The 42,939-nt window shown below is 71.5% G+C and carries 34 protein-coding genes (1 of these 34 only partly in view); 12 read left to right on the top strand and 22 right to left on the bottom strand.

The window, feature by feature from the left end:
• Window positions 1–242: 242 nt before the first annotated feature.
• From EV292_RS17935 to EV292_RS17920, 4 genes are all read left to right on the top strand, one after another.
• Window positions 243–1,100, top strand: coding sequence for an SDR family oxidoreductase (locus EV292_RS17935; RefSeq protein ID WP_132910604.1), 858 nt, complete (start codon window positions 243–245; stop codon window positions 1,098–1,100).
• Window positions 1,101–1,257: 157 nt separating this feature from the next.
• The gene (locus EV292_RS17930; RefSeq protein ID WP_132910603.1) at window positions 1,258–2,112 is read left to right on the top strand and encodes a manganese catalase family protein; all 855 of its coding nucleotides are present in this window, start codon (window positions 1,258–1,260) and stop codon (window positions 2,110–2,112) included.
• An 89-nt stretch (window positions 2,113–2,201) separates the two neighbouring features.
• Window positions 2,202–4,616 (top strand): DUF3772 domain-containing protein, encoded by a 2,415-nt coding sequence (locus EV292_RS17925; protein WP_132910602.1) that lies wholly within the window; start codon window positions 2,202–2,204, stop codon window positions 4,614–4,616.
• A gap of 73 nt (window positions 4,617–4,689) precedes the next feature.
• Window positions 4,690–6,633, top strand: a complete 1,944-nt coding sequence (locus EV292_RS17920) for an EAL domain-containing protein (RefSeq protein ID WP_132910601.1) — start codon at window positions 4,690–4,692, stop codon at window positions 6,631–6,633.
• 16 nt (window positions 6,634–6,649) lie between these two features.
• Here EV292_RS17920 and EV292_RS17915 read toward each other — a convergent pair whose 3' ends face one another.
• Window positions 6,650–7,702, bottom strand: coding sequence for a LacI family DNA-binding transcriptional regulator (locus tag EV292_RS17915; protein ID WP_132910600.1), 1,053 nt, complete (start codon window positions 7,700–7,702; stop codon window positions 6,650–6,652).
• 133 nt (window positions 7,703–7,835) lie between these two features.
• Between EV292_RS17915 and EV292_RS17910 the strand changes: the two genes are divergently transcribed.
• Together EV292_RS17910 and EV292_RS17905 are read left to right on the top strand one after the other, a co-directional pair.
• On the top strand, window positions 7,836–9,035 hold the full coding sequence (locus tag EV292_RS17910) for an MFS transporter (protein WP_132910599.1): 1,200 nt from the start codon (window positions 7,836–7,838) through the stop codon (window positions 9,033–9,035).
• Between the two features lie 69 nt (window positions 9,036–9,104).
• Window positions 9,105–10,010: a LysR family transcriptional regulator gene (locus EV292_RS17905; protein ID WP_132910598.1), complete on the top strand. Its 906-nt coding sequence runs from the start codon at window positions 9,105–9,107 to the stop codon at window positions 10,008–10,010.
• A 61-nt stretch (window positions 10,011–10,071) separates the two neighbouring features.
• Here EV292_RS17905 and secA read toward each other — a convergent pair whose 3' ends face one another.
• Complete coding sequence (gene secA / locus EV292_RS17900) at window positions 10,072–12,807, bottom strand: preprotein translocase subunit SecA (RefSeq protein WP_132910597.1); 2,736 nt, start codon at window positions 12,805–12,807, stop codon at window positions 10,072–10,074.
• A 91-nt stretch (window positions 12,808–12,898) separates the two neighbouring features.
• Window positions 12,899–13,165 (bottom strand): hypothetical protein, encoded by a 267-nt coding sequence (locus EV292_RS17895; RefSeq protein ID WP_165927170.1) that lies wholly within the window; start codon window positions 13,163–13,165, stop codon window positions 12,899–12,901.
• A gap of 158 nt (window positions 13,166–13,323) precedes the next feature.
• Between EV292_RS17895 and argJ the strand changes: the two genes are divergently transcribed.
• On the top strand, window positions 13,324–14,550 hold the full coding sequence (gene argJ / locus EV292_RS17890; protein WP_132910595.1) for a bifunctional glutamate N-acetyltransferase/amino-acid acetyltransferase ArgJ: 1,227 nt from the start codon (window positions 13,324–13,326) through the stop codon (window positions 14,548–14,550).
• Window positions 14,551–14,659: 109 nt separating this feature from the next.
• On the opposite strand, the gene EV292_RS17885 is transcribed toward argJ, so the two are convergent.
• Genes EV292_RS17885 through EV292_RS17865 form a run of 5 tightly spaced genes read right to left on the bottom strand, consistent with a single transcriptional unit; the run spans window position 14,660 to window position 18,339 of the window.
• The gene (locus EV292_RS17885) at window positions 14,660–15,349 is read right to left on the bottom strand and encodes a glutathione S-transferase family protein (protein WP_132910594.1); all 690 of its coding nucleotides are present in this window, start codon (window positions 15,347–15,349) and stop codon (window positions 14,660–14,662) included.
• A gap of 4 nt (window positions 15,350–15,353) precedes the next feature.
• A complete protein-coding gene (locus tag EV292_RS17880) occupies window positions 15,354–16,004 on the bottom strand; it encodes a 3-oxoacid CoA-transferase subunit B (protein WP_132910593.1) in 651 nt (216 codons plus the stop codon).
• A complete protein-coding gene (locus tag EV292_RS17875; protein ID WP_243693841.1) occupies window positions 16,004–16,969 on the bottom strand; it encodes an HAD family acid phosphatase in 966 nt (321 codons plus the stop codon). Before EV292_RS17875 ends, EV292_RS17880 begins: the two co-directional genes overlap by 1 nt.
• Complete coding sequence (locus tag EV292_RS17870) at window positions 16,966–17,682, bottom strand: CoA transferase subunit A (RefSeq protein ID WP_132910633.1); 717 nt, start codon at window positions 17,680–17,682, stop codon at window positions 16,966–16,968. Before EV292_RS17870 ends, EV292_RS17875 begins: the two co-directional genes overlap by 4 nt.
• Window positions 17,683–17,697: 15 nt before the next feature.
• Window positions 17,698–18,339 (bottom strand): HAD-IA family hydrolase, encoded by a 642-nt coding sequence (locus EV292_RS17865; protein ID WP_132910592.1) that lies wholly within the window; start codon window positions 18,337–18,339, stop codon window positions 17,698–17,700.
• Between the two features lie 328 nt (window positions 18,340–18,667).
• On the opposite strand from EV292_RS17865, the gene EV292_RS17860 reads away from it, so the two are divergent.
• Entirely contained in the window at window positions 18,668–20,314 is a 1,647-nt protein-coding gene (locus EV292_RS17860) for a thiamine pyrophosphate-binding protein (protein WP_132910591.1), read from the top strand.
• Window positions 20,315–20,377: 63 nt separating this feature from the next.
• Here EV292_RS17860 and EV292_RS17855 read toward each other — a convergent pair whose 3' ends face one another.
• From EV292_RS17855 to EV292_RS17810, 10 genes are all read right to left on the bottom strand, one after another.
• A complete protein-coding gene (locus EV292_RS17855) occupies window positions 20,378–20,662 on the bottom strand; it encodes a virulence factor (protein ID WP_132910590.1) in 285 nt (94 codons plus the stop codon).
• A 93-nt stretch (window positions 20,663–20,755) separates the two neighbouring features.
• Entirely contained in the window at window positions 20,756–21,079 is a 324-nt protein-coding gene (trxA, locus tag EV292_RS17850; RefSeq protein WP_132910589.1) for a thioredoxin TrxA, read from the bottom strand.
• Window positions 21,080–21,127: 48 nt separating this feature from the next.
• Entirely contained in the window at window positions 21,128–24,601 is a 3,474-nt protein-coding gene (gene addA / locus EV292_RS17845) for a double-strand break repair helicase AddA (protein ID WP_132910588.1), read from the bottom strand.
• Window positions 24,576–27,572 carry a double-strand break repair protein AddB gene (gene addB, locus EV292_RS17840; RefSeq protein WP_132910587.1) on the bottom strand — a complete coding sequence of 999 codons (2,997 nt, stop codon included), beginning with the start codon at window positions 27,570–27,572 and terminating at the stop codon, window positions 24,576–24,578. Before addB ends, addA begins: the two co-directional genes overlap by 26 nt.
• The gene (locus tag EV292_RS17835; protein ID WP_243693840.1) at window positions 27,565–28,320 is read right to left on the bottom strand and encodes a nucleotidyltransferase family protein; all 756 of its coding nucleotides are present in this window, start codon (window positions 28,318–28,320) and stop codon (window positions 27,565–27,567) included. Before EV292_RS17835 ends, addB begins: the two co-directional genes overlap by 8 nt.
• Window positions 28,317–29,306, bottom strand: a complete 990-nt coding sequence (locus EV292_RS17830) for a phosphotransferase (protein WP_132910586.1) — start codon at window positions 29,304–29,306, stop codon at window positions 28,317–28,319. The genes EV292_RS17835 and EV292_RS17830 overlap by 4 nt, the downstream gene beginning before the upstream one ends.
• Window positions 29,291–29,755 (bottom strand): tRNA (adenosine(37)-N6)-threonylcarbamoyltransferase complex ATPase subunit type 1 TsaE, encoded by a 465-nt coding sequence (tsaE, locus tag EV292_RS17825; RefSeq protein ID WP_165927168.1) that lies wholly within the window; start codon window positions 29,753–29,755, stop codon window positions 29,291–29,293. Before tsaE ends, EV292_RS17830 begins: the two co-directional genes overlap by 16 nt.
• The gene (locus EV292_RS17820) at window positions 29,752–32,085 is read right to left on the bottom strand and encodes a PAS domain-containing sensor histidine kinase (protein ID WP_132910585.1); all 2,334 of its coding nucleotides are present in this window, start codon (window positions 32,083–32,085) and stop codon (window positions 29,752–29,754) included. Before EV292_RS17820 ends, tsaE begins: the two co-directional genes overlap by 4 nt.
• Before the next feature lie 184 nt (window positions 32,086–32,269).
• Complete coding sequence (gene ahcY, locus EV292_RS17815) at window positions 32,270–33,715, bottom strand: adenosylhomocysteinase (protein WP_243693839.1); 1,446 nt, start codon at window positions 33,713–33,715, stop codon at window positions 32,270–32,272.
• Window positions 33,716–33,841: 126 nt separating this feature from the next.
• Window positions 33,842–34,402, bottom strand: a complete 561-nt coding sequence (locus tag EV292_RS17810; RefSeq protein ID WP_132910584.1) for a YqgE/AlgH family protein — start codon at window positions 34,400–34,402, stop codon at window positions 33,842–33,844.
• Between the two features lie 95 nt (window positions 34,403–34,497).
• On the opposite strand from EV292_RS17810, the gene EV292_RS17805 reads away from it, so the two are divergent.
• The 3 genes from EV292_RS17805 (at window position 34,498) to EV292_RS17795 (ending at window position 37,450) form a co-directional block, all read left to right on the top strand.
• Window positions 34,498–34,977, top strand: a complete 480-nt coding sequence (locus EV292_RS17805) for a peroxiredoxin (RefSeq protein WP_132910583.1) — start codon at window positions 34,498–34,500, stop codon at window positions 34,975–34,977.
• A gap of 368 nt (window positions 34,978–35,345) precedes the next feature.
• Window positions 35,346–36,776: an AMP nucleosidase gene (locus EV292_RS17800; RefSeq protein WP_132910582.1), complete on the top strand. Its 1,431-nt coding sequence runs from the start codon at window positions 35,346–35,348 to the stop codon at window positions 36,774–36,776.
• 77 nt (window positions 36,777–36,853) lie between these two features.
• Window positions 36,854–37,450 (top strand): hypothetical protein, encoded by a 597-nt coding sequence (locus tag EV292_RS17795; RefSeq protein WP_132910581.1) that lies wholly within the window; start codon window positions 36,854–36,856, stop codon window positions 37,448–37,450.
• Between the two features lie 259 nt (window positions 37,451–37,709).
• On the opposite strand, the gene EV292_RS17790 is transcribed toward EV292_RS17795, so the two are convergent.
• Window positions 37,710–38,471 (bottom strand): alpha/beta fold hydrolase, encoded by a 762-nt coding sequence (locus tag EV292_RS17790; protein WP_132910580.1) that lies wholly within the window; start codon window positions 38,469–38,471, stop codon window positions 37,710–37,712.
• The gene (locus EV292_RS17785) at window positions 38,452–38,898 is read right to left on the bottom strand and encodes a GFA family protein (protein WP_132910579.1); all 447 of its coding nucleotides are present in this window, start codon (window positions 38,896–38,898) and stop codon (window positions 38,452–38,454) included. Before EV292_RS17785 ends, EV292_RS17790 begins: the two co-directional genes overlap by 20 nt.
• A gap of 119 nt (window positions 38,899–39,017) precedes the next feature.
• On the opposite strand from EV292_RS17785, the gene EV292_RS17780 reads away from it, so the two are divergent.
• Window positions 39,018–39,626: a YitT family protein gene (locus EV292_RS17780; RefSeq protein WP_132910578.1), complete on the top strand. Its 609-nt coding sequence runs from the start codon at window positions 39,018–39,020 to the stop codon at window positions 39,624–39,626.
• Window positions 39,627–39,956: 330 nt separating this feature from the next.
• On the opposite strand, the gene EV292_RS17775 is transcribed toward EV292_RS17780, so the two are convergent.
• Both EV292_RS17775 and EV292_RS17770 read right to left on the bottom strand, forming a co-directional pair.
• Window positions 39,957–41,030: an aspartate-semialdehyde dehydrogenase gene (locus EV292_RS17775; protein WP_132910577.1), complete on the bottom strand. Its 1,074-nt coding sequence runs from the start codon at window positions 41,028–41,030 to the stop codon at window positions 39,957–39,959.
• A gap of 85 nt (window positions 41,031–41,115) precedes the next feature.
• Window positions 41,116–42,939: the 3' portion of a S9 family peptidase gene (locus EV292_RS17770; protein ID WP_132910576.1), read on the bottom strand. It continues 414 nt past the right edge of the window; 1,824 of the gene's 2,238 nt are visible here — the last part of the coding sequence; its start codon lies off the right edge, out of view — the gene reads right to left on this strand; it ends in the stop codon at window positions 41,116–41,118.

Raw genomic sequence — 42,939 nt, 5'->3', positions numbered from 1 at the left:
GTCCTTCCTATCTGGCGACCGTCCCAGAAGCGCCGCCTCAGCAGCACCCCCCGTCCGGTGAAGCGGCATATATGGAGGGCGTTCCCACCGGTCAAGCGATTCGATGACAGTTTTTTGGCGCGGCGATGTCAGTTCGTCACGCGCTTCATCCGCCGGACAAGACTGGCTGATTCACGTCAAAGCCCGGAACGCCGCCGCCGCGCCGATCGGTTGAGTGCCCGACCCAACATGGAGATCGCACCGTGACCGACCGCCCCACCCCGCCCTATCCCGAGCAGCAGCAGCCGATGCCGGGCACCACCGCGGCGATGGACCCGCGCCCCGATCACGGCGAGCACAGCTATGTCGGCCGCGGCCGCCTCACCGACAAGAAGACGATCGTCACCGGCGGCGACAGCGGCATCGGTCGCGCGGTCGCGCTCGCCTTCGGACGCGAGGGCGCGGACGTACTGATCTCCTATCTCAGCGAGGAGGAGGACGCGCGCGAGACCCAGCGGCTGGTCGAGCAGGCCGGCCGCCAGGCGGTGCTCGTCCCCGGCGACATCAGCGACCCGGCGCATGCCCGTTCCGTCGTCGATCGCGCGGTGGAAGCGTTCGGGCGGGTCGACGTGCTCGTCAACAATGCCGCACACCAGGCCAGCTTCCAGACGATCGAGGACATCGCCGACGAGGAGTGGCAGCGGACCTTCGCCACCAACATCCACGCGATGTTCTATCTGTCCAAGGCGGCGGTGCCGCACATGCGCGAGGGGTCGTCGATCATCAACACCACCTCGATCAACGCCGACCAGCCCAACGAGCAGCTGCTCGCTTACGCCACCACCAAGGGCGCGATCCACAATTTCACCGCCGGGCTGGGCCAGATGCTCGCCGAGCGCGGGATCCGCGTCAACGCGGTCGCGCCCGGTCCGGTGTGGACGCCGCTGATCCCCTCGACCATGCCGCCCGAGAAGGTGAAGAGCTTCGGCGAGAACACCCCGATCGGCCGCGCCGCGCAGCCCGCCGAGCTGGCACCCGCCTATGTCATGCTCGCCAGCGACGAGGCGAGCTACATCCTCGCGGCGACCATCGCGGTGACCGGCGGCCGCCCCTTCCTGTGAGCGGTGCGCGCGCCCGGAGCGCCGCGCTCCGGGCGCGCGAACTTGACGCAAGTTGCTGTAATAACGCCGTTATTCTAATCCACCCTAGTAAACTTCAGGCGCGCTGAGCCGTTGGCGGATGATCCGGGCGGGATCATCCCAACAGCGAGGACGCGCGATGTACTATCACGACAAGCGGCTCCAATATCCGGTGCAGGTGACCGAGCCGGATCCCGCCTTCGCGCGGATGCTCCAGCAGGCGATCGGTGGCGTCGAGGGCGAGATCCGCGTCTGCATGCAATATTTCTTCCAGGCCTGGGGCAATCGCGCGCCCACGCCGAAGTACCGCGACATGCTGCTCCACACCGCCACCGAGGAGATCGGCCATATCGAGATGCTCGCCACCGCGGTGGCGCTCAACCTCGACAAGGCCCCCGCGAGCCTCCAGGCCGAGGGTGCCGCGGACAGCATCGTCGGTGCGGTGATGGGCGGCGAGCGGCCGCGCCACATCATCGAGGGGCTGATCCACAAGAATCTGCTCTCGACCGGGCTCGCGGCGATGCCGGTCGATTCGGACGGCGTGCCGTTCAACATGAGCCACATCTACGCCAGCGGGAACATCGCCGCCGACATGTACTGCAACGTCGCCGCGGAGAGCACCGGGCGCGTACTCGCGACCCGCCTCTACCATGCGGCGCGCGACGAGGGCATGAAGAAGATGCTCCACTTCATGATCGCGCGCGACACGATGCACCAGGAGCAATGGCTCGCGGTGATCGAGGAGCTCGGCGGCGCCGCGACCCAGCTGCCGATCCCCAATTCCTTCCCGCAGGAGAAGGAGGACCAGGAGCATAATTACGACTTCTTCGTCACCTCGCTTGACGGCAGCTACCCCGAAGGGCGCTGGACCAGCGGACCGAGCATCGACGGGCGTGGCGAGTTCACGGTGTTCCGCAATGAGCCTTTGGGCGGCGAGCCCGAGCTCGGCGCGGCACGGCCCGACGGCATGGCGCAGGTCGAGCAGACGGGCTGACCTTGGGGCGAGCGCGCGGGCGTGACGCCGCCGCGCCAGCCGGCGGGGCGACTGGCGGCGCTCCCCCACGCTCTGCTAACGCGGCGGCGATGACGTGTCCCCCTTTGTTCGCCCGCGCGCGCGTCGCTGCGCTCCTGCTGCTGGCGCTCGCCGCGCTGCTCCTCGCGCCCTTGGCCTCGGCGCAGCCCGACCCGGTCGCCGCCGCCACCGCGCGGCTCGTCACGGCCGAGCGCGAGGTGCGCGCGGTCGACCGCGCGCTGAACGACGCGCGCGACCGCGCGACGCGCGACGCGCTGCGCGAGCGCGTCGATGCCGCGCGCGAGGACGCCGCCGCTGCCGCCGACCAGCTCGCCGATCAGCTCGAGCTGATCGACGCGCGCGCCGCACAGCTCGGTCCCGCCAGCGCGAGCGACGCGCCCGACCTCGCCGCGCAACGCGCGCGGCTGGCGCGCCAGCGCACCGCGATCGACTCGAACGGCAAACGCGGCCGCCTGATCGTGGTCGAGGCGCAGCAGCTCGTCGACGAGATCAACCAGAGCGAGGCCGAGCAGTTCAGCCAGACGATCGCGGCGCATGTCCCTTCGCCGCTGTCGCCCGGCTTCTGGGCCGCGGTGCTCCAGTCCGCACCGCGCGACCTGCGCCGGATCAGCGGCTTCGTCGCGCAGGGGAGGCGCCAGATCGCCGCCGGTCGGGGCGACACCTGGCCCTGGCCCGCGCTGCTCGGCGCGATCGTCGCGCTGGCGCTGATCGGACCGGGGCGCGCCGCGACGCATCGCGTCGGGCTGCGCTTCCTGATCGACGACGCGCCCGGGCATCGCGTGCGCCGCTCGGGCAATGCGATCTGGCGGGTACTCGTCGGCACGCTGACCCCGCTGCTGGCGAGCGTCGCGCTGATCCAAGGGCTGCGCTGGTCTGGGCTGGTGCCCAGCGCGTGGAGCGCGATCGCCGATACCTTCGTCGCCGCGGTCACCTTCGCGGGCTTCACCGCCTCGGTCACCGGCGCGCTGCTGATGCGCAACCAGCCGAGCTGGCGAGTCGCCCCGATCGCGGACGATGTCGCGCGCCAGCTGCGTCCGTTCAGCTGGCTGCTGGCCGCGGTCGCCTTCCTGGCGATCATGGTCGACAGCTTCAATCGCGCCGTCGGCGCCAGCGCCGCCGCGCTGAGCGCGACCCAGGCGATCGTCGCGCTGCTCCACGTCGCCTTGCTGATCGCCGCGCTGGTGGCGCTGGGCCGGCTGCGCGCCGCGCGGGCGGAGGAGGAGCAGGCACCCGCGCGCGCGGGGCTGGGCGCCGCCGCGCTGGTCGCCTGGGCGGTGGTGGTGGTCGCCACGGTCGCGCTGCTGCTCGGCTATCTCGGCCTCGCGCGCTTCGCGGTGTCGATCGTCGCCTGGGGGCTGGTGCTGGGCAGCGCGACCTTCCTGCTGATGGCGGCGATCGACGACGTCGCCACCACCGTGTTCGCGCGCGAGGGCGGGGTCGGGCGAACGCTGTCGCGCGCGCTGGGTGTGCGGGCCGCGCTGATCGAGCAATTCGGGGTGCTCGCCTCGGGCGTGCTGCGCGTCGTGCTCGCGCTCACCGCCTTCGGCCTGCTGTTCTCGCCGTTCAGCGGCGGGGGCGGGATCGGCGCGCTGATCGCGCGCGTCGGCAGCCTCGCGCAGGGGATCGAGATCGGCGGGATCGCGGTATCGCCGGGGACGATCCTGCGCGGCGTCGTCGTGCTGTTCGTCGGGCTGGCGCTGGTGCGCGCGTTCATGCGCTGGCTCGAGCAGCGTTATCTGCCCGCCACCGACCTCGACGGCTCGGGGCGCAACTCGGTCAGTCTGGTGGCGCGTTACGTCGGAGTCGCGCTGGCCGTGATCTGGGCGCTCGCCTCGCTCGGCATCGGGGTGGAGCGGATCGCGCTGCTGCTCTCCGCGCTCTCGGTCGGCATCGGCTTCGGCCTGCAGGCGATCACGTCCAATTTCGTGTCGGGGCTGATCCTTCTCGCCGAGCGCCCGATCAAGATCGGCGACTGGATCCGCGTCGGCACCGACGAGGGCGACGTCAAGCGCATCAGCGTGCGCTCGACCGAGATCGGGCTGGCCGATCACTCGACGCTGATCGTGCCCAATTCCGAGCTGATCACCAAGTCGGTGCTCAACAAGACGCTGGCCAGTCCGCTCGGGCGTATCCAGGTGCAATTCTCGGTGCCGCTGGAGAGCGACGCCGACAAGGTGCGCGCGATCGTGGCGCAGACCTTCGGCGAGGAGAGCGCGATCCTCGACGATCCCGCGCCCGCGATCTTCATCGACTCGATCGCGGACGGCCGCATCTTCTTCAACTGTTTCGCCCACGTCCCCTCCCCCCGCGCCGCCTATGGCGCGCGCAGCGCCGTGTTCACGGTGCTGCTGCGGCGGTTCCGTGAGGAGGGGATCGAGCTGGGCACCGTGCCGCAGCGGCTCGAGCTGCTCTCCGCCGATCCGGCGCGCGCGGGCAATTGGAAGGAATCCCTACCGCCGGGTTAGTGAAACCCGCGCGCGATCGCTCTATGCCCGCGCGGAATGGGACGCGTGCGCCCCGGGGGGAGAGCAGGACGCGATGGTCGGTCGGATATATCGCTGGTATGCGCGGGTCGGCGACGACCCGCGGCTCGCGGTCGCGCAGGCCGCCAACCTCTATCGCCAGGTGCCGCTGCTCTACGGTCTGCTGCTCATCAACTCGCTCGCGGTGGCGATGACGCATCATGCCAGCGCGCCCGCGCTGCTCACCGTCACGGTGCCGGCGCTGCTGTTCCTGTTCACCGCGGTGCGGCTGGTGCGCTGGGCGCGCGTGGCGCGCCTGGGTACGGTCCCCGGTCCGATCGCGGCGCGGCGCCACCTGCGCGTCATCACCGCGTTGGCCGCGCCGGTCGCCACCGCCTATCTGGTCTGGGCGCTGTTGCTGATGGGGTATGGCGGGCCGGCGCAACAGGCGCATGCCGCCGTCTATCTGTCCACCACCGTGATCGGTTGCGTCTTCTGCCTGATGGTGCTGCCCCAGGCCGCGGTGCTGGTGGCGGTGATGGTGGTGCCGGCCTTCGTGCTCTCCTGCTTCGCGCATTACGAGATCATGTTCGCGGTGATCGCGACCAATGTCGCGCTCGTCGTCGCGGTGCTGATGCGCGTGCTGCTCAACGGCTTCGCGCTGTTCCGCGACCAGGTCGCCGCGCGCGCGACGCTGGAGCAGCAACATGCCGAGCTGGCTTGGCTCAACGCCGACAATGGCCGGCTGGCGCTGACCGACAGCCTCACCGCGCTCCCCAACCGACGGCGCTTCCAGCAGGATCTTCACCGCCTCGCGACCGCGCCCGATTCGCCGCGCTTCGTCGTCGGGCTGCTCGACCTCGATCGCTTCAAGCCGGTCAACGACACCTACGGCCACCAGGTCGGCGACCGGCTGCTGATCGCGCTGGCCCGGCGGATGCAGTCGCTCGCGAACCCCGCGACCACGATCTACCGGCTCGGCGGCGACGAGTTCGGGCTGCTCATCACGGGCGACCAGGACGAGGCGATCGCGGCGGCGGCATGGCTCTGCCAGTCGATCGCGGCGCCGGTGTCGCTCGGCGTGCTGCGGCTGTGCGTCGGCGGGTCGCTGGGTGTGGCGTGTTCGGATTCGCCAGCGGGCGACGCCGACGCCTTGTTCGATCGCGCCGATTACGCGCTCTATCAGGCCAAGCGCGTCAGTGGGGGCACCTGCGTCTTCACCCCGGAGATGGCCCGCGCGATCGGTGACGACCGCGCGATCGAGGCCGCGCTGCGCGGCGCGGTGCTGGACGACGAGCTGGGAGTGGTGGCGCAGCCGATCGTCAGCACCGCCACGCGCGCCGTCGCCGCGATCGAGCTGCTGGCCCGTTGGCACAGCCCGCAGCTGGGCGAGATCGCGCCAGAGGCGCTGATCGCGGCGGCCGAGCGCTGCTCGCTGGTCCATGCGGTGACGCTGACGCTGCTCCGCCGCGGGCTCACCGCGCTGCGCGGGCTGCCGCCGTCGCTCGCGCTGTCGTTCAACCTCTCGGCCTGTGACCTCCACTCGCCCGCCGCACTGGCCGCGATCGAGCGCGAGATCGCCGCGGCGGGCGTGGCGCCCGAGCGGATCTGGGTCGAGGTGACCGAGGCCGCGGTGGCACGCGACCGTGCCGCCGCGGCGCGCGCGCTGGGGCAGCTGCGCGCGCGCGGGATGAAGGTGGTGCTCGACGATTTCGGCGCCGACAGCGCCAGCCTCAACCTGCTGCGTGAGCTGCCGCTCGACACGGTCAAGCTCGACGGGCGGCTGATCGGCGACATGCCCGCGGGCTCCGGCGCGGCGCTGGCGGAGGCGGTGGTCGCGCTGTGCCGCTCGCTCGCGCTCGACTGTGTCGGCGAGGCGGTGGAGACCTCGGCGCAGCTCGATACGCTGCTGCGGATCGGCTGCGCCCGCGCGCAGGGCACGTTGTTCTCGCCCCCGATCGCGCTCGACGCGGTGCCGGCGTTGCTGCGCGACGGAGCGCGCGAGCGCGCCGCGGCCTGACCGCGCCGCCCGCGGCTCAAACCCGCGGCGGTGCGGTGGAGGTGCGCACCATCAGCTCGCCCGCGATCACCACGGGGGCGACGGGGCGGGCACGGCCGCTGAGCTGCGCGATGATCAGCTCCACCGCGCGCGCGGTGACCGCGGCGATCGGTTGTTCCATCGCGGTCAGCGGCGGGTGAGCGAAGCGCGCGATCGGCGTGTCGTCGAAACTCACCAGCGACAGGTCGGCGGGGACGTCCAGTCCGCGCTCGCGCGCCGCGGCGAGCGCGCCGATCGCCATCTTGTCGCTGCTCGCGATGATCGCGCTCGGCGGCACGGTCGCGCCGAGCAGCCGCAGCGTCGCCTCGCGCCCGCTCGCATAATCGAAGTCGCCGCTTGCCAGCAGCCCGTCATACGGAAGGCCGGCCTCGCGCATCGCGCCACGCCAGCCGTCGGCGCGTTGCGCGCTGACGGCATAATCGTCCGGCCCCGCGATGAAGCCGATCCGGCGGTGGCCGAGCGCGAGCAGATGCTCGGTCGCGCGCCGCGCCCCCGCCTCGTCCGCCATCGACAGCGCGATGCCGGCGCCACCCCCCTGCGCCCCGATCCGCGCGAAGGCGATATCGTGCTGATCGAGCAGGGACGCGATCACCGGATTGTCCGAATGCGGCGGGGTCAGGATCACGCCGTCGGGCTGAAGCGCGGCGATCGTCGCGGCCAGCTCGCGCTCGATCCGGTCGCTATGCGTGTCGACCAGCTCGAGCAGCAGCCGGTAGCCGTGGCGCGCGCACGTCAGCATCCCGCCGAGCAGCATCTGGTCGACCCAGTCGGTGCCCTGGCGCGCGCGCCAGTCCGCGATGGTGCGGTCGCGGTCGTTGAGCGCGAGGATCAGATAGCTGCGCGACCCTCCCATGCGCTGCGCCGCGAGCGAGGGAACGTAGCCGAGCTTCGCGATCGACTCGCGCACCCGCTCCACCATCGCCGGGCGCACGTTGGGCTCGTTGTTGATGACCCGACTGACCGTCTGGAGCGACACCCCCGCGTCCGCCGCGACATGCTTGATCGTGACCGACTGACGTCGCCGCGCCATTCTCGCTTTCCCCCGCCGTTACGGCATCCCCGGCGCCCGCCATAGCCAAGCACGCGACGCGCCGCCATCGCCAACACGCGCGGCATCGTGACGGGTGGCGCCATCGCGGCACGGCTCTATCATGTCGGCGCCGATGCCCCTGCCCGCTCTCTCCCGTCCCGCGCGCCCGACCTGGTTCCTGCTCGCCTTCGCGCTGGCCAACGCGGGCGGCGTGATCGGCTATCTGCCGCTGCTGACCCTGCTGCTGCCCCTCAAGATCCACGCGGTCGCCGGTGACGCGCGCATCCCCGTGCTCAGCCTCGCCGCGATCCTGGGAGCGGTGGCCGCGAGCGCGGGAAACGTGCTGTTCGGGTGGCTCAGCGACCGATCGGTCGCGCGCGGCGGCGGGCGGAGACGGTTCGTCGCGGGCGGCCTCGTCGCCACCGCGGTGAGCTATGCGCTGGTCGCCGCGGCGCAGGGACCCGTCGCGATCGTGCTGGCGATCGTCCTGTTCCAGCTTGCGATCAACGCGGTGCTGGCGCCGCTGCTGCCGATCATGGCGGACGAGGTCGCCGACGAGCGCAAGGGCGTGGCCGCGGCGCTGCTCGCGCTCGGCAATCCCGCCGCCGCCTTCGTCTCCGCGCTCCTCGTCGCCGACGAGACAATGGGGGATGCGACGCGGCTGGCGATCATCCCGCTGCTCGCGACCCTGGCGCTGCTGCCGCTGCTGCTGCTGCGCGGCGAGGCCGGCGCCACCGCCGCACCGTCGGGCGCGGCGATGCTGCCGCGCCGCGACCTGTGGATCGCCGCCGCGGCACGCCTGCTGATGCAGCTCGCCAGCTCGGCGCTATCGCTCTACCTGCTCTACGTCTTCGAGAGCGTCGCGCCGGGCGAGCGCCAGCTGACGCTCGCGCGTCAGGTCGGCACGCTGCTGACGATCTGCTACGTCATCCCGCTGCCGCTCGCCCTGTTGGTAGGGCGATGGTCCGATCGCGCCGGGCGGCGCAAGCCCTTCCTGCTGGGTGCGGGCGCGGTCGCGGTGGCGGGACTCGCGGCCATGGCCCTGGCGGGGGACACGACCGGCGCCGCGATCGGCTTCGGCGCCTATTCGGTCGGCTCGGCGATCTTCCTCGCGCTCCACTCGGCGTTCGCGCTCCAGCTGCTGCCCGATCCACGACGGCGCGGCCGCGACCTGGGCCTGCTCAACCTGACCAACACCATCCCCGCGCTGATCGGGCCGCTGCTGACCTGGACGCTCGCCACCCCGCAGGATTTCGCGCTGCTGCTGACGGTGCTCGCGGTGCTCACCGCGCTCGGCACCGTGGCGGTAATGCTGGTGCGCGCGCGACGCTGACGTCCCCGACGCCGCCGCCCACGCCGCAGCACGGTTGCCAGCGCGGTCGCGACGTCGCACATCGGCTCCATGCCCAGCGGCCGTGCCGATCTCCCCGATCTCAGCTACTTCCTGGTGATCGCGCGCCATCTCAGCTTCGCGCGCGCGGCGGTGGAGCTGCGCGTCACCGCCTCCGCGCTGAGCCACTCGATGAAGGGACTGGAGGCGCGGCTGGGCGTGCGGTTGCTCCACCGCACCAACCGCAGCGTCACGCTCACCGCCGCCGGCGAGCAGCTGCGCGACTCGATCAGCGACCCGTTGCGCGCGATCGATGGCGCGATCGAGGCGCTCAACCGCTTCCGCGACGCGCCGGCGGGGCGGATCCGGCTCAACGTCGTGGTCGACGCGGCGCGCCTGCTGCTGGCGCCGGTGCTGCCGTCCTTCGTCGAGCGCTACCCCGACATCGAGGTCGAGGTGGTGGCGAGCAACCGGATGGTCGACGTCGTCGGCGAGGGGTTCGACGCGGGCATCCGCTACGGCGGGACGGTGCCCGAGGACATGATCGCGCTGCGTCTCTCGCGCGACATCCGCTGGGTGGTCGCCGCCGCGCCCGACTATCTGGCGCGCTTCGGCACGCCGGCGCATCCGCGCGACCTGGCGCGGCACCGCTGCGTCCGGCTGCGCCAGGGTGCCGGGCGGATCTATCATTGGGAGTTCGAGCATGGCGCCGAGGAGATGGCGATCGACGTCCCAGGCGCGCTGACGATCGACGATACCGAGACCGGCGTGGCGCTGGCGTGCGCGGGCAGCGCGCTGATGTATGGGCCCGAGCCGGTGTTCGCCGGCGCGCTCGCCGCGGGGACGCTGCGGCTGGTGCTGGAAGATTGGGCGGCGACCGGGGGCGGCTACCACCTCTATTATTCGAGCCGGCGCCAGGTTCCCACCGCCTTGCGCCTGCTCGCCGACCATATTCGCGAGCGGCGCCCGCTGGGCTGACCGGCGGCGGGCGGCCATATCGCGCCCGCCGCCGGAAGGAGCCCCCGCCGCTACGGCGCGCTCAGGCCGCGCCGTGGCAATGCTTGTACTTGCGCCCCGAGCCGCACGGGCACGGCGCGTTGCGGCTGACCTGGCCCTCCCAACCCGCGGGATCCTCGCCGAGGTCGGCGGCGGTCGGCTGCGGGATCTGGAGCGGCGGCAGCTGCGTCGTCACGCGGCCGAGCGTGCCGGCGTCGATGTCGTTCGAATTGTCCTCGCCGGTGAACGGGTCGAAGTGCGTGGTGATGAAGTCGGGCAGCTCGGGCAGCGGCGGCGGCTCCTGCATGCGGAACTGCGCGTGCGCGATCGTCTTCGTCACGTCCTCGCGGATCGCGTCGAGCATGCGCTGGAAGAGGTTGAACGCCTCCTGCTTATACTCGTTGATCGGCGTCTTCTGCGCATAGGCGCGCAGGTGGACCACCTGGCGCAGCGCGTCGAGCGTGGCGAGATGCTCCTTCCAGTGATGGTCGAGGTTCTGCAGCAGGATCGACTTCTCGACCTGGGTCCAGGTCTCCGGCTCGAGATCGGCCGACTTGCTCGCCACCGCGGCATCGGCCTCGGCCTGGACGCGCTCGGTGACGATCTCGGGGTCGATCGCGTCCTCCTTGAGCCACTCGTCGATCGGCGGCTCGAGGTTGAGGATGTCGGCCAGCCGCGCCTTCATGCCCTCGATATCCCACTGCTCGGGATAGGAGTTGGGCGGGCAGGCCTCGCCGACGATCGCGTTGACCGTCTCGGCGCGCATGTCGCTCACCACCTCGCCGACGGTCTCGGCGTCCATGATGTCGGCGCGCTGCTCGTAGATCACCTTGCGCTGATCGTTCATCACGTCGTCATATTCGACGACCTGCTTGCGGATATCGTAGTTGCGCGCCTCGACCTTCTTCTGCGCGGTCTCGATCGCCTTGGTCAGCCACTTGCTGCCGATCGCCTCGCCGTCCGCGATGTTGCTGCGCATCATCTTGGCGAACAGCGTATCCGGCCCGAAGATGCGGAGCAGGTCGTCGTCGAGCGAGAGGTAGAAGCGGCTCAGACCGGGATCGCCCTGGCGCCCCGAGCGGCCGCGCAGCTGGTTGTCGATGCGGCGGCTCTCGTGCCGCTCGGTGGCGAGCACGAACAGCCCGCCGGCCTCGAGCACCTTCTGCTTCTCGGCCGCGATCTCGGCGCGGATCTGCTCGATCGCCGCCTCGCGCTCGGGGCCCTCGGGCATGCCCGCCAGCTCGTCCTCGACACGCATCTCGAGGTTGCCGCCGAGCTGGATGTCGGTGCCGCGGCCCGCCATGTTGGTGGCGATCGTCACGGCGCCGAGCCGCCCCGCCTGCGCCACGATATGCGCCTCGCGCTCGTGGTAGCGCGCGTTGAGGACGGAGTGGTCGACCCCTTCCTGCCGCAGGAACTCGCTCAGCAGCTCGGACTTCTCGATCGAGACGGTGCCGACCAGCACCGGCTGGCCCTTCTCGGCATGTTCGCGGATCTTCTTGGCGATGGCGCGGAACTTGTCCTGCGTGTCCTTGTAGAACTCGTCCTCCTCGTCGACGCGGTGCACCGGCTTGTTGGTCGGGATGGTGACGACGTTCATCTTGTAGATATCGAAAAACTCGGCCGCCTCGGTCGCGGCGGTGCCGGTCATGCCCGCCAGCTTGGGGTACATGCGGAAATAGTTCTGGAAGGTGATCGAGGCCATGGTCTGGTTCTCGGGCTCGATCTGCACGCCCTCCTTGGCCTCGACCGCCTGGTGCAGGCCGTCCGACCAGCGGCGACCGTCCATCATGCGCCCGGTGAACTCGTCGATGATGACGACCTTGCCGTCCTTGACGATATAATCGGTGTCGCGCTTGAACATGACATTCGCGCGCAGCGCCTGGTTGAGGTGGTGCACCACCTGCGTGTTCTCGAAATCGTAGAGGTTCGCGCCCTGGAGCAGCCCGGCGGACTCGAGCATGCGTTCGGCGCGCTCGGTGCCGTCCTCGGTCAGCACGATCGTCTTCTGCTTCTCATCCTTCTCGTAATCGTCGGGCACGAGCTGCTTCACGATCGCGTCGACGCTGATGTACAGCTCGGACTTGTCGTCGGTCGGCCCGGAGATGATCAGCGGCGTGCGCGCCTCGTCGATCAGCACCGAATCGACCTCGTCGACGATCGCCATCGCGAAGGCGCGCTGCACCATCTGCTGGCGCTCGTACTTCATGTTGTCACGCAGATAGTCGAAGCCGAACTCGTTGTTCGTGCCGTAGGTGATGTCCGCGGCATAAGCGGCGCGGCGCTCCTCGTCGGTGAGGTTGGGCACGATCACGCCCGTGGTCAGCCCGAGGAAGCGGTAGACGCGCCCCATCCAGTCGGCGTCGCGGCTGGCGAGATAGTCGTTGACGGTGATAACGTGGACGCCGTCGCCCGGCAGCGCGTTGAGATAGGTGGCGAGCGTCGCGACCAGCGTCTTGCCCTCGCCGGTGCGCATCTCGGCGATCTCGCCGCGGTGGAGCACGATGCCACCGATCATCTGCACGTCATAATGGCGCTGGCCGAGCACGCGCTTGGCCGCCTCGCGCACGGTCGCGAACGCCTCGGGCAGCAGCTGGTCGAGCGTCTCGCCGTTCGCGAGCCGCTCGCGGAAGCGGACGGTCTGCTGCGCCAGCGTGTCGTCGTCCATCGCCTGCAACGTCGGCTCGAACGACGCGATCTTGGCGAGGATCGGGTTGAGCGACTTGACGTAGCGGTCGTTGGACGAACCGAAGAGGGTCTTGGCAATGCCGCCGAACATGGGCCTGGTCCTGTATGGGGAGCGCGCCGCGGCGCCGTCCCCGGGCGCGCGCACGCTGATCTGATAGGGAGAGAGCGGGAGCGGCGCGGCGCTAGACGCGCCGGCGGCCCGCGAAGATCGGCTCGCGCGGCGCGAGCGCGCGTACGGCGACACGCGGCGCGGCGGCGCTCGCGATCAGCGCGGCGAGCACCTGCCGCGGGCGCACCGCCACGCGACGCGCCGCCGAGACGATCGCGACGGCGCGGGCCTGCTGCGCCACCGCCTGCGCCGGCTGCGCCTGACGCGCGCTCGCCCCCACGCCGGTCAGCGCGGAGAGCAGGGCCGAGAGGAGCAGCAACAGGTTCACGCAGCGGGACATAAGACGAGACGCCCCGCCCGTCCACCGGCGCTTCGTCGAGTAAACCATCAATTTGTCAGCGCTTGGGCCTTGCTCTGACCGCATGGTGAGACCTCCGTTGCCCGAAGGCCTCGTCGCTGCCCCTTTGCCTGCTCTCCCGCCGCGCCTAAGAGGACGCCATGTCGACGTCCATCTCCCCGCTCGCCACCCCCTTCCCCGATATGGCGAGCGTCGCTGGGGTGACGCTGCGGGTCGCACGCGCGCACTACAAGACGTGGGACCGCACCGACCTCACGCTCGCCGAGCTCGCCCCCGGCACCACCGTCGCCGGCGTGCTGACCCGCTCCAAATGCCCCTCGCCCGAAGTGGAATGGTGCCGCGCCGCGCTGGTGCTCGGCCAGGCCCGCGCGCTGGTGGTCAACGCCGGCAATTCGAACGCCTTCACCGGGCATCGCGGGCGCGCCGCGGTGGAGGCGATCGCGGCGCAGGCGGCGGCGCAGCTCGGTTGCCAGCCATCGGACGTGTTCGTCGCCTCCACCGGTGTGATCGGCGTGCCGCTGCCGATCGACAAGGCACAGGCCGGCGTCGCCGCCGCCTTCGCCGCGCCCGAGGCGGGCTGGCGCGACGCCGCCGAGACGATCGGCACCACCGACACCTACCCCAAGGGCGCGAGCGCGACCGCGGTGGTGGACGGGCGCACCGTGACGATCGCGGCGATCATCAAGGGATCGGGCATGATCGCGCCCGACATGGCGACGATGCTCGGCTTCGTCTTCACCGACGCCGCGGTGGAGGCGCCCTTCCTCCAGGCCGCGCTCGCCGCGGCGAACGCGCGCACCTTCTCGTGCATCACCGTCGACGGTGACACCTCGACCAGCGACACGGTGCTCGCCTTCGCCACCGGGGCGGCGGGCAACACGCCGCTCGCCGACGACGACAGCCCCGGCGCCGACGCCTTCCGCGCCGCGCTGGCCGACGTCTGCCGCCAGCTCGCGCTGCTGGTGGTACGCGACGGCGAGGGCGCGACCAAGCTGATCGAGGTGACCGTCGAGGGCGCCGAGAGCGACGCCTCGGCGCACCGCGTCGCATTGTCGATCGCCAACTCGCCGCTGGTGAAGACCGCGATCGCGGGCGAGGACGCCAATTGGGGCCGCGTGGTGATGGCGGTGGGCAAGGCGGGCGAACCGGCCGAGCGCGACAGGCTCTCGATCCGCTTCGGCGCCACCCAGGTGGCGCGCGACGGGCTCGCGGTGGAGGGCTATGACGAGGCGCCGGTCGCGGCGCATCTCAAGGGTCAGGAGGTGGAGATCGGGGTCGATCTCGGGCTCGGCGACGGCCGCGCGACAGTGTGGACCTGCGACCTGACGCACGGTTACATCTCGATCAACGCGGATTATCGCAGCTGAGGCCGGAAGTGTTCGGCGCCATCCGGTGACCGAGAGGCTCTCCCGCGGCGCCCTGGAACAGCGCTACTGCCGGCTCGTCTGAACGGCGGGAGCGCTGCCGCCCCTCATCCTAGCCGGTCGCGCGCTCGTCCGAGGTCACCTCGCCATATTCCGCCACCTCGGCCTCATGGCCCGGCTCACGGAAGGTCTCGGCGAGCGCTGCGGCCTCCCACGCGCGGGTCGCCGGATGCGCGAGCACCGTCTCGACCCAGCGTGCGCCCGCCGCGCCGACGTCGATCCCCCATGTCCGAACGCGAAAGGCCACCGGCGCGTAGAAGGCGTCGACCGCGGTGAAATGCTCACCCGCCAGCCACGGTCCGCCGAAGCGTTCCAGCCCCTCGCCCCACAGCTCGGCGATCCGCGCGACGTCGCGCGCGAGCGCGTCCGAGCCGCGCGTCGGCGTGACGCGCTGCCCGATTGTCATGGTCCGCTCGCGTCGAAGCGCGCCGAAGCCGCCGTGCATCTCCGCCACCGCGCAGACCGCCCAGGCACGCGCCGCCTCGTCCGTCGGCCACACGCCCGCGTGGCGCTCGCCGAGGTACAAGGCGATGCCGAGCGAGTCCCACACCGTCCGCTCGCCGTCGAGCAGCACCGGCACCTGCCCGCTCGGCGAGAAGGCGCGGAACGCCTCGTAATTGTCCAGCGAGGCGAACGGCTCGATCCGGTCCTCGAACGCGATCCCGACCGCACGCATCAGCAGCCACGGCCGCAGCGACCAGCTCGAATAGTTCCGATTGGCGGTGATCAGCGTGTAGGCCATCGCGTCAGACCTCGTAATGCGCGCCCGTCTTGGCGGCGACCTCGTCGGCGGTCACCCCCGGCGCCAGCTCGATCAGCCGGAACGCGCTGCCATGGTCGGGGCGCTGAAACACCGCCAGATCGGTGACGATCATGTCGACCACGTCGCGCCCGGTCAGCGGCAGCGTGCACGTCGGGATGAACTTGGGCGCGCCGTCCTTGGCGACATGCTCCATCACCACGATGATCTTCTTGACGCCGGCGACGAGGTCCATCGCTCCGCCCATGCCCTTGATCATCTTGCCCGGGATCATCCAGTTGGCGATGTCGCCGCGCTCGGACACCTCCATCGCGCCGAGCACGGTGAGGTCGATATGCCCGCCGCGGATCATCGCGAAGCTCTGCTCGCTGCCGAAATAGGCCGATTGCGGCAGCTCGCTGATCGTCTGCTTGCCCGCGTTGATCAGATCGGGGTCGACCTCGTCGTCATAGGGGAACGGGCCGATGCCGAGCATGCCGTTCTCGCTCTGCAGCGTCACGGTGATGCCGTCGGGGATGTTGTTCGCGACCAATGTCGGGATGCCGATGCCGAGATTGACGTAATAGCCGTCGCGCAGCTCGCGCGCGGCGCGCGCCGCCATGCCGTTGCGGTCCCAGCCCTTCGCGTCCACGGCCATCACTTCGCTCCTTCGGCCGGGGCGTCGCCCCAGCGCTTGTCCTGCGGGAAGGTCTCGTCCCAGCCCGTGCCGAGCCCGGTGCCATAGACGGGGTTGGGCAGCACGAACCACCCCTGCCCCCAGCGCGCCTGGATCGGTCCCACGCCGGCGAGTGCGCGGCGGCCGAGCGCGGGTGCCGGCCCCGGCGGGTTGAACAGGTCGGCGAAGTCGCCGAGCTGGTCGCCGACGAGCGCGAGCACGCAATAATGTTTGGAAATCTCGAGCCGGCGACCGTCCTTGCCCGAGCGGCCGTCGACGTCGCCCTTGAGGTAGAGCGTATCGCCGCGACGGAACTCGCCGAGTCCGGCCTTGCGCAGCGCCGCGGCGGTGGCGCTCGCATTATCGGCCGAGCGGTTGGTGTTGATGACCATCGTCACCCCGAGCGCGCGCAGCTGTCGGAACGCCGCCACCGCCCCGGGCACCGCTACCACGCGGTCGGCGCCGGTTCGCTCCCACCGGTCCCAGCGCTTGGCGTCATAGGGCGCGCCGGTGCGCGCCTCGTCGAACTCATAGCCGAGGTTGAGCACCGCGGTCTCGTCCATGTCGAGCACCACCGCGGGGGGCAGCGCGCCGCAGGGCACCGTCTCGACGCTCGCGGCGGTGGCGCCGGGCGCGAGCACCGCCGACTGCGGCCAGCGCGGCAGCGTGCCCGCGCGGCGCTCGCTCGGCAGCCGCCCGCGACGGTCGCGCGCGCGCTCGATCACACCGCGGACGTAGCCGGTCAGCGCGTTATAGGTCTGCTCGCTCAGTGCCGCCGCTTCGGCCGAGCCATAGAGGTACGCCATCGCCCCGGCGGGCAGCGCCGCTGCCGCCGGCGTCTCCGCGGCCACGCTGGTGGCGCGCGGCGGCGCACGATCGAACGCGGCGGCCGCGCAGCCCGCGAGCAACAGGGCGCCCGCCGCCGCACCCAACAGCCTGGAGCTCACGCCGCGGTCGCCTCCGCGCGCGGGCGCGTCGTGCGGAACTCGATCTTCTTGTCGTAGGGCGCGCCGACGATCATCCGCTTCACGTAGATGCCGGGCAGGTGGATGTGATCGGGATCGAGCGCGCCGACCGGCACCACCTCCTCCACCTCGGCGACGCAGATCCTGCCCGCGGTCGCCATCGGCTGGTTGAAGTTACGCGCGGTCTTGCGGAACACGAGGTTGCCGCTGGTGTCCGCCTTCCACCCCTTGATGATCGACAGGTCGGCGCGGATGCCGCGCTCGAGGATATAGTCCTCGCCGTCGAACGACTTCACTTCCTTGCCCTCGGCCACCGACGTGCCGACGCCAGTCTTGGTGTAGAAGCCGGGGATACCCGCACCGCCGGCGCGGCAGCGCTCCGCCAGCGTGCCCTGCGGGCAGAATTCCACCTCCAGCTCGCCGCTGAGATACTGGCGCTCGAACTCCTTGTTCTCGCCGACATAGCTCGAGATCATCTTGGCGATCTGGCGCGTGCGCAGCAGCTTGCCGAGCCCCTCGCCGTCGATCCCGGCGTTGTTGCTGGCGACCGTCAGCCCGGTCACGCCCGCGGCCTGGATCGCGTCGATCAGCCGCTCGGGGATGCCGCACAGGCCGAAGCCGCCGGCGCAGATCGTCATGCCGTCGAACAGCAGCCCGTCGAGCGCCGCCGCGGCGCTGTCGTAGAGCTTGTCCACCACCCGCTGTCTCCCTCAGAAATGGCCCGGCGCGACGCCGAGCGCGGCGCACAGATCGTCGAGCGCCTGCCCCTCGCCGCTCACCTTGATCGCCGCCATGCCGAGCTGCGCGGCGGCCTTGCAGTTGACCCCCAGGTCGTCGAGGTAGACGCACTGGTCGGGGCGCTTGTTGAGCGTCTCGCACATCATCAGGTAAATGCGCGGGTCGGGCTTGCGGATGCCGACCTTGCTGCTCTCCACCACATGGTCGAAGCGCGCGAGCACCGCCGCCACCGCGGCGACCGCCTGCGGGTCGCGCGGCGTGTCGCCGGCGGGGACGTTGTTGGTGATGCAACCGATGTGGAAGCCCTCGCGCTTGAGCCAGTCGAGCGCGTGCACCATGCGCGGGCGGATATCGCCGTACAGCAGCGCCAGCACGTCGCGCCCGCGCAGTTCGTGGCCGAGCGCCTTGGCCTCGGCGGCGAAGTCGCGGTCGAAGGTGACGACGTCGATCTCGGCGCGCTCGAAGCGGGCCCAGGCGTTGCTGTCCGGATCGGTGGCGTTGAGGCCGCGGATCAGGTCGACCGGCAGGCCGCGCGCGCGCTCGAGCCGGTTGAACGCCGCGAACGGGGACGAGGTGATCACCCCGCCGAAGTCGAAGATCACCGTGTCCCGCATGCGCATGATCCTTAGCGCGCGGCGCGGCGAAGGCAATCGGGGTGTGCGCGCAAGACGAAGGGCGCGTGCTTTCCTGCGGGGATCACTCTCCGACGCCCGTCCCTCATCCCTCCGTCATCCCGGACTTGTTCCGGGATCCACCGTGCCGCGTATCCGGAAAACGTTGCTCGTGCGGAGGAGTGGATCCCGGACCAAGTCCGGGATGACGGAAGGCGGGGGCGCTCCCGAACCTCATGGCGAAATTTCGCGAGGGTAGCGGGGGAAGCCACTCCGCTTAGGAACTAATACCCCTATCCCCTAACCCTTCCGGGCGGCTAGGCTAGCCCGCATGACCGAACCCCGCACCGGTGGACGCCTGCTCGTCGACCAGCTCGTCGCCCAGGGCTGCGACCGTCTCTTCACCGTGCCGGGGGAGAGCTTCCTCGCGGTGCTTGACGCGCTGCACGACACACCGGCGATCGAGGTGGTGACGTGCCGGCAGGAGGGTGGCGTCACCTTCATGGCGTGCGCCGACGGCGCGCTGACGCATCGCCCCGGCATCGCCTTCGTCACGCGCGGCCCCGGCGCGACCAACGCCGCGATCGGCATCCATGTCGCGATGCAGGACTCGCAGCCGATGATCCTGTTCATCGGCGACGTCGACCGCTCGACGCGCGACCGCGAGGCGTTCCAGGAGATCGACTTCCAGGCGATGTTCGCGCCGATCGCGAAATGGGCGGCGCGGATCGACGACGCCGCGCGCATCCCCGAATATGTCGCGCGCGCTTATGCCACCGCGATCAACGGCCGCCCCGGCCCGGTCGTGCTCGCGCTGCCCGAGGACATGCTGCTCGACACCGTCACCGTGCCCGATCGCGCGCGCGTCGAGCGCGTCGCCCAGGCGGTCGACGAGGACTCGATCGAGCATTTGCGCGACCTGCTCGCCACGGCCGAGAACCCGCTCGCGATCGTCGGCGGCGCCGGCTGGGACGTGGCCGCCGCGGCGGCGATGGCGGACTGGGCGACGCGCACCGGCGTGCCGCTCGCCGCCGCCTTCCGCCGCCAGGACGCGATCGCCAACGATTGCCCGGCCTATGCCGGCAACCTGGGCTATGGCCCCAGCCCCGCATTGGTCGAGCGCGTGCGCGGCGCCGACCTGCTGATCGTCGTCGGCGCGCGGCTCGGCGAGGCGACGACCGACGGCTATCAGCTGATCACGCCCGATCACCCCGGCCAGCGGCTGGTCCACGTCCACCCCGATCCCGAGGAGCTCGGGCGCACCTACGCCACCGACCTCGCGATCTGCGCCGGCATGGCCGAGTTCGCCGAGGCGCTGGTGCCGCTCGACGGCGGCGTCCACCCCCATGCCGCCGAGGCGCGCACCGCCTATGAGGCGTGGAGCACGCCGCGCCCCCGCGACGGCGTCGCGCTCGATCTCGGCCCGTGCGTCGCGACGATGCGCGAGAAGCTGCCGGCGGACACGATCATCTGCAACGGCGCGGGCAATTTCTCGGGCTGGTGGCATCGCTACTGGCGCTATGCCGGACCCGGCACGCAGCTGGCGCCGACCGCGGGCGCGATGGGCTATGGCGTGCCCGCCGCGGTGGCGGCGTCGCTGCGCCGGCCGGGGCGCAGCGTGGTCGCGCTGGCGGGCGACGGCGACTTTCTGATGAACGGCCAGGAACTCGCCACCGCGGTCCAGCACGGCGCCGACCTGCTCGTGATCCTCGTCGACAATGGCGCGTACGGGACGATCCGGATGCACCAGGAACGCGAATATCCCGGTCGCCCGTCGGCGACGCGGCTGGTCAACCCCGATTTCGCCGCGCTGGCGCGGGCCTATGGCGGCTGGGCCGAGACGGTGGAGCGGACCGAGGCGTTCGCGCCCGCGCTCGACCGCGCGCTGGCCGAGCGGGGGGTGCGGCTGATCCACTGCCGCACCGACGTGGAGCAGATCACCGCCTCGGCGACGCTGACGTCGATGCACGCGCGCTGAGCCGCACGTGAGCGCCGGTCGTCGCGACCGCGCCCCTCGCGCTGTGGTGGCGGAGCGCTGCTGCTACGGCAGCGCGCACGAGAGATCGGTCTCCTCGTCGAAGCGCAGCATGCGGAGGTCGAGCACGCACGGGGCGAACCAGGCGCAGCTGCGCCCGATCTCCTGCACCGCGAGCACGCAGTCGACCGCGGTGCCCGATTCAGTGACGTAGAGATGCGTGCCGTCGCGCTGCGCGAAGCCGTGGTGGCGCAGGATGTCGCTCACCTCACGATAGGCGTCGCGCAGCGACGGGCTGGGGTAGCGCCGCTCGAGGATGGTCGCGTCGAGGTCGAACACGATCGCGTACATGCATCCCCCTGAAACGCCGAAGCCCGCGCCTATCCCTAGGCGCGGGCGACGGCGGCCGGGAGACCGGGCTGACCCGGTCCGGCGATCAGCGGTTCAGGCGAGTTCGCCCTCGAGCCACGACTTGATCCGGCCCTTGGGCTCGGCGCCGATCTTGGTCGCGGCCGGCGCGCCGCCCTTGAACAGGATCATGGTCGGGATGCCGCGCACGCCGTAGCGGCCGGGCGCGTCGGGATTGTCGTCGATGTTGAGCTTGGCGATGGTGACCTGCTCGCCGAGTTCCTCGCTGATCTCCTCGAGCGACGGCCCGATCATCTTGCACGGCCCGCACCATTCGGCCCAGAAATCGACCAGCACCGGCTTGTCCGCCTGGAGCACGTCGCTCTGGAAGCTGGCGTCGGTGATCGTCTTGGTGGCCATCGTGTTTCTCCTTCGTTGCGCCTTAGCTAGGGCGCGGCGCGCGTGCGCTCAACCGTTTAGCCCCAAGCTTTGCTCCGGTCCCGCCAAGCGCCGCTTGACCGGGGCGAGCAGCTCCTCGGGCAGCACGATCAGCCGCGCCGCCGCGGTGTAGAGCAGCGCCGCCTCGACGCGCGCGCCGGGCACGATCACCTCCAACGCGGCGGCATAGGCCGCCATCTGGCGCAGGTGATAGTCGGGCACGTCCGCGGCGCTCTCCGGCACGACGCGCGACGATTTATAGTCGATCACGCGCACCACGCCGTCGCCGAGCAGCAGCCGGTCGACCGTGCCCGAGATCACGCGCCCCGACGGCAAGGTCGCGCTGATCGGCGCCTCGGCGAGCGAGTCGGGGCCGAACAAAGACGCGAGCGCGGGGTCGTCGAGCACCGCGAGCACCGCCGCCACCATCGGCGCCGGCTCGGCGACGCCGCGCTGGGCGAGCCACGCGGCCGCGGCCTCGGCGCGACGCTCGGGCGCGAGCGGGGGCAGCCGCTCGAACAGCGCGTGGAGCAACCGCCCGCGCTCGGCCGCCGCGCTGTTCGCGGGTGTCGGCGGCGGGTCGGCGACCGCATCGTCGCCGATCGACGAGGGCGTCAGCGGGCGCGGCGGCTTGGCATCCTCGGGCGCGTCGCGACGCGACCAGTCCGGCAGCGGCGCGGCGGGCGCGCTCGCCGCGGCGGCGCGCTTCGCCGTGACAGGGGCGGCCGGCGCGTGGCCGAGGAACGTCCGCTCGCCACCTTCTGCCGCCGAGGCAACGCCGAGCGCGTCGAGCGTGCGCGCCGCCGCGGCGTACCAGCTCGCCTCGGGCGGCACGCCCTGCCACTTGGCGCTGAGCGAGCCGGTGATCACCAGCCGCTCCTCCGCGCGCGTCGCGGCGACGTAGAACAGACGCCAATGTTCCTCGCGCTCGCGCTGCTCGCTCGCGGCGAGTGCGGCGTCGATCGCGCCGGCGCGCTCGGTGGCGCGCGGGCGGAACACGGGGACCGGCGCCTCCAAATCCTCCGGCGTCCAGGCCAGCACCGATCGCGGCGCCGCGTCGGGATCGGCGGTGGCGTCGGCGAGGATCACCAGCGGCGCCTGCAAGCCCTTCGCCCCGTGCGCGGTCATCACCCGCACCGCGTCGAGCGGCGCCGCGGCGTCGCGCACGATCTCGACCTCGTCGCGCTCGAACCAGTCGAGGAACCGCTGCAGCGAGGGCGTCGAGTCGAGCTCGAAGTCGAGCGCGGCGTTGAGCAGCTCCTCGATCGGGTCGCGCGCCTCCTCCCCCAGCCGCGCCAGCAGTTTGCGCCGCCCATCGAGCGGGCCGGACAGCAACTGCTCGAGGAAGCGATAGGGCGTGTCATAGTCGGCGCTGGCCAGCAGCGCGGCGACCGGCGCGACCGCGTCGCCGCAGGTCCGCTGGAGATGCCGCCACAGCCCGCCCTCGCGCGGCACCGCGCGCGCCATCAGCTCGTCCTGGCTCCAGCCGATCAGCGGCGAGACGAGCAGGCTGGCGAGGCTGAGATCGTCCTCCGGCTGGAGCACGAAGCGGATCGCGGCGAGCAGGTCCTGCACCGCGAGCGGCGCGGACAGCCGTAGCCGGTCCACCCCCGCCACCGGCACGCCCTCAGCGTAGAGCCGCGCGACCAGCAGCTGGGCGAGCTCGCCGCGGCGCTTGACCAGGATCATCACGTCCTCGGGCCGCAGCCCGCGCCCCTTGCTGCCGAGCAGCAGCCCGCCGTCCTCGACCGGGCGCAGCCAGTCGCGCACCTGGCGCGCGATGTCGGAGGCGTTGCGGCGCACGGCGTCGTCGGCCCAGCCCTCCTCGCCGTCCTCCTCCGCCTCGCTGGTGCCGGCGGCGATGGCGGGCAACAATGTCACCGCGCCGGGGCCAGCGACGCGGCTGGCGTGGACGGGAATGGCGTCGAGCGAGCCGAGCGCGTCGGCGCCGAGCTGACCGATCGCCGCGTCGACGAACTCGAGCACCGGCGCGGTGGAGCGGAAGGATTCGGTCAGCGACAGCCGGTCGAACGGCAGGCCGCGTTCGTCGTCGGGCATGTCGTCGCTGCCCGCCACCTCGCCCGCCTTGCGCTGGAAGTGGCGCTCCGCGGCGAGGAAGGTGTAGGGATCAGTGCCCTGGAAGCCGAAGATCGCCTGCTTGAGGTCGCCCACCGTGAACAGCGTCCGCACCGAGGGCGCGAAGACGCCGCGGCCGACGAAATATTCGTCCACCAGCGCGCGCACGATCGTCCATTGCGCGACGTTGGTGTCCTGCGCCTCGTCGACCAGCACGTGCTCGGTCTGCTGGTCGAGCTTGTAGCGGATCCACTCGCCGATGCCGTCCTGCTGGAGCAGCGCGACCGCGGCGCCGATCAGGTCGTCGAAGTCGACCGCGCCGGCGCGGCGCTTGGCGGCGGCATAGCCGCGCGCATAGTCGCGCCCCACCTCCAGCGCCGCGCCGAGCAGGTCGGCGTAGGCGGCGCGGCTGCGCAGCAGCAGCAGCTCGCCGCACCAGCCGTGGAGGCGCAGCGCGTGGTCGGCGTAATCGGGGTCGGCGGGGGCGCGGCCCTTGCCGAACGACTGCGGCTCGCCGTCCTTGCGCGCCCAGACGAGGTGGAGCGTGTCGAGCGTGGCGGCACGTTCGGCCGGCGCGGCGGCAAGCCACGCGCCGATCGCCTCGGCGCGCTCCATGCCGCTCTTGGTGCCCCAGCCGCGGTTGAGCGCGGCGAGCCGGTCGAGCGCGGCGCGGTCGACACGATCGTCGCCGCATGCGTCGTGGACGTACGAGTCGAGGTCGCCGAGCGGCACGCCGAGCTGGCCGCGCACGAAGGGCGCGATGCCGCTCGGCAGCGCCTCCAGCGCGGTGCCGGCACGCGCGCAGGCGACGAGAAACTGTTCCGCGCCCTGCTCACCGAGCCGAAGGCTGAGCCGACCGATCGTCTCGACCGGCGCAGTGCGGCCCTCGCGCTCGGCGTCGACCAGCAGGTCCGACAGCGCCTGCCGCCGCAGCAGCGCCTCCTCGCGCGGCTCGAGCGGGCGGAAGCCCGGCACCAGCCCCGCCTCGATCGGGAACGCCGCGAGCAGCCCCTGGCAGAAGCCGTGGATGGTGTGGATGCGCAGCCCGCCGCCTGGTGCGTCGAGTACCTTGGCGAACAGCGTCCGCGCGCGCGCGATCAGCGCCGGGGTGGTGCGTTCGCCGAGCGCGAGCAGGTCGGCGGCGAGCTCGGTCTCGTCCATCCGCACCCAGGCGGCGAGCTGGCGGTTGATCCGTCCCGCCATCTCGGCCGCGCCCGCCTTGGTGAAGGTGAGGCACAGGATCGCGCCGGGCTCGACGTCGCGCAGCAGCAGCCGGAACACGCGCGCGGCGAGCACCTGGGTCTTGCCCGTCCCCGCCGAGGCCGAGAGCCAGACATGCGCCTCGGGCCGGCTGGCGCGGAGCTGCTCGCCACGCAAGGTGGGCAGCGGGCCGATCGCGCGCTCAGCCACGCGCCTGCTCGCGGCCATACCATTCGTCGCGGCGCATCAGCTGGTCGTACTCGGCGTAGGGCGCGAACTCGGGGTGGAGCTTGGCGGTGAACGCCTCCTCGCCGGTGAGCCAGCGCGCCGCCGCCTGAGCGAAGCTCTCCCGCGCGGCGGCGACGAACTCGCCGGTCGGGATACGACCGCCCTTGCCGACGGGATCGGCGGGCGAGCTGACCGAACCGAAACCCTCGCCTTTCTTGGCAAGCGACCAATATTCGAACGCGGTCGCGGCGCCGCGGACGCCGTCGAACCCACCCTCCTCGGCGATGGCACCGAGCAGCCCGAGCTGGAGGTTGAAGCCGCCGCGCACCGCCGCGACCGACGGCGCCTTGCCGGTCTTGTAGTCGACGATCCCGAGACCGCCGTCGGGCATGCGGTCGATCCGGTCGAAGCGACCGTCGAGCGCGATCCCGGAGAGCTCGGCGCGGCCGCGGCCCTCGACCGCGAGCACCTCGCGCCCCTCCGCGCGATCGGCCAGCGTACGCGCCGCGATCCACTCGAATGCCGCGACCAGCCGCGGCTGCCACAGCGCGCGCAGCAGCGGGTGCGCCGCGGGATCCTGGAGCAGGAGCCGCGCGCGCGGCAGCAGCGCGGCCGGATCGCAGCCGTCGTCGCGCGCCCAGGCCTCGAGCACGGCGTGGACCGCGGTGCCGCGCCACGCCGCGCTCGGGTCGGCGTCGACCGGATCGAGCGGCAGCAGCTTGAGGATCCGGCGCGCGTAGAAGGCGTAGGGATCGGCCTTGAGCCGGTCGACCTCGGTCACCGAGATCGCGCGCGGACGCAGCGTCGCGGGCGGCAGCGGCGCCGGGCGCGCGGCGGGGCGCGGCGGCCCGCCGTGATCGAGCGCGCGCGCCCAGTCCGCGAGCGCGGTCGTGCGCGGGAAGCGCTCGCCCGCCATCGCCTCCAGCCGCAGCCAGAAGCGCGAGGCAAGCGCTGGCGAGCGCTGGTCCCGTCGGGCGCGCGTTAGCAGCACGCGGGGCGCGCCGAGCGCCTGCGCGAAATCGTGCGCGGCGGTGCCGATGCCGCGCTCCAGCCCGGGCAGGCCCAGCTCGGCGCGGACGCGCGGCGCGAGCCACGGATCCGGCGCTGGCAGGCCGGGCCACACGCCCTCGTTGAGCCCGGACAGGATCATCAGGTCGGCGGACTGGAGCCGCGCCTCCATCAGCCCGTAGATCGCCAGCCGCGGGTGGCGCTCGCGCGGCAACAGCCGAATCGCCAATTCGTCCATCAGCTGGCGCAGCATCGTGGCGAAGCCGGCCGCGGTCACCAATGCCGGGCCGCGCGGCGCCTGCTCCTCCAGCGCGGCGAGCAGGTCGGCCGCGGCGCGCCCGGCGAGGCCGCGCCACGCCTCGTCGCCGGCGAGCCGCTGCGCCGCCTCGCGCAGCCCCGCGACGAGCGCCGCCAGGCTGGTCTCGCCGTCGCCGAACACGCGCGCGATCGGATCGAGCAGGACACGCGTCGCGCCCCACCACTCGGCCGCGCGCGAGCGGATCGCGCGCTCGCGCTCGTTGCCCCCGGCGAGATGGCGGTCGATGCCGTCGAGCCCCGGCCCCGGCCGCGGCCCGCGCAGCGCGCGGTCGAGCCGGCGCACGCCGTCGAGCCACGCCCCGCGCTCGGCGCCCGCGCAGATCAGCGGGTGCTTGAGCAGGGTCAGCAGCGCCATCGGCGCGAAACCCTGCGCCGCCGCCTCCACGATCGCGGCGAGCAAGGTGCCCGGCGGCAGGATCGTCAGCGGTCGTCCCGCGCTGTCGTCCACCTGGATGTTCCAGCGGCGACAGTGCGCGGCGACGCGGCGCGCCAGCGCGCGATCGGGGGTGACGAGCGCGGCGGTGCGGCCCGGCTCCTCCACCGCCTCGCGCAGCTTGAGCGCGATCGCCTGCGCCTCCTCCGCCGGCGTGGCGAGCTCGACCGCCTCCACCCCGGCGAGCCGACGGTCGGCGGCGTCGAGCCGGGTCCATTTGGCGGTGAAGGCGGCGGGCGCGAGCGCGTTGGCGATGGCACGGCCGCGCGCAGCGCCCGCGTCCTGCTCGCTCACCGCGCCCCAGCGGGTGACCTCGCCGCGCGCGGCGCCGATCCGCTCCAGCAGCAGCTTGAGGTGGAACTGCGGGTGAACCTCGATCGCGCGGCGGCGCAGCCCCGTGATCGGGTCGGGCCGGTGCGGGCCGAGCGCCTCCCACTCCTCCTCGGGGAGGTGCAGGTCGAGGTCGGCGAACACCACCGATCCCTCGGGCAGGCCGGCGACGACGCGGAGGAGCCGTGCCACCGCGGGCGCGGGATCGGTGATGCCAGCGGCGCAGACGAAGTGCGCCGGCGGCTCGGTCCTCCATCGCGCCGACTGGCGATCCAGCAGCTGCACCCGTCGCCACGCCGCGTCGACGCGGCCGAGCCGCTCGCGCTCCTGCGGCCAGCGATCGAGCAGCAGCCGGAACAGCCGCAGCGACGCCTCCCAATGGTCGGACAGTCCCTCGCCGGGATCGATCGCGGCGAGCGTCTCGGGCGGGACCTCCTCGACGATCAGCTGGTCTAGCGTGCGCGCCAGCTCGCCCGCGAGCCGCACCGCCTCGGCCGCGTCGACCGCGCGCCCGCTCGCGGCGCGCTCCTCGCTCACCAGCCGCGCCAGGATCATGCGGCGCTCGAGCGGGTCGATCGCGGGCGGCAGCGGCGGCACCGCATCGGCGGGATCGAGCGCCGCGCCGACCGCCGCCTCCAGGTCGTCGCCGCCCAGCGCGACGATCCGCGGCAGCAGCAGCGCGCCGCCGCTGGCGCGCACGAAGGCGTCGCTGATCGCGAGCCCGGCGCGGTTGTTGGGTACCAGCACGACGCCGCGCGCGAGCGCCATGCGGTCGGCGCCGTAACGGCGCAGCAGCCCCGCGACGAGCGCGTCGGCGAAGGCACGGTGCGCCGGGATGGAATAGAGCCGCAGGCCGCGCTGGCGGCCGGGCGAGTCAGACATCGGCGAGCAGCGCCTCGGTACGCGCGATCGCGCCCGGCACGTTGACCTCGGACCACAGGCCCTGATGGACGAAGCCGTAGGCGCGCCCGGTCTCGATCGCGCGGTTCCAGAAGAGGTTGGTCGAGAACGGCCCCTCCGGCCAGTCGCGGATCAACGAGGGCGCCATGATCTGCACGCCGGTATAGACGAAGGGCGCGACGCGGCCGGGCTTGCGCCGCCCGGTCACCCGACCATCGGGCGCGAGGTGGAAGTCGCCCTGCCCGCCGTGATTGTGCGCGCGCGCGCACGGCACCATCAGCATCAGCGCGTCCATCGTCGCGCCGTCCCAACGCGCGGCGAGCTGGCGGATCGCGTCGGTCGGTCCGTCGAGCCAGAAATTGTCGCTGTTGACGACGAGGAACGGCTCATCGCCGAGCAGCGCGCGCGCCTTCACCAGCCCGCCGCCTGTCTCCATCAGGCGCTCGCGCTCGTCCGACACGATGACTTCGATGCCGCGGACGCGGTGGCGCAGATGCGCCTCCAGCGCGTCGGCGAGATAATGGACGTTGACCACCGCGCGCTCCACCCCGGCCGCGCGCAGCCGATCGAAGACATGGTCGAGCAGCGCGCGCCCGGCGACCTCGACCAGCGGCTTGGGCCGGGTCGCGGTGAGCGGTCGCATGCGCTTGCCGATCCCCGCCGCCATCACCATCGCGGTGCGTGGCACGCGCGCGCCGGGGTCGGGGCGGATGTAGCGCGGACGGGTCACGCGCGCGCGCCGGCGATCAGCATCGGGTCGCCGCGCAGCTCGGGCGGGAGATTGTCGGCGAACCAGCGCGCCACCGGGGCGAGCACGGGCTGGCCGAGGTCGCGCTCGAGATAGCCCCAGACGCGCGGGCACAGCGCGGGGTAGCGCGGCTTGCCGTCGCGCTGCCACAACCGGGTGAAGATGCCGATGATCTTGGCATTCCGCTGCGCGCCGAGCACGTGATAGGCACGCAGGAACGCGTCCCCCTCGCCCGTCGCGGCACGATAGCGCGTCAGCATCCGCTCCTCCAGCGACGGGTCGACGTCGCGCCGCGCGTCCTGCAGCAGCGAGACGAGATCATAGGCCGGGTGTCCCGCGAGCGCGTCCTGGAAGTCGAGCAGGCCGAGCGAGCGCCCGGTGCCGACCAGCATCAGATTCTCGGCGTGATAGTCGCGCGGCACGGTGACCGGCACCGCTGCCTCGGCGTGGCCGAGCACCTCGTCCCAGGCGGCGCGATAGCCGTCGACGTCGACCGCGACGCCGATCGCGGGGCAATACCAGTCGGTGAGCAGCCCCGCCTCGCGCTGCAGCTCGGCGCGATCATAGGCGCGCACTTCGGCGGCAGGATGGCCGCGCAGCGCCACGAGCAGGTCGATCGCGGCGGCGTAGAGCGGCACCGCGGCGTCCGGGTCGGCGTCGGCGGTCTCGCGCAGGCGCTCGTCGCCGAAATCCTCCAGCAGCACCAGCCCGCGCGCGAGATCGACCGCGTGGACCGCGGGCGCCGCGAAGCCGCGCTCGGCGAGCCAGCGCGCGACGTCGAGGAAGGGGCGCGGGTCCTCGTGCGGCGGCGGCGCGTCCATCAGGATGCCGCGCCGCTCGCCCGCGACGACGCGGAAATAGCGGCGGAACGAGGCGTCGCCCGCGAGCGGGTCGATCCGCGCCTGGTGCCAGCCGTGGGTATCGAGAAAGGCCGCGGCGTCCGCCGGCGGCGTCATCGGGGTCGCCATCGCGCTCCCCAAGCGGGCGGCGCCTCCCAAGTCAAGCGCCGCGCGCCGTCCGGCTCGGCCGCGAGGGTGAGTGCCAGCGCGTCGGGCCAGCGCCCCGCCCCGGCGCGCTCGGGCCACTCGATCAGCAGCGCCGAATCGAGCCGCGCCTCGTCCAGGCCGAGTTCCTCTACCTCGGCCGGATCGTCGAGCCGGTAGAGGTCGACGTGGAGCAGCGGCAGCGCTACCTCGGGCGGCGCATAGGGCTGGACGATCGCGAAGGTCGGGCTCGGCGCCTCCTCGGCGAGGCCGAGCGCCGCCAGCACGCCGCGCGCCAGGCTGGTCTTGCCCACGCCAAGCCCGCCCGCCAGCGTCACCACGTCGCCGGCGCGCAGCAGCGGCGCGAGCGTGGCGCCGAGCGCCAGCGTGGCGGCGGCGTCGGCCAGCCGCAGCGCGCCTTGCGCGACACTCATCGCCGCGGCAGCTCGACCGTGATCAGCGTGCCCTCGCCGGGCTCGCTCACCAGCGTGATCGTCCCGCCGTGCGCCTCGACGAACTGCTTGGCGAGCGGCAGCCCCAGCCCGAGCGCGCGCTCGCTCCCCGCCGCACCGCTCGCGGCGAAGCGGTCGAAGGCGCGCGCGATCTGCTCGGGCGCCATGCCCTCGCCGTCGTCGGAGACGACGATCCGCGCGGCAGGTGCATTGCCGTCGACGTGGAGCAGGACGCGCCCGTCGCGGCGCGCCGCGCCCAACGCGTGGCGCAGCAGATGCTCGACCACCTCGCGGATGCGCCGCGCGTCGCCGTGAAGCCGCCCCGCGGAGCGCTGCACCTCGACCGCGAGCTCGACGCGGTGACGCTTGGCCGAGGCGCGCAGACTCTCCGCCGCGGCGCGCGCCACCGCGCCGAGATCGACATCGCCGCGCTCGAGCGGGCGCGCGCCGGTCTCGCTCGAGGTCAGATCGAGCACGTCGTCGATCAGCAGCCCGAGGCGGTCGACCGAATCGAGGATGGCGTCGAGATAGGCGGTGGCGTCGGCCGACAGCTCGCCGGCATAGCCGCCGTGCAGCATCTCGGCGAAGCCGCTGATCGAGGTCAGCGGCGTGCGCAGCTCATAGCTCATGTTGGCGACGAACGCGGTCTTGACGCGGTCGGCCGCCTCCAGCGCGTCGTTGCGATCGCGCAGTGCCTGCTCCATCGCGCGGCTGTCGGTGACGTCCAGCATCGTGAACAGCGCGTTGCCATCGGGCAGCGGCACCGCGGCGAACTCGAAGTTACGCCCGTCCGCCAGTGCGATATGCCCGGCGCGCTGCTGCCGCTCGACCGTGGCGACGCGCACCAGCTCGGCGATCGAGCGCGCGCGGCGCGGGTTGGAAAGCTTGACCGCCACCTTCTCCGCGATGACGTCGACGCGCGGGTGGCCGGTGAGAAAGTCCTCGTCGAGGTCCCACAAAGCGCGGAAGCGGTTGTTCCACAGCTGCAACCGCCCGTCGGCGGCGAACACGCCCAGCGCCTCGAACAGATTGTCGAAGGTGGCGGTGCGGACGCGCAGCAGCGTGTCGCGCGCGCTGGCGAGCTGGACCTGCTCGGTGCGATCCTCGAAGATCAGCAGCAGCCCGCCGTCGGGTAGCGGCTGCGCGACGACGCGCAGGTGCGTGCCGCCGGGCAGATGCCAATTCTCCTCGATCGCCCCCTCGGCGTCGACGAACCAGCCGCGCCGCTCAGCCTTCCAGCCCGGGAAATCCCGCACCTCGGGCACGCGATTGGCCTCGCGCATCCGCTCGAGCACGCGGTCGAATTCGGGTCGGTCGGCGAGCCACTCGAGCCGCATCGCGAACAGGCGCCGGAACGGCTGGTTGCAGAACACCAGGCTGCGGTCGCGGCCGAACTGGGCGACGCCGGCGGAGAGCCGGTCGAGCATGGCGCGCTGCGCGTCGGCGAAGCGGCGCTCGCGCGCGTGGCTCTGCTCCAGCTCCTCGATGTCGATCGCAAAGCCGGCGACGCCGCCCACGGGCAGCGGCACGTCGTGGATCCGCAGCGAGCGGCGCGCCCCGTCGATCGTCGCGGGCAGGACACGCTGCTGCGGCCGCCCCTCGGCGAGCGCGACTTCGGCGCCCGCGCTGGGGCCGCCCTGCCCCGAGCCGTCCACCAGCTCGAGCCCGCGGCCCACCACCTCGGCGGCGTCGCTGCCCTCGACCGCCGACACATAGGCGGAGTTGACGATCGCGATGCGCAGGTCGCTGTCGCGGTACCACATCGGTAGCGGCGCCGCCTCGACCAGCCCGGTGAGCGCGTCGAAGGCGTCCGACAGCTCGGCATATTCGGCGCGGAGCCGGCGCCGCTCGCCCTCGCTGACGGTCGAATCGTAGAACCACAGGATCACCGCGCTGCCGCGCCGCTCGCCCTGGACGGTGAGCGTGCGCTGGCCGTCGCGCGCGTGGAGGCTCCGCGTGAAGCCGCGCGCCGAGCGCTGGCATGCCGCCAGCTCGCGCGCCATCGCGTCGGCGTCGGCGGCGTCCATCCCCCAGCCCGCCGCTTCCAGCTCCTGGAGATAGGTCGGCAGGCCGGACAGGCCGAGCCAATCGGCGACGCGGCGCGCCATCTCGACCCGGCCGTCGCGGTGGATCACGACCGGCTGCATCGGCGCGACCGCGAGCAGAGACTCCAAAGCGTCGCGCCCACGGATCGCACCGAGCGCGGCGGTGCGCGCGCGCAATCCCAGCGCCAGCAGCACCGCCCCCGCCGCGAGCAACAGCGCGACGACGGTGCCGACGATCACCGCGGTGGCGGGCGCGATCGTGATCATGAACGCTGCAACATCGGGTGCAGGGACGGCATGCGCCCGGTTTTAGCAAGCCCTTCGCGTGGGAAAAGCGTCATTGGCGAGAAAGATTGCGATCGCGAGGCGCCGCCCGACGCCTCCCACGGCCACGCGAAAAGGGCGGCACCTCACGGCACCGCCCTCCTCGTTCTCGCGATCGCGCGGGCGATCAGTAGCGGTAATGGTCCGGCTTGAACGGGCCGGCCACCGGCACGCCGATATACTTGGCCTGCTTCTCGCTCAGCTGCGACAGCTGGACGCCGAGCTTCTCGAGGTGGAGCGCCGCGACCTTCTCGTCGAGGTGCTTGGGCAGGACATAGACCTCGTTCTTGTAGGTCTCGCCCTTGGTCCACAGCTCGATCTGCGCCAGCGTCTGGTTGGTGAACGACGCCGACATCACGAACGACGGATGGCCGGTCGCGCAGCCCAAATTCACCAGGCGGCCTTTAGCGAGCACGATGATCTGCTTGCCGGCCCCTCCGTTCTCGGCTGGGAACTCGACCAGGTCGGTGCCCGGCTTCACCTCGGTCCACTTGTAGTTGGACAGCGCGGCGATCTGGATCTCCGAGTCGAAGTGGCCGATGTTGCAGACGATCGCCATCGGCTTCATCGCCTTCATGTGATCGGCGGTGATCACGTCGGCGTTGCCGGTCGCGGTGACGAAGATGTCGGAGCGCTTCACCGCCTCCTCCATCGTCACGACCTCATAGCCCTCCATCGCCGCCTGCAGCGCGCAGATCGGGTCGATCTCGGTGACGAGGACGCGCGCGCCGCCGTTGCGCAGGCTGGCGGCCGAGCCCTTGCCGACGTCGCCGAAGCCGGCGACGGTGGCGACCTTGCCGGCCAGCATCACGTCGGTGGCGCGGCGGATCGCGTCGACCAGCGACTCCTTGCAGCCGTAGAGATTGTCGAACTTCGACTTGGTCACCGAGTCGTTGACGTTGATCGCCGGGAACGGCAGCTCGCCCTTCTTGGCGATCTCGTAGAGGCGGTGGACGCCCGTCGTCGTCTCTTCCGACACGCCCTTCAGGTTCTTGACGGTCTCGGTCAGATAGCCCGGCTTCTTGGCGATGAACGCCTTGACCGAGCGCTGGAACTCGACCTCTTCCTCATTCTCCGGCTCGCCGAAGCTCTGGCCGGCCTCGAGCTTGGCGCCCCACAAAGCGAACATGGTCGCGTCGCCGCCGTCGTCGAGGATGATGTTGGCGGTGCGGCCGGTGCCGTCGTCCCAGTCGAAGATCGAGCCGACATAGTCCCAGTAATCCGCGAGCGTCTCGCCCTTCACGGCGAAGACGGGGATGCCGGCGGCGGCGATCGCGGCGGCGGCATGGTCCTGGGTCGAGAAGATGTTGCAGGTCGCCCAGCGCACGTCGGCGCCCAGCGCCGTCAGCGTCTCGATCAGCACCGCGGTCTGGATCGTCATGTGCAGCGAGCCGGTGATGCGCGCGCCCTTCAGCGGCTGCGCGGCGCCATATTCGGCGCGCAGCGCCATCAGGCCGGGCATCTCGGTCTCGGCGATGTTGATCTCGGCGCGGCCGAAATCGGCCAGGCCGATGTCCTTGATGACGTAATCGTTGGTGTCGAGCGTGCGGTCAGACACTGGGGCGGTGGCCACGGCGTTGTCTCCAGACTGATAGGGCCGACCAAGGCGCCACGCACCGGTCGGCATCCGCGCGCCTTAGCCCGCCCGACGCCGCCGATCAAATATAAAGATATCTTTATATCGTTCTGCCAGGGCGGCTCAGCTGTGTCCGCTCTCGCTCGACAGCAGCCGCGGGTCGACCCCGGCCGCGGCGAAACCGCGGGTCCAGCGCCGCTCCACCGGGGTGTCGAACAGCATCTCGGGCGAGTCGGCGACGTTGAGCCAGCCGTGGCGCGTCATCTCCGCGTCGAGCTGCCCCGGCGCCCAGCCGGCGTAGCCGAGCGCGACCAGCCAACGCGACGGGCCGTTCCCGGCCGCGATCGCGCGCAGCACGTCGAGCGTCCCCGACAACGCCCAGCGTCCCGCGACGTCGAGCGTGTCATGCCCGCCCCAGTCGCTCGAGTGGAGCACGAAGCCGCGCCGCGTCTCCACCGGCCCGCCGAAATGGACCGGCGCGTCGGGCGCCTTGCCCGGCGCGATCTCGAGCTGCTCGAGCACGTCGTGCAAGCCGAGCCCGTTGACCACCGCGCCGACCCCGACGCCGAGCGCGCCGCTCTCGTCGTGGCTGCAAATCGCGATCACCGAATGCTCGAAGCGCGGGTCACCGATCCCCGGCATGGCGAGCAGGAACTGACCGGTGAGATATTGGGCTTGCTCCATCGCGCCGAACCTAGTGCGTGCGGCGGCGCTTGCCAAAGCTTGAAATCGCCCGGGGCGGCTGCGACACCGTCGCGCCACACCAACCGGAGACCCTTATGACGATCAGCGTCGGCGACGCTCTGCCTTCCGTCCGCCTCACCAAGGTCACCGCCGAGGGGCCGGAGCCGGTCGACTCGGCCGAATATTTCAAGGGCCGCCGCGTCGCGCTGTTCGCGGTGCCGGGCGCCTTCACGCCGACCTGCTCGGCGCGGCACCTGCCGGGCTATCTCGATAAGGCCGGGGAGCTGCGCGCCAAGGGAGTCGAGGAGATCGCCTGCACCGCGGTCAACGACGCCTTCGTGCTCGGGGCGTGGGCCAAGCAGAACGGCGCCGAGGGCGTGACGATGCTGGCCGACGGCAACGGCGAGTTCGCGAGCGCGCTGGGGCTCGACATGGACGGCAGCAAATATGGCATGGGCAAGCGCAGCCAGCGCTACGCCATGGTGGTGAACGACGGCGTGGTCGAGTCGCTCGAGGTCGAGGCGCCGGGCGAGTTCCGGGTGAGTTCGGCGGAGCACCTGCTGACGCTGCTGTAAGACGCTGCCCTTCCCCGTGCCGGGGATCGTTGCGCGACGGGGATCGCGCGCTCCGCCATCGTCATCCCGGGCTTGACCCGGGATCCATGGTGCCGCGAGAGCCGCCGGCGTTGCTCTCGCGGAAGAATGGATCCCGGCGCGAGGCCGGGATGACGGTGATGAAGATGCACACCGCCCTTTTTGGGTCCGGACCCATGGGGCCGCGAGAGCCGCACGGGTTGCTCTTGCGGAAGGATCGATCCCGGCTCACGGCCGGGATGACGGAAGGTCGCAACGATTGCCGCCCGGGAAGGATTGCCTGATCCTTCCCGCCACGCCGGTGGATCGCGCGACTTGCCGCGGTCACATCGCAAATGTAACCGTCGGGAATGACAGCGAACGACATCGTACAGGAACTGGACCGGCTCTACAGCGCGTCGGTCGACCGGCTCAAGGCGGCGATCTCCCGCTACATCGCCGATGGCACGCCCCCCGCCCCCGACGCGCGGCGCGACGGCTCCTTCGCTTACCCCGAGATCCGGCTGCGCTTCGCCGGCGGCGACGATCGCCCCACGCCGCTGCGCTCCTTCGGCCGGCTGGTGAGCCCCGGCGAGTATCGCATCAGCGTCACCAAGCCCGCGGTCTTCGCCGACTATCTGATCGAGCAGCTGACCCTGCTGATCGAGGATTATGACGTCACCGTCAGCGCGGTGGCGGGGACTCAGGAGATCCCCTTCCCTTATGTGATCGACGCCGGTCACGCGCTCAGCCTCGACACCGTCTCCGCCGCCGAGCTGGCGCGCTGGTTCCCGACCACCGAGCTCGCCTATATCGGCGACGAGATCGCCGACGGCCTCTGGGCCTCGATCGACGGCACGCGCCCGCTCGCTCTGTTCGACGGGCTGCGCACCGATTTCAGCCTCGCGCGGCTGCGCCACTACACCGGCACGCCGCCCGAGCACGTCCAGCGCTACGTGCTGTTCACCAACTATCATCGCTACGTCGACGAGTTCGTGCGCTGGGGTGCGACCCAGGTCGGCGGCGACAGCCGCTTCACCGCGCTGTCGGGGCCGGGCGGCGTGCTGTTCCAGGCGGGCGACGATCCGGCGATGCTCGACGACAGCGCGTGGCGGCGCTTGCAGATGCCCGCCTATCACCTGATGGCGGACGATCGCACCGGCATCACGCTCGTCAACATCGGTGTCGGCCCATCGAACGCCAAGACGATCTGCGACCATCTCGCGGTGATGCGGCCCGAGGCCTGGGTGATGATCGGCCATTGCGGCGGGCTTCGCCCCTCGCAGCGGATCGGCGACTATGTGCTCGCCCACGCCTATCTGCGCGACGACCACGTGCTCGACGACATGCTGCCGCCCGAGATACCGGTGCCCGCCATCGCCGAGGTGCAGCAGGCGCTGGCGCGCGCGGCCGAGACGGTCAGCGGCCAGTCGGGCGACGCGCTCAAGCGGCGGCTGCGCACCGGCACGATCGTCACCACCGACGATCGCAACTGGGAGCTGCGCTACGCCCGCTCGGCGCTGCGCTTCTCGCTCAGCCGCGCGGTGGCGATCGACATGGAGTCGGCGACGATCGCGGCGCAGGGCTATCGCTTCCGCGTGCCCTACGGCACGTTGCTGTGCGTCTCGGACAAGCCGCTGCACGGCGAGCTCAAGCTACCCGGCCAGGCCAACCGCTTCTACGAGCGCGCGATCAGCGAGCACATGCGGATCGGCATCGAGACGTGCGAGGAGCTCCGCCGCGAAGGCGCCAAGCTGCACAGCCGCAAGCTGCGCGCCTTCAACGAGCCGCCGTTCCGCTGAGCGCATCGGCCATCTGATTGGAAACGAAGCGGCGGCCGCGCGTTACGCGGCCGTACCATTTCGCCAGGGAGCAGATGATGGCCGACGACAACAGCGACACGCCGACCCCCGCGCCGGCCTCGTCCAAGCCGGCGACCCCGCGCCGCCGCGCGCCGCGCAAGACCAGCGCGAGCACGGCCAGCAAGCCCCCGACCAAGCGCAAGACCGCGAGCGACACGCCCGCGCCCAAGCGCCGCGCGGCAACCAAGCGCGCGACCAAGAGCGAAGGGTCGACGCTGGAACAGGCCGGCGAGGCGGTGACCGCCGCGACGAAGAGCGTGTCGCGCTCGGCGGGTGCGGCTCGCAAGCGCGCCACGCGCGCGGCGAGCGATACGCGCAAGAGCGTGACGCGGGGTGCGCGCGGCACGGGCAAAGCGGCGTCCCGCGCGACCGACAAGGTCGGCGGCAAATGGGGTGCGGCGGCGATCGCCGGCGGCGTGGCGGCGATCGGCGCAGCGGCCACGGCCGCGCTGCTGTCGCTGCGCAGTTCCACCCCCAAAGCTGCCGCCAAGCCGCAGACCAAGACGGCGGGTGAAGCGGGCGCGAAGACCGGCGGCGCGCACCAGCCCGACGGGACCGACTCGAGCAAGTCGTTCAAGGCGAAGATCGCGGACGAGAATACCGTACCGGAGTGAGCGACGATGCGGCGCGGGGCGCATGCCGCTCCGCGCCGCCCGCCGCATAGTACGTGATCCCTTAACGCAAGTTCCTCTGCTAACGCATTGACGGATCAAGGTTTCGGCCCACCTTCTCTTAGAAGGAGCCGTTGGGCGGGTTTTACGCTGCGGTTGCCTTCAGCGTCACCAGCTGGTCGAGCGTTGCGCACCGCGCCGCTCGCGACAGCTACGCTCTGCGCGCCGCCCGCTACGCTCAAGAAGCGTCAGCCATGAAGCCTCACCCCGCCACGAAGTCCGCGATCGCCTGCCCCAGCTCGGGCTTGGTCACCGCGCTCATGTGGTTGCCCGGCAGCTCGGCGTAGCGTGCGTTCGGCAGCGCGTCGGCGAGCGCCGCGGCCGAGCCGTTGTCGTGATCGTCCACCCCGCTGAGCACCAAGGTCGGCCGGTCGAGCGTCGCCAGCACCGCCGCCGGCGTGCTCGCGAACGTATCGATCACGCCGAGCAGCGCCACCGGGTCGCCGCCGGTGGTCTTGAGAAAGGCCTCGGCGAGCCACTCCGGGCTGCCGCGCTCGTGCTGACCCAGCCGCGTGAGGATGTTGCGGAAGTGATCGGCGCGTCGCTCGGCGCCGATGATGCCCTCCAGCCCCATGCCGGCGAGCACCACGCGTCGCGGCGTCGCCCCGCGCGCCAGCATCCGCACCACCGTCCGAGCGCCGAGCGAGTAGCCGCCGAGGTCATAGTCGGTCAGCCCGAGGTGGCGCACCAGCGCCTCGCCGTCCAGCGCCAGCGCGTCGGGCGGATAAGCGGCGGAATCGTGCGGCTTGCCGCTCTCGCCGTGCGCGCGCAGGTCGGGCATGATGACGCGCACGCCGCGCGCGGCGATCGCGGCGGCGTGGCCGTAGCGCAGCCAGTTGGTGCGCGCGTCCGAGAAATAGCCGTGGATCAGGACCAGCGGGCGGCCCTCGCCCAGCTCGCGCCAGGCGATCGACGTGCCGTCGAAACTGTCGAAGATGCGTGTCTCAGTCGGGGAGCTTGCCACTCGTTTCCATCCATTTGCCGACGATGTGCGGGAGCTCGTCGGTGCGTTTCTCGGGTAGCCCGGCCGTGTCGCGCCAGGCGGCGTGGCGGCTCTCCACGCCGAAATGGCCGGTCGGGCGGAGGCGGCCAGCGTCGTCGAAGCTGCCGACGGTGAGGTCGAGCTGGTCGGCGCCAGTCCCCTCATAGGTGAGCGGCGTGCCACAGTCGCGGCAGAAACCGCGCTGCGCGATCGGCGACGAGGCACGGCGGTCGGGCTCGCGCGTGGTCCAGCGCAGCGCGGCGCGCGACACCTGCTTGAGCGCGGCGAACACGCCGCCGGTGGCGCGCTGGCACATCCGGCAGTGACACAGATAGGCATGGTCGTCCTCGACCAGCACGGCGTAGCGCACGCTGCCGCACTGGCACCCACCGGTCATCTCGCGCGCCATCCCGCCGCTCCCGCTGCCCAGACGAAGCGACCTAACGTGGCGAGCGCGCGAGGTAAACGCGCGACCGATGTTGCAGCGCAGCACTCGACGCGCGCCTATGGCGCTGGCAGAGCGCCCCGGTGACTCGCCCGCCTTCCCTGCCGCACAGCGCGATCGAGGACGCCTATGCGCTCGCGCTCGGCTGTATCCTCGTCGTCCTCGGGCTCGCGCTGCTCCATGCCGCCGGGCTGGTGACAGGCGGGATCGCGGGGGTGGCGCTGCTGCTCTCCTATGCGGTGCCGCTGCCGAGCGGGGTGCTGTTCACCCTGCTCAACCTGCCCTTCTTCTGGCTGGCGTGGCGCGCCATGGGGCGGCGCTTCACGCTGCGCACTGCCCTCGTCGGGATCGGCGTGGCGGGGCTCGGTACGGTGACGCGCTACGGGCTGAGCATCGCGTACATCGATCCCGCCTTCGCCGCGCTGGCGGGCGGGTCGGTGATCGGCTTCGGCGCGCTGGCCTTGGCGCGGCACCATGCCGGGATCGGCGGGACGGGCGTGGTGACGCTGTGGCTCCAGCAGCGCCGCGGCTGGAACGCCGGGCGGACGCAGATCGCGATCGACGCGGTGATCCTGCTGGTGTCGCTGGTGGCGCTGCCGGTCGAGCGGGTGGCGTGGTCGGCACTGTCCGCGGCGGCGATCAGCGGCATCCTGATCGCGTGGCACCGGCCGGGGCGGTACACGGGGTATTGAGCGTTAAGGTACGGAGATCCTGCAACTCCCCCCTTCAAAGCATCGTTGCGAGATTGTGTTTGCGCCACCCATCCTCGTCATCCCGGCCTTGAGCCGGGATCCATGGGTCCGCAAGAGCAACGGCTTCGGTGTTCGCGGCACGATGGATCCCGGCTCAAGGCCGGGATGACAGCAACTCTGCAACAAGCACGTATAAAGGAGGGGTTAGGGGCGGGGCGTATCAGCGAGCGTGGCGCTTGCGGAAAAGCCCCACCCCAACCCCTCCCCTGAAGGGGAGGGGCTCGCCGCCAATCACCTCAGCGCAGAGCGGCTACGATCAGAAGCCCCCGATCACTCCTCCCCGGCGAACACCGCGTCGAAGGCGGCGTCGTCGGCCTCGTCCGCTTTCTTGAGATGGCGCCGGCCGAGCAGCTCGGCGATCTGCACCGCGTTGAGCGCCGCCCCCTTGCGGAGGTTGTCGCTAACGCACCACAGCGCAAGCCCGTTCTCCACGGTCGGGTCCTCGCGCACGCGACTGACATACGTGGCGTCGTCGCCGGCGCTCTCGATCGGGGTGACATAGCCGCCGTCCTCGCGCTTATCGACCAGCATCACGCCGGGCGCCTCGCGCAGGATCCGTTGCGCGTCCTCGGCGGACAGCTCGTTCTCGAACTCCACGTTGAGCGCCTCGGAATGGCCGACGAAGACCGGCACGCGCACGCAGGTGGCGACCACCTTGATCTTGGGGTCGAGAATCTTCTTGGTCTCGACCACCATCTTCCACTCTTCCTTGGTCGAGCCGTCGTCGAGGAAGCTGTCGATGTGCGGGATCACGTTGAAGGCGATCTGCTTGGTGAACTTCTTCGGCTCGGCGGGGTCGCCGACGAAGATGTTGCGGCTCTGCTCGAACAGCTCGTCCATGCCGATCTTGCCCGCGCCCGAGACCGACTGATAGGTCGCCACCACCACGCGCCTGATCGTCGCGGCGTCGTGCAGTGGCTTGAGCGCCACCACCATCTGCGCGGTCGAGCAGTTCGGGTTGGCGATGATGTTCTTGGCACGATAGCCGTCGATCGCCGCGGCATTCACCTCGGGCACGATCAGCGGCACGTCCGGGTCCATGCGGTAGAGCGACGAATTGTCGATCACGGTGCAGCCCGCCGCGGCGAACTTGGGCGCATAGACCGCGGTCGCCTCGCTGCCGATCGCGAACAGCGCCATGTCCCAGCCGGTCGGATCGAAATGCTCGATGTTCTTGACCGTGAGCATGCGGCCGGTGTCGCCATACTCGATCTGGTCGCCGACCGAGCGCGACGACGCCAGCACCGCGATCTCGTCGGCGGGAAACTCGCGCTCGGCGAGGATGTTGACCATCTCGCGCCCGACATTGCCCGTGGCCCCCGCCACCACCACCCGATAGCCCATCGTCCGTCCTTCCCGGCGCGCTCCGTGCGCGCATTCTCATCCCGCGGCGGCCCTAATGCGCCCGCCGCGCGCGCGACAGCAAGCTTTACTTGGGGCCGCTGCCGACGTGCGTGTCGAGGAAGCGCTCGATCGTGGTCCAGACGTGGATGTCGCGCACCGCCGAGTGGGTCTTGCCGGGATAGAACATCAGGTCGAACGGCATGTCCGCCGCCTGCAGCGCGGCGGCCACCTTGGTGCTGTTGTCGAGGAAGACGTTGTCGTCGGCCATGCCGTGCATCAGCAGCAGCGGCGTGGTGATGCGCCTAGGGTCGCGCACCGCGCGCGAGGCGTCATAGGCGGCGGCGTCGGTGCGCGGGTCGCCCATGTAACGCTCGGTGTAATGCGAGTCGTAGAGGTGCCAGTCGGTCACCGGTGCGCCCGAGATCGCGGCGGCGTAGAGGCCGGGATCGGCCTCGATCATCTTGAGCGACATATAGCCGCCGTAGGACCAGCCATAGGTGGCGATCCGCTTCGGGTCGACGTATCTGAGCGCTTTCAGATAGGTCGCGCCGGCGCGCTGGTCGGCGACCTCGACCGTGCCCATCGCATGCCAGATCGCGCTCTCGAACGTGACCCCGCGGTTGGCCGAGCCGCGGTTGTCGAGCTCGAAGTAGATCCAGCCGCGATCGACGATGCGCTGGATCAACGGGTTCTTCCAGTCGCGCGCGACGTTCTGCGGCCCCGGCCCACCGTAATGCTGGAAGAACACGGGGTAGCGCTTGCCCGGCTCCAGCCTGGGCGTGACCATCTGCCAGTGCAGCTCGGTGCCGTCCTCCGCCTTGATCGTGCCGAACGTCACCGGCCGGTGCGCGGCGAGGTAGGGCGCATAGGGGTGACCGCCCTCGACCCGGTTCTCGTTGACCCAGGCGAGCCGCTTGCCCGCGGCGTCGGCGAGATAGACCTGCGGCGGCTGGTTGGGGTTGGAGCGGGTGACGAGGAAGCGCTGCGCCGCGCCGTCGGCGGTGACGCTGTTCTGCCAGCCGCGCTCGGTCAGCCGCTCGGGCGTGCCGCCGGCGAGCGGGACGACGTAGAGCTGCTGCTCGAGCACGTCATCCTTGTTGGCCATGAAATAGACCTTGCCCGCCGCCTCGTCGACCGCGACCAGCCCGGTGACCACCCACGGTCCCTTGGTCAGCTGGGTCCATTGACCGCCGCGGAGCAGCCAGAGGTGGCCGTAACCGTCGCGCTCGGAGCGCCACAGGAGGCCGCCGTCGGCGAGCGCGCGATAGCTGTCGGTGAGGTTGATCCAGCTGCGCGGCGCGGCGGTCTCGCTGAACAAAGGTGTCGCCTTGCCGGTGGCGGGGTCGACGCGGAGCACGTCAAGTCGGGTCTGCGCGCGGTTCTCGCGCTGGACGAGGAGCGCCGAGCCGTCGGGCAGCCAGTCGACCCGCGCCAGATAGATATCGGAGTCGGTGCCGAGGTCGACCTTCACCTGCCCCTTGCCGTCCGCGCGCATCACGTGGAGCTCGACCGCGACATTGGGCGTGCCCGCGGCGGGATAGCGCTGCTGGTAGATCTCGGTCCCGGCGGCGCCGATCGCGGCGCGGGTGAAGACCTGCACCGGTGCCTCGTCGAACCGTTCGACCGCGACATAGCGGTCCTCCGGGCTCCACCAGTAACCGGTGCGGCGGTCCATCTCCTCCTGCGCGACGAACTCGGCCTCGCCGAAATGGACCGTGCCCCCGCCGCCCTGCGTGAGCGCGCGCGCGGCGCCGCCGGCGAGCGGCTGGAGCCACAGGTTCTGGTCGCGCACGTAGCTGACGTAGCCGCCGCGCGGCGAGACCTCGCCGTTGAGCACGCCGCCCTTCACCTCGGTGAGCCGCCGCGTCGCGCCGTCCAGCGCGGCGAGGTACAGGTCGCCGTCGGCGGG

It is taken from the genome of Sphingomonas sp. BK235 (assembly GCF_004345855.1).
In the GTDB taxonomy this organism is placed as follows: domain Bacteria; phylum Pseudomonadota; class Alphaproteobacteria; order Sphingomonadales; family Sphingomonadaceae; genus Sphingomonas.
This window is presented reverse-complemented; position numbering and strand designations above follow the sequence as displayed.

Coding starts and splice junctions, on each gene's coding strand:
- EV292_RS17930 (WP_132910603.1), top strand. CDS start 1,258: ATGTACTATCACGACAAGCGGCTCCAATATCCGGTGCAGGTGACCGAG.
- EV292_RS17925 (WP_132910602.1), top strand. CDS start 2,202: ATGACGTGTCCCCCTTTGTTCGCCCGCGCGCGCGTCGCTGCGCTCCTG.
- EV292_RS17920 (WP_132910601.1), top strand. CDS start 4,690: ATGGTCGGTCGGATATATCGCTGGTATGCGCGGGTCGGCGACGACCCG.
- EV292_RS17915 (WP_132910600.1), bottom strand. CDS start 7,702: ATGGCGCGGCGACGTCAGTCGGTCACGATCAAGCATGTCGCGGCGGAC.
- EV292_RS17910 (WP_132910599.1), top strand. CDS start 7,836: ATGCCCCTGCCCGCTCTCTCCCGTCCCGCGCGCCCGACCTGGTTCCTG.
- EV292_RS17905 (WP_132910598.1), top strand. CDS start 9,105: ATGCCCAGCGGCCGTGCCGATCTCCCCGATCTCAGCTACTTCCTGGTG.
- secA (WP_132910597.1), bottom strand. CDS start 12,807: ATGTTCGGCGGCATTGCCAAGACCCTCTTCGGTTCGTCCAACGACCGC.
- EV292_RS17895 (WP_165927170.1), bottom strand. CDS start 13,165: ATGTCCCGCTGCGTGAACCTGTTGCTGCTCCTCTCGGCCCTGCTCTCC.
- argJ (WP_132910595.1), top strand. CDS start 13,324: ATGTCGACGTCCATCTCCCCGCTCGCCACCCCCTTCCCCGATATGGCG.
- EV292_RS17885 (WP_132910594.1), bottom strand. CDS start 15,349: ATGGCCTACACGCTGATCACCGCCAATCGGAACTATTCGAGCTGGTCG.
- EV292_RS17880 (WP_132910593.1), bottom strand. CDS start 16,004: ATGGCCGTGGACGCGAAGGGCTGGGACCGCAACGGCATGGCGGCGCGC.
- EV292_RS17865 (WP_132910592.1), bottom strand. CDS start 18,339: ATGCGGGACACGGTGATCTTCGACTTCGGCGGGGTGATCACCTCGTCC.
- EV292_RS17860 (WP_132910591.1), top strand. CDS start 18,668: ATGACCGAACCCCGCACCGGTGGACGCCTGCTCGTCGACCAGCTCGTC.
- EV292_RS17855 (WP_132910590.1), bottom strand. CDS start 20,662: ATGTACGCGATCGTGTTCGACCTCGACGCGACCATCCTCGAGCGGCGC.
- trxA (WP_132910589.1), bottom strand. CDS start 21,079: ATGGCCACCAAGACGATCACCGACGCCAGCTTCCAGAGCGACGTGCTC.
- addA (WP_132910588.1), bottom strand. CDS start 24,601: ATGGCCGCGAGCAGGCGCGTGGCTGAGCGCGCGATCGGCCCGCTGCCC.
- addB (WP_132910587.1), bottom strand. CDS start 27,572: ATGTCTGACTCGCCCGGCCGCCAGCGCGGCCTGCGGCTCTATTCCATC.
- EV292_RS17830 (WP_132910586.1), bottom strand. CDS start 29,306: ATGGCGACCCCGATGACGCCGCCGGCGGACGCCGCGGCCTTTCTCGAT.
- tsaE (WP_165927168.1), bottom strand. CDS start 29,755: ATGAGTGTCGCGCAAGGCGCGCTGCGGCTGGCCGACGCCGCCGCCACG.
- EV292_RS17820 (WP_132910585.1), bottom strand. CDS start 32,085: ATGATCACGATCGCGCCCGCCACCGCGGTGATCGTCGGCACCGTCGTC.
- EV292_RS17810 (WP_132910584.1), bottom strand. CDS start 34,402: ATGGAGCAAGCCCAATATCTCACCGGTCAGTTCCTGCTCGCCATGCCG.
- EV292_RS17805 (WP_132910583.1), top strand. CDS start 34,498: ATGACGATCAGCGTCGGCGACGCTCTGCCTTCCGTCCGCCTCACCAAG.
- EV292_RS17800 (WP_132910582.1), top strand. CDS start 35,346: ATGACAGCGAACGACATCGTACAGGAACTGGACCGGCTCTACAGCGCG.
- EV292_RS17795 (WP_132910581.1), top strand. CDS start 36,854: ATGGCCGACGACAACAGCGACACGCCGACCCCCGCGCCGGCCTCGTCC.
- EV292_RS17785 (WP_132910579.1), bottom strand. CDS start 38,898: ATGGCGCGCGAGATGACCGGTGGGTGCCAGTGCGGCAGCGTGCGCTAC.
- EV292_RS17775 (WP_132910577.1), bottom strand. CDS start 41,030: ATGGGCTATCGGGTGGTGGTGGCGGGGGCCACGGGCAATGTCGGGCGC.